This window comes from Streptomyces sp. RFCAC02 (assembly GCF_004193175.1).
Lineage (GTDB): Bacteria > Actinomycetota > Actinomycetes > Streptomycetales > Streptomycetaceae > Streptomyces.
Genome location: NZ_SAUH01000001.1, coordinates 1413302 through 1469163, shown reverse-complemented (window position 1 = coordinate 1469163; position 55862 = coordinate 1413302). Strand labels below are relative to the sequence as shown.

Here is a 55862-nt window from a genome sequence, read left to right as displayed (position 1 = left end):
GCAGCGGGCGGTGAACTCGGCGACCATGGCGCGGCGCCCGGCCGGGTCCTCGTCCTGCCGCCACAGCACCAGCAGCTTGAGGGCGACGGCGCCGCGCGCCCTGGCCTCGGCCGGGTCCACGGCGTCGTCGATCGCGACGGCGTCCACCGGGATGCCGTTGCCGGGCAGGAACTCGTCGGCGGCGACGATGAGGCCGCAGTCCGGGTGCACGGCCTTCGCGTCGAGCACCGCGTCGTAGCTGAACTGCCGGTCGACGAGGACGCCGGACGCGTACGGGGACAGCACCTCGGTGGCCTTCACCTTGAAGTCGGTGAGGACCTGGTCGGACACCGGGGCGCCGGTGACGCCCGCGAACATCAGGCGCATCGCCTCGCGCTGGTCCACCGCCAGCATCGCGAAGCCGCCGGAGGGGCGGGCGATGTCGGCGAGGGTGGCGGCGGCCCGGTCGGTCGTTGCGGTCATGGGTTCTCGTTCTCCTCGTGGAGCGGGTGGGCGGGGTGCGGGTCAGGCGGCCGGTGCGGCGGCGGTCAGGAAGGCGTCCAGCTCGGCCGTGCCGGGGATGGCGCTGCGGCCGTCGAGGGCGCGGCAGGAGAGGGCCGCCGTGGCGTTGGCGTGCCGCAGCGCCTCGGACCAGTCGAGGCCGCGGCAGACGGCGGCGAGCAGCGCGCCGTGGAAGACGTCGCCGGCGCCGAGGGTGGAGACGATGCCGACGCCGGTGGCGGCCGGCGCGGTGGCGTGGCCGCCGGGCCACCAGGCGGCGCTGCCGCCCGCGCCGTGCGTGGCGACGACGGTGCCGGCGCCCTCGGCGAGCGCGCGGGCGGCGCAGTCGGCGACGGTGTCGGGGGCCGCGTCGGGCGTGGTGCCGTAGCGGGCCGTCAGCGACGCGGTGGTGGGGACGTACAGGTCGACCAGGCCGAGCCGCCCGTCGAGTCCTGCGACGTCGTTCCCGGCGTCCAGGGCGACGCGGGGCCTGCGGTCCGTGCCGGCGCGCCGCTCCAGGAGGTCCGCGACGGGCGCGAAGCCGAGGTGGTCGGTGTGCACCCAGCCGGCGCCGGCGACCAGGTCGGCCGCCGCCCCGGTGAGCGGGGGGAGCGGCGGGACGGCGCGTGTGGCGATGGACCGGGTGGCGCTGCCGGTGGCCGCGATGACGACGGACGACTGGGTGGGCGTCGCCGGGTCGCGCAGGGTGTGCGTGACGTCCACGCCCTCGGCGGCCAGCAGGTCGAGGGCCTGGGCGCCCTCGGCGTCGGTGCCGACCCGGCCGACGAACGCGACGGGCACGCCCTGCCTGGCCAGGACCACCGCCGCGGTGGCGGCGGGGCCGCCGCCGGTGATCGCCACGCGGTCGGCCAGGACGCGTTCGTCCGGCCCCGGGTGGCGGTCGACGAGGGCGAGCGCGTCGAGGGTCACCACCCCGACGCACACGACGGCGGCTTCAGGACCGGACATGCGGTACCTCACTGTTCCGGAAAGGACGGGATGTGTTCGTTAGATGACAACACTTTGGCGCTATTGGGAACATCGTGTCAAGTAACGAACAACCTCGGACCTGCTGGACAGCCCGCTGACGCACCGGGCGCACCCAAGGCCCGTCCGGTGAACCGCTCCTGGGTTTGTTAGATTTGTTTCAAAATCTGTTGCCGACCCGCCGACGAGGTGCCGTTCCGTGCCGCAAGACCCGCTGAAGTACCGGGCGGCCCCCGCTCGCCGCGACGAGGTCGTCGACGCCCTGCGCGAGACCGGCTTCCTGTCCATCGCGGACGCCGCCGCCCGCCTCGGCGTCTCCGAGATGACCGCGCGCCGCGACATCCGCCGCCTCGCCGCCGAGGGCAAGGTCATGGCCGTGCGCGGCGGCGTCGTCCTGCCGGCCGGCGCCCCCCGCGACCGCGCCGCCCCCGCGTACACCAGCCGCTCCACCGCCGACGTCGAGCAGAAACGCGCCGTCGGCCGGGCCGCCGCCGACTGCGTCCGCGACGACGACGTCATCGCCGTCGACGCCGGCACCACCGCCTACCAGCTCGCCGCCGCGCTCCCCGACACGTTCCACGGCACCGTCGTCACCCACTCGGTGCCCGTGATCGACCTCCTCATGGACCGGCCGGGCGCCCGGGGCATCGCCCTCGGCGGCGACCTGTTCGCGCCCAGCCGCGCGCTCGTCGGCTCCCTCACCGTCGACACCGCGCGGCGCCTCAAGGTCCGCACCTGCTACCTCGGCGCCGCCGGCGTGGACGAGCGCGGGATCTACGCCGCCGCCGACGTGGAGCGGCAGGTCAAGGAGACCCTCATGGACATAGCGGAACGGGTCGTCCTCCTCATCGGCCACACCAAGTTCACGACCACGGCGCCCGTCCTCCTGTGCGGCTGGGACCGCCTCGACGCCGTCGTCACCGACGCCGAGCCGCCGCCCGCCGTCCGCCGCAGGCTGGCCGCCGAACACGTGCGGCTCGTCCTCCCCGACGGCGAAGCGGGCGACTGACCCCAGCACGACGGCGGCCCGCCCCCGGACCGCGCCACGAGGGGCGCGACCGGGAGCGGGCCGCCGTACGGTGCGGGGGCAGGCCTCAGACCGTCCGCATGGCCAGGACCACGTTGTGGCCGCCGAAGCCGAACGAGTTGTTCACCGCGGCGATCGTGCCGGAGGGCAGCTCCCGCGCCTCGTCCCGCACGATGTCGGCGTCCACGTCCGGGTCGAGGTTGTCGACGTTGATCGTCGGGGGCGCCGTCCTGTGGTGCAGCGCCAGCACCGTCGCGACCGTCTCGATGCCGCCGGCGCCGCCCAGCAGGTGACCGGTCATCGACTTGGTCGCCGAGATCGCCATGTGGTCCAGGTCGTCACCGAGGACCGACCGCAGCGCCTTGACCTCCGCCAGGTCGCCCAGCGGCGTCGAGGTGGCGTGCGCGTTCACGTGGACGAGCTGCTCCGGCTTCAGGTCCGAACCGTCCAGCACGTGCCGCAGGGCGGCGGCGATGCCGCGGCCCGTCGGCTCGGGCTGCGCGATGTGGTGCGCGTCGCCCGACAGGCCCTGCCCGAGGACCTCGCAGTACACCCGCGCGCCACGCCGCCTGGCGTGCTCGGCGGACTCCAGCACGACCACGCCGGCGCCCTCGCCCAGCACGAAGCCGTCACGGTCCCGGTCGTAGGGCCGCGACACCTTCGCCGGGTCGCCCTCGTTCTTCGACAGCGCCATCATCGTGGCGAACGCCGCGATCGGCAGCGGGTGGATCGCCGCCTCCGTGCCGCCGGCCACCACCACGTCGGCCCGGCCCGTGCGGATCATCTCCACCGCGTAGCCCACGGCCTCGGCGCCCGAGGCGCACGCGCTGACCGGGGCGTGCGCGCCGGCCTGCGCGTTGATCTCCAGACCGACGTTGGCCGCCGGGCTGTTCGGCATGAGCATCGGCACGGTGTGCGGAGACACCCGCCGCGCACCCTTCTCGCGCAGCACGTCGTACTGGTCGAGCAGGGTCGTCACACCGCCGATGCCCGAGGCCACGACGGCGCCCACCCGCGTCGGGTCCAGCGCGTCGTCGTCACCGGCGCGGCCCGAGAAGCCCGCGTCCGCCCACGCCTCGCGCGTCGCCAGCAGCGCGAACTGCGCCGAGCGGTCCAGCTTCCTGGCCACCGGGCGCGGCAGCACCTCGGCCGGGTCCACGGCGGCCCTGGCGGCGATGCGGACCGGCAGATCCCGCGCCCACTCCTCCGTCAGGACCCCCACACCGGACCGGCCGGCGACCAGGCCCTCCCACGTCGTCGCGCTGTCGCCACCCAGCGGTGTGGTCGCGCCGACACCGGTGACAACCACCGTTCGATGGGTCGTGTTCACGGTCATCCGTAACTCTCCGCTAGTCGGGGATGATCGCCGGGCCGCCCCGCGGGGCGGCGACAGCGCTTGCGTCGTGGCACCGGGTCCGCCGGACGCGCCGGCGGAACCCGTCCGTCAGGACTGGTGGGCGTCGATGTACCCGACAGCGTCGCCGACCGTCTTCAGGTTCTTGACGTCGTCGTCCGGGATCTTGACGCCGAAGCGCTCCTCAGCGGCGACGACCACCTCGACCATGGACAGCGAGTCGACGTCGAGGTCGTCCGTGAACGACTTGTCCTCCGCGACCTCCTCGGCCGGGATGCCGGCGATCTCGTTCACGATGTCGGCGAGGCCCGCGAGGATCTCTTCCCTGGTGGCAGCCATTGCGGCGCTCCTTCGTTGTGGTGCGGTGGATACCGCGTTGATGACGATCCGCGGGAAGCGGATCTGCTTAGGGGAGGGTAACGACCGTGGCGGCGTACACCAGACCCGCCCCGAAGCCGATGACGAGCGCGGTGTCACCGCTCTTCGCCTGGCCGGTCGCCAGCATCCGCTCCATGGCGAGCGGAATGGAGGCGGCCGACGTGTTGCCGGTGGTCTCGATGTCGCGGGCGACCGCCACATGCTCCGGCAGCTTGAGGGTCTTCACCATCGAGTCGATGATCCGCATGTTGGCCTGGTGCGGGATGAAGACATCCAGATCATCGGCGGTGATCCCGGCGGCGTCCAGGGCCTGCTGGGCCACCTTCGCCATCTCGAACACCGCCCACCGGAAGACCGTCTGGCCCTCCTGCCGCAGCGCCGGGAACTTCACCTGCCCCGCCGAGTCCACCGGCAGATCGGACAGGTCCCCGATCCGGAACCGGTCCCACGGCACGGTCTGCTCGATGACGTTCGCCTTGTCGCCCTCCGAGCCCCACACCGAGGGACCCATCGACGGCTCGTCCGACGGGCCGAGCACCACCGCGCCCGCGCCGTCGCCGAACAGGAACGCCGTGGACCGGTCCTCCGGGTCGGTCAGGTCCGAGAGCCGCTCGACACCGATCACGAGGACGTGCCCCGCGGTGCCGTCGGTGATCAGGCCCTTGCCGACCGTCAGGCCGTAGCCGAAGCCCGCGCACGCGGCCGAGATGTCGAACGCCGCCGGCTTCCCGGCACCGATCCGGTGCGCGATCTCCGTCGCCGCCGACGGGGTCTGCATGAAGTGCGACACGGTCGACACGACGACCGCGTCGATCTGCTCCGCCGCGATGCCGGCCGCCGCGATCGCCTTGCCCGACGCCGCCACCGCCATCTCCACGACGGTCTCGCCCTCGCCCGCCCAGTGCCGGGTCACGATGCCCGACCGGGAACGGATCCACTCGTCGGACGAGTCGATGTGCTTCAGGATCTCCTCGTTCGGCACCACACGGACGGGGCGGTACCCGCCCACGCCGAGGATCCGCGCGTACGGCGCGCCCCGGCTCGGCCTCAGTTTGGCGGTCATCCGTCAGGCTCCTATTCGGCGGGGGACGCGGCGTGCTCCGCGATCAGCTCACGGGCCGCGGCGATGTCGTCCGGGGACTTCACGGCGAGCTGCGCGACACCCCTGAGGTTCCGCTTGGCCAGCCCGGCGAGCGTGCCGCCCGGGCACAGCTCGATCAGCGCGGTGGCACCGAGCCGGCGGAACGTCTCCATGCACAGGTCCCAGCGCACGGGGTTCGACACCTGCGTCACCAGGCGGCGCACGATCTCCCGGCCGTCGCCGACGACCTCGCCGTCGGCGTTCGACACGTACCGGACGGCCGGGTCGGCGATGGTGACGGCCTTCGCGGCCGCCTCCATGGCGGCCACGGCCGGCGCCATGTGGTGCGTGTGGAACGCCCCGGCCACCTTCAGCGGGATGACGCGGGACCGCTCCGGCTTGTCGGTGGCCAGCTCCGCGAGCTGCTCCAGCGTGCCGGCGGCGACGATCTGGCCCCCGCCGTTGTTGTTGGCCGCGGTCAGGCCGCACTTCTCCAGGCGCTCGGCGACCAGCTCCGGGTCACCGCCGAGGACGGCGGACATGCCTGTCCGCGTCACGGCGGCGGCCTCGGCCATCGCCGTGGAGCGGCTGCGCACCAGGGCCATCGTGTCGGCCTCGCTCAGCACGCCGGCGATCGCCGCGGCCGGCAGTTCGCCGACGCTGTGCCCCGCGACCGCGCCGAGCCGCGCGGCACCCGCCGTCGCGTCCGCGCCGTCGAACAGCGCGGCGGCCGACAGCAGCGCGCCGGCCACCAGCAGCGGCTGCGCCACGGCGGTGTCACGGATGGTGTCCTCATCGGCCTTCGTGCCGAGGTGGACGAGGTCGATGCCCGCGATGTCCGACCAGGCGCGCAGCCGGTCGGCGGTACCGGGGAGTTCGAGCCACGGATTCAGGAAGCCGGGCGTCTGGGAGCCCTGGCCGGGAGCGACGAGTACGAGCACGCTCTCACTCTCTCCCGGCCACGGGGTGCGCCGCCCGTGGTGACGAGAACGAAGAACAGTCGGAGGATTTGTAGGGCTCGAACAAACGTTACGGACGACCGTCCGCGTCGGCGAGCCGCCCCAGCATCAGGGCGACGCGGAGAGTGAACGCCGACCGCACGTCCGACGGCGGCCACCCGGTGACGTCAGTCACACGCCGGAGGCGGTACCGGACGGTGTTGGGGTGCACGAACAGCATCCGCGCGGCCCCCTCGAGACTGCTCGCCTGCTCCAGATAGACACTCAGCGTCTCCAGCAGCGCGGAGCCCGCCTCCTGGAGCGGTCTGTAGATCTCCTCCACCAGAAGGGTCCGCGCCGCCGGGTCGCCCGCCATGGCGCGCTCCGGCAGCAGGTCGTCCGCGAGGACGGGCCGCGGCGCGTCCGGCCACGCGGCGCACGCCCGCAGCCCGGCCGCGGCGGCCTGCGCCGACCGGGTCGCCGCCAGCAGGTCGCCGACGACCGGCCCCGCGACGACCGGCCCCGCCGCGAACGGCCCGATGAGCGCCTTCGCCGTCTGCACCGGGTCGTCGCTGCCGCCCACGATGACGACCAGGCGCTTGCCGAGGACACCGGTGAGGACCTGGAGCTTCGCGTACCTGGCGGCGCGGCGGATCGCCTCGACGGTCAGCTCGCTGTCGCCGTTCGGCGCGTTCCCGAGGACGACGGTGACGTGCTCGGGCGTGCGCCAGCCGAGGGCGGCCGCCCGCGACAGGTCGCTCTCGTCGGCCTCCCCGGACACCACCGCGTTCACGACGAGGGACTCGAGGCGCGCGTCCCAGGCGCCGCGGGCCTCGGCGGCCTGCGCGTACACCTGGGCGGTGGCGAACGCGATCTCCCGCGCGTACACCAGGAGCGCGCTGCGCAGCGACGCCTCGCCGCCGGGCGGCGCCAGCTCGTCCACGGCGGACTCGACGACCTCGATCGTGGTGCGCACCATCTCGACGGTCTGCCGCAGCGTGATGGCGCGGGTCAGCTCGCGCGGCGCCGTGCCGAAGACGTCGGTGCTGATCGCCTGCGGCGTCTCGGGGTGCCGGAACCACTCGGTGAACGCCGCGATACCGGCCTGCGCCACCAGCCCGATCCACGAACGGTTCTCCGGCGGCATGGCGCGGTACCACGGCAACTGCTCGTCCATCCGCGCGATCGCGGCGGCCGACAGCTTGCCGGAGGACTGTTCAAGACGGCGCACGGTCGCGGCGTGCGCTTCCTTCTCATCGGCATCGGACACGGGACCAGCCTGCCTCATTTCTCCCTCGGCCATACCCGGCGGGGGTGCCGGGCCGGGGCGACCGCCCGGCGCCCTGCGGCTACGGTGGGGGGCATGCTCGAAGTGAAGCGCGCGGGCGAGCGCCACCGCGGCGGCGAGCCGCACGCCGGGATCGACACACGCCACGCCTTCTCCTTCGCCGGCTTCTACGACCCCGACAACCTGCGGTTCGGCCCCCTGACCGCCTGCAACGAGGAACGTCTGGCACCGGGCGCCGGGTTCCCGCCGCACCGGCACCGCGACCTGGAGATCGTGACGTGGGTGATCGAGGGGGAGCTGACCCACGAGGACACCGACGGCAGGACCACCGCCGTACGACCCGGCGACGTGCAGCGCCTCACCCCCGGCTCGGGCACCCTCCACGGCGAGCACAACCGGGGCACGGAGCCGCTGCGGTTCCTGCAGATGTGGCTGGTGCCGGACGAGCCGGGCGGCGCCCCGGAGTACGAGGTGGTGCGCGGTCTCGCGGACGGCACTCCGTACGCCCTGCCGCGCACGGACGCGGCGCTGTACGTGCACCACCTCGACACGGGCACGCGGACGACCGTCCCCGACGCACACCGCGCATACGTGCACGTGGTGCGGGGCGCAGTGACACTGCACCCGGACGTCACGACAGCGACCCGCCTCACCCCCGGCGACTCGGCACGCCTCACAGCAGCGGGAACCCCACCCCTGCGAGCCGAGGAACCGACAGAACTACTGATCTGGCGATTCGGCGCCGCACTCACCCGCTGACCGTGGACTCCGGCGGTGCGGTGGTGAGACGGGAGCAAGTGGTGTTCCGACGACGGGTGGTGTCGCCGTTCGGGTGGCCGGTTCCGCGTGGGGTGCGGCGTGCCTCGGCTGTCGAGTTCGCGCGGTTGGTGGCTGTGGCCTCGGCGCGTGGCTACAGCAGGGTGGCGAGGGGAGCGGCGCCGGACGAGGCCGCGCCGGGTACCTGGTACGTGGTCGCGCCCGTCCTGTACGAAGCGACACCCGAGGCGGCGTGGAGGGGAGTCGTGCAGATCAGCAAGGGCTACTCCGGCCGACTGGCCGCGCACTTGGGACGAGCTGCCCGCGAAAGGACGGGAGGTGGTGGAGAGTTACAGGAAGCAGATCGGTAAGCTGCGGGATTCCCTGGCGGGTGGAAGGACAAGGGGCGCTGAGGCGGTGGACCGCCGCCCGCGTCCAGGGGCCCCGGTGGCGCCCGTCGCCGAGAAGGGTCTCGTTCAGTCACGTCCGACTTCAGGTCCCGTTCCGGGATCGCGGAAAGCCTGGCCGCCTCTGAAGGATGGTGTTCTTGAACGACATGACATCCCACCGCTCCGTCGCCGCTGCATCAGCGGGGTGTTCCGCCGGAGGGCTGCGTCCCGAGGTTCTGTACCAACTGGAACGCCTGCGCGGCGCGGTGCCTGACGACTTCGCGCCGCGCGAGGGGTGGACCGTCGTGACGCCGGTCGGCGAACGGCGGCTCCCGGCCGAGATCCAAGCCCTGCTGTCGATCGGCTGGCCGCAGGCCCACGTCCTGCTCGACGAGGACGACAGCGGACCGATCCAGTTCCCCATGATGCTCGAATTCGACGACGAGGACGGGCCGTCGGCGAGGGCATGGCTCCTCATCGGCATGACCAACACCCAGTTCTACTGGCTGGTGGACCTCGACGAGGCCGGAACAGGCGACCCGCCGGTCTACGAAATCGACCACGACTGGTACGACGACGGTGAGGACGAGTGCCTCGAACCGGAGCCGCTGTCGAGGTTGCTGGCCGACCTGAAGGCCGTGCCCCCGCCGTCCCCGGAGGACCTCTTCCCACGGGCCTGCGCGGTCGGAGACCTCGCGGCTGTCCGGGAGGTTCTGGCCGGCACACCCACACCCGCGCTCGGTCCACTGAACGACTCCGGGCTCACCCCCATGCACCTGGCCGTCATCGGCCGCTCCGCCGCCGTCGTGCGGACCCTGGCCGAGGCAGGCGCCGATCCGGGTGCGGCGCTCCGCGAGACCTGCAGGATTCCCTGGACGTATCGCCACCCGCAACGGCACTGCGACAGATTCGGAGACCTGAGCGCCGGCGTCACGCCTCTGCACCTGGCCGTCGCCGGCAACTTCCACGTCATCCCCGGCCCCGACATCACCCCCGACGTCATCGAAGCCCTCCTCGCCGCGGGCGCCGACCCCAACGCGGCCGACGAGTACGGCCGCACACCGCTCCACGCCGCGGTCACCCTCACCGGACCGGACGCGCTGGCAGCCGTGCGGCTCCTCGTGGAAGCCGGCGGTGACCCCCATGCGCGACAGAGGGGGGTCCCCAGCCACGTGAGGTACTCGGCGCGCGATTACACGCCCATGACCCTCGCCGATGAACTCGGTCGCACCGAAGCAGCCGACCTGCTGAAGAACGCGAAACGGACGCTGTACCACCGAGCGCAGGCGAAGGCCGGTCGGCAGCAACGGTGAGGAAGGCCACCGTGGGGTACGGGGCGCCGCGTCTCGGCGCCCCGTGAAACGCTTCGTCCCCGGCCGCCTGCCCATCCGGCAAGAACTCGCCCGCCACGGTGTGACCGGCCCGGCCGCCTGCTCATTCGGTACTCGTGGGCTCCGGCGGTGCGGTGGTGAGACCGGACGCTTCGAGGCAGCCCAGCTCCTCCGCGACGGCCCGTGCCACCGAGTTCGTGACGGTCAGGCTCGCGTCGGCGTCCCCGCCCGCCGGCCGGGACAGCATGAGGAAATTGGCGCGCAGCGTCTCCTCCGGGCCGCCCGGGCAGAGGAAGAAGATGTCGCCGGACTCGGCGGTCACGTAAGCGGCCGGGCCGGTGCCCTGTTCGCCGGTAGGCACGTCGTACCAGGTGAACGTCATCTCTGCGTAGCTGTCCACGGTCATGTCGGTCGTGTCCGTGAGAGTGCAGAACATGTGTGGCCCGTCCGGGGCGTCACGGAGCTGTCCGGCGAACGCCTCCAGGTCCGGGGCGGGCGCACTGCCGTCCTCGTCGGCCGGTCCGCCCCCCTCGTCGATGGCGACGGGCAGACCGGATAACTGCTCCAGCGCCTCGTACGCCGGCTCGTCCAGCGTGCCGTCGCAGACCTCGGCGACAGGCCGCCACACTCCGCCGATGACGGAGCCGGACATCAGCCCCTCGCCCGACGCGCACCCCGTCAGCAGCACCGCCGTCAGGACGAGCCCCGCGGCCCGGGAAACACCGTGCGCACCCCGCTCAGCCGACGCGCGTTTCCTGATCCTCGCCGAAGCCATATGCGTCCTTGGTGTTGTTGGTCAACTGCACCGTCTGCTCAGCGGTGTACCCGTGCTCCAGTGCCCATTCCTCATACTCGGCCGCCACGTTTCCGAGTTGGGTACGGCTGTCCTGATAGAGGTTTCCTGTTGCGACGGCGGTCAGCGCCTGGTTCTCCAACTCGGTGTTGCCGCCGAACACCTGCTGCACCACGAACTCCCCGAGGAATTTCTCGCCGGCACCCGTCACGATGGGTACCGCGACCGTCGCCCCGGTGCTCGCCACCAGCACCACATTGGTGGTCGCGACCCCGACGCCCACGACCGAGCGCGCCCCGGCGGCCCCCCAGGCCAGCGCGTCCTTCTCCGCCTCCTTGGCCGCCGCACCGGAGCCGTAGTCGGACCGGATCTGGTCGACCCGGGCATGGTCGAGGAGTCCCCGCACCTCGGCGCCCGTCATGAGCGCGTGCTGCCCGCGTGCGAACCCCGTGCGTACGCGACGCCGCTGAAACGATCCTCCTCGGTGCCCATGGCATCCCGCAGCGCCTGCGCGATCAGCGCGTCCTCCTCGGCGGCACGGGTCAGGACGTCACGGATGCGGTCACCGATCTCCCGTACGGCCGCCTGCTGGCGTTCGTACACCTCGCTCTGCTCGTCGTAGCGGCCGGTGACGCGACCCCGAGCGTCGACATGGACCCCCAGTTCGGGAGCCTCCACCTCGATGATCGTCACCAGCGCGTCCTGGCAGCTCTTCAGCCGCTCACGGGCGTCCCGCAGGAGGTCGCGCATCGTGCCCGCCTCCGTGCAGGCCGCCTCGACCTGCGCGGCACGGTCGACGACGACAGGGATGCTCGCGCCGGCGTTCTCCCCCCGCCAGGTGCCGGCGCGGGCGTACCGGGCCATGGTCTCGCCGGTGTCGAGGAGTTCCTCCAGCCGCCGGTGCTGCGTCTCCCACTCCTCGACGGCGGCGCCCAGGTGGTTGAGCGGCAGGTCGAGCAGGGTTTCGACGGTGTACGCGCGGGACATCCGCGTCTCCTTCCTGAGAACGCGCCGAAGGTCAGACCGCTCGCTGGTCGCGTCCGCCGGGGGAGAGGTTCAGCCGCTGGAGTTCGGCGGCCCGCTCCAGGTCGGCGGCACTGTTCAGCGTGTACGTCTCGCGCAGGTGCTGTTCGATGATCACGCAGTCCCGGTGCAGCGCTTCGGTCCTGGTCTCCCAGCGCGCGACCAGGTCGAGCAGCGCGGAGCCGGTCTCGAACCCCGGAGTCGACAGCAGGGTCCCGGACAGATGGGTCGCGTTCCTGGTCGAGTTGTCCGACCGCGCCATGACGTCCGCGATGGTCGCCGCGCAGTCCTCGACGGTCGCCAGGTCCGCCTCGTGGATCTCCAGGACCGCGCCCGCTCCACCGCCCCCGGCCGGGGACTCCGTACCGTTCAGCCGCGTCCGCGCGACCTCTTCCCGTGCCGCCGCCTGGATGCGCGCCCAGTCGTCGTCGAACGAATCCACGAGTCCCCCCACCCCACGAGGCTCCATCGATCATCGCGGACCACACCCTAGAGCAGGCGCACGCGGTGAGGAATCGCGCCGTCCCGATCGCGAAGAGGTGAAGGGCCGGACACCGGCCGGGAGTTGGGCCGAACCCCGTCAGCCGCGCAGTTCGGTCAGGACCGCGTCCGTGAAGGGGGGCCATGCCTCTGCCGCCCAGGTGCCGAAGGGGCGGTCCGTCAGTGCCACGCAGGCCGCCGCCGCGTCCGGGTCCACCCACAGGAACGTGCCCGACTGGCCGAAGTGGCCGAACGTCCTGGGCGAGGACGTCGCGCCCGTCCAGTGCGGCGACTTGTGGTCCCGCAGCGAGAAGCCGAGGCCCCAGTCGTTGGGCCGCTGGTGGCCGAAGCCGGGCAGGACGCCGTTCAGGCCGGGGAAGACCACGGACGTCGCCGCGTCGAGCGTCTCGCGGGCCACCAGACGCGGCGCCAGCAGTTCGGCGGCGAAGCGCAGCAGGTCGTCCAGGGTCGAGACGCCGTCCTTCGCGGGCGAGCCGGACAGCTCCGTGCCGGTCATGCCGAGCGGCTCCAGGACCGCCTGCCGCAGGTACTCGGGGAACGCGATCCCCGTCGCCGCGGCGACGTGCGAGCCGAGGACCTCGAAGCCCGCGTTCGAGTAGAGGCGGCGCGTGCCGGGCGCGGCCACGACCCGGTGCTCGTCGAACGCGAGGCCCGACGCGTGCGCCAGCAGGTGCCGTACGGTCGAGCCCTCGGGACCCGCCGGCTCGTCCAGCTCGACGGCGCCCTCCTCCACGGCGATCAGCACGGCGTACGCGGCCAGCGGCTTCGTCACCGAGGCCAGCGCGAACGGCCGCCCGCCCGGCCCGCGGGCGGCCCGCCGCCCGTCCGCCGTGACCACACCCGCCGCCACCTCCGACACCGGCCAGGTGTCGATCAACTCCAGGCTTCGCATGTCGGTGAGCCTACGCGCGCCCCCGGCGGGACCCGACGGCGGATCCGTCCGCGAAAAGGACTTGCGTAGAGTGCACTCGAACTCTCTAGCGTGCTTCCCATGACACTCGCCGCCGCTCCCGCGCACGTCCGGGCCTCGGCCCCGGAGACCCGTCTGCCGGCCGCCGACCGCGTCGAACGGTGCGCGTCCGAGGAACGCCCGCCGCCGCGCCCCGACGGCCAGGACCACTACACCATCAGCGAGGTCGCCGCCCACACCGGGCTGTCCGTCCACACCCTGCGCTGGTACGAGCGCATCGGCCTCATGCCGCACGTGGACCGCTCGCACACCGGGCAGCGCCGCTACAGCAACCAGGATCTCGGCTGGCTCGCCTTCGTCGGCAAGCTGCGCCTCACCGGCATGGCCGTCGCCGACATGGTCCGTTACGCCGAACTCGTCCGCCGGGGCGACGGCACGGAGGCCGAACGCCGTGCCCTGCTGGAGGAGACCCGCGAGGAGGTGGTGCGCCGCATCGCCGAACTCGACAGCACCCTCGCGCTCCTCGACCACAAGATCGGCGTCTACCGCGAGCTGGAGCACCGAGCCGGCGACGGACACCGTGACGACGGAAGGATGAGTGTCTCCGCATGAGTGCCGCCGCCCCCCGCCTCACGACCGTCCCGCTCGGCACCGGAGGACCCCTCGTCGGCGTCCAGGGCCTCGGCTGCATGGGCATGAGCTTCGGGTACGGCCCGACCGACGCGGACGCCGCACGCGCCACCCTGGAGCGCGCCCTCGACCTCGGCGTCACCCTGTACGACACGGCCGAGCTGTACGGCATGGGGGAGAACGAACGGTTCCTCGCGCCGTTCGTCGCCGCGCACCGGGACGAGATCACCATCGCCACGAAGTTCGGGCTGACGCTCGCCCCGGACGACCCGGGCGCCCGCCGCATCACCAATGACCCGGCCGAGCTGCGCGCGTCCGCCGAGGCCAGTCTGCGGCGCCTCGGCGTCGATGTGATCGACCTGTACTACATGCACCGCCGCGACCCGGCCGTGCCGCTGGAGGAGACCGTCGGCGCCATGGCGGAGCTGGTCGCCGAGGGCAAGGTGCGCCACCTCGGCCTGAGCGAGGTCACCGGCGCCGAGCTGCGCGCCGCGCACGCCGTCCACCCGATCGCGGCCGTGCAGTCGGAGTGGTCCCTGTTCTCCCGGGACGTGGAACGCAGCGCGGTGCCGGCGGCGCGGGATCTCGGCGTCGCGTTCGTGCCGTACTCGCCGCTCGGCCGCGGCTTCCTCACCGGCTCGTTCGCCGACGCCACGACCGATCTCCACCCGTCCGACTCGCGCAGGCGCCAGCCGCGGTTCTCCGGGGAGAACGCCGTCGCCAACCGTGCGCTCCTCGAACCGGTCCGCCGCGTCGCCGAGGCCCATGGCGCCACCCCGGGGCAGGTCGCCCTCGCCTGGGTCCACCAGCAGGCGCCGCGCTGGGGGATGACGGTCGTCCCGATCCCCGGCACCCGCAGGGCGGGCCGCGTCGAGGAGAACGTCGCCGCCGCCGGCATCACGCTCGGCGACGACGAGCTGGCCGTCCTCGACACGATCGGTGACCGGGTCGCGGGGACCCAGTACCCGGACATGAACGTCACGGCGGCGGGCCGCGAGTAGTCCGCGCTCAGAGTTCGGCCAGCAGCTCCGTCTTCTTGGTGGTGAACTCCTGGTCGGTCAGCAGACCGGCCGAATGCAGGTCGCCCAGGTGCCGTATGCGGGCGGCGATGTCGGCCGGGTCGGCGCGGTGGGAGCGGTGGCGGCGCGTCCCCTCGTCCGCCGCCTCCGCGGCCCGGATCGCCTCCAGGACGGCCGCGGCCAGCGGCAGCGACTCGTGGACCAGGCCGTAGCCGAGGCCGAAGACGACGGCCGCCGGGTCCTGGTCGGCGGCCGGTCCTGCCTCGTCGTCGCCGTCGCCCTCCGCCCGGTCGTGGCCGCCGGGCCGGGGGGCCGCGGCGCCGCCGCGCCGCAGCAGCCGCAGGTAGCCCCCGGCGATCTCGGGCGAGCGCCACTGGACGCCCTCCAGGTCGCCGACGGCGAACGCCTGGTCCCCGGCCTTCCACTTCGCCGACGAGGCGCCCGTCCAGAACCAGCGGAAGGCCACCTCCTTGCCGTCGAAGGAGACCTTGCCGTCGTACGCCTTGAACTGGAGCGGCGCGGCCGGCGCCGGCACCAGGTAGTCGTCCGCCTCCTCGGCGGCCGCGGGGCCGAGCGCGGACCGCAGCTCCCCCGCGTAGTAGTCGGCCAGCGTCTCGCGCTCGGCGGGCAGGACGAGCCGGTACGGGTCGGACGCCTCCCGCAACTGCCCCGCCGCCGCGTCCAGCAGCGGATCGGCCCCCCGTCTCGGTACGGCGTGCAGGACGACGGTGCCCCTGCGTTTCCCCGGTGCCAGTTCGACCGAACTCAACGCCTCGTAGGGGATGCGGCGCTCACCCAGCACCTGGAGCAGCTTCGGCGTGCGTATTCCCCGTTCGAAGCGGATGAGCACGGAGTCGGTGTCGAACTCCCAAGTGGAGTGGATTCCGGCCAGCACATCACCCATGCGGGTCATCGTATGCGCCGGGACTGACGAAGACGCGTCCCCCGGGCAAGTGTGTTCGGCCGTACACGCGCGTCCGCCCGCCGGCAGCCTCTCACGCCGCGACGGCCGGGGCGCAGGTGCCGGGAGAAGCGCAGGAACGCACGCCGGGGGCGCACATCTCCTCGTCCACGCGCCCCGCGCCGATGCCGGCCATGGCGGCGAGGCTCAGCCCGCCCGGTTCGAAGTAGCCGCTGTGGCCGCCCGTCTCGCCGGCGTCCAGGACGCGCGCGCCGAACGCCGGGTCGACCGGGTCGGTACCGAAGCCGAACGGCCCCAGCTCCAGGTGCGGCACGTCCTCGATCCAGTCGTCGGCGGCGCGCAGCGCCCACACGCGGGCCGTGGTGCGCAGGTCCGTGACGTCCGAGGCGCGCATGCCGGGGCTGCCCGCGACCGCGATGTCCGTGACCCGCGACGGCAGGTCCGGCGCCGCGATGCCGCACACCACCGACCCGTAGCTGTGGCAGAACAGCGCCACCGGCGCCGACCCCGGCAGTCCCTCGACGGCGCGCGCGAGCCGGGCGGCGCCCGCCGCGGCGAGCCCGGAGGTGGCGGCCGACATGTGGATGCCGACCGGGGTGTCGTAGTCCGCCCATGCGATCACGGCCGTCGACTCGCCGGGCGGGAGCTGCTCGTTCTCCGCCTCCCACAGCGCCTGCGCCATGCCGGACGGCGCCGTGTACCGGCCGTTCGTCCGCTCGAACGTCAGCAGGTTCGTGTCCACGCCGGGCACGACGAGGGAGATCCGCTCCGCCGTCTCCAGGTCGCCGAACACCTCGGCGGCCCGCCCCCGCCCGGTCGGGTCGAACGCGAGGATCTGCCGGCCGGGCGTCAGCATCGACTCGTACCGGTGCATGCGCCGGCCCGCCTCCTGCTGTCCGGCGGGGGAGAGGCGCGGGTCGTGCATCCGCGCGCGCTCGGCGTCCCTGGCGTCGGCGAGCGCGTACCGGTTCGCGAGGTAGCGCAGGGAGACGGGTACGCCGGGCAGGTTGCCGACGACGAGGGAATGGTCGGCGGCCAGCTCGCCGCGCCGCGCGGGGGACAGGCCCTCGAAGAACCGCGCGACATCGGCGGGGGAGGCGGTGGCCGGGTCGGGGAGCCGCTCACCGGCGGCCGAGGCGCGCGCCCAGGCGAGCAGCTCGGCCTCGTACGCGTCCGGCTTTCCCTCGGCCGCTCCGCGTGCCATCCAGCCGGCCGTCGCCAGGATGACGAACACCAGGGCCAGCGGCAGGAGCACGGGCAGGAGAGCGCCGGAATCGGCGGCGGACAGATCTCGGGGTACAGGGCGAAAGATCAACACTGCCGCGCAATCATACGGGGGCCGCGCTACCCCTCGTACCCACGTCCGAAACGTGGGAGCAGGTCACGGCTGGGGCCGCCCGCGCACGGCGACGGCCGCCGCGCCCCCGGATGGGGACACGGCGGCCGTCACACCGCGACCGCGGTTTCGCTCAGGCGTCGCCGCCGGCCGAACCCGGGTCCGCAGCCGCCACGTCGAGGAGCTGGTAGCGGTCGATGGCCTGCTTCAGGACGGACCGGTCGATCCGGCCCTCCTTCGCCAGCTCCGTCAGCACGGCCACCACGATCGACTGCGCGTCGATGTGGAAGAACCGGCGGGCCGCGCCGCGGGTGTCGGCGAAGCCGAAGCCGTCACCGCCGAGCGACTGGTACGTGCCCGGCACCCAGCGCGCGATCTGGTCGGGAACGGACCGCATCCAGTCGGAGACGGCCACGAACGGACCCTCGGAGCTCTGGAGTTTGCGCGTGACGTACGGCACACGCTGCTCCTCCTCGGGGTGCAGCAGGTTGTGCTGCTCGGCCTCGACCGCGTCGCGGCGCAGCTCGTTCCACGAGGTGGCGGACCACACGTCGGCCTTGACGTTCCACTCCTCGGCGAGGAGGCGCTGCGCCTCCACGGCCCAGGTGACGCCGATGCCGGACGCGAGGATCTGCGCCGGGATGCTGCCCGCGGTGCCCGCGGACACGCGGTGCAGGCCCCGCACGATGCCGTCCACGTCCACGTCCGCCGGCTCGGCGGGCTGGGCGATCGGCTCGTTGTACACGGTGAGGTAGTAGAAGACGTCCTCGGAGTTCTCGCCGTACATGCGGCGCAGGCCGTCCTTCACGATGTGCGCGATCTCGTACCCGTAGGCCGGGTCGTAGGCGACGCACGCCGGGTTGGTCGAGGCGAGGAGCTGCGAGTGGCCGTCGGCGTGCTGCGTGCCCTCACCGGTCAGCGTCGTACGGCCGGCGGTCGCACCCAGGACGAAACCGCGCCCGAGCTGGTCGCCGAACTGCCAGAACTGGTCACCGGTCCGCTGGAAACCGAACATCGAGTAGAAGATGTAGATCGGGATCAGCGGTTCGCCGTGCGTCGCGTACGCGGAGCCGGCCGCGACCAGGGAGGCCGTGGACCCCGCCTCGGTGATGCCGTCGTGCAGCATCTGCCCGGTCGGCGACTCCTTGTAGGCGAGGAGCAGGTTCCGGTCGACGGACTCGTAGTTCTGCCCGGCCGGGTTGTAGATCTTCGCCGACGGGAACATGGCGTCCATGCCGAACGTGCGGTACTCGTCCGGCGCGATCGTCACGAACCGCTTGCCGATCTCCTTGTCCCGCATCAGCTCCTTCAGCAGGCGGGCGAACGCCATCGTGGTGGCGACCTCCTGCTTCCCGGAACCCTTGCGGACAGTGGCGTACGCCTTGTCGTCCGGCAGCGCGAGCGCCTTCGACCGTACGACGCGCCGCGGTACGAAACCGCCGAGGGCCTCCCGCCGCTCCTTCATGTAGCGGATCTCGGGGGAGTCCGCGCCCGGGTGGTAGTAGGGCGGGACGCCGCCCTCCAGCGCGCTGTCCGGGATGGGCAGGCCGAGCCGGTCGCGCAGGCCCTTGGCGTCCGCCACCGTCAGCTTCTTCATCTGGTGCGTCGCGTTGCGGCCCTCGAAGGACGGACCGAGCGTCCAGCCCTTGACGGTCTGCGCCAGGATGACGGTCGGCCGGCCGGTGTGCTCGGTGGCCGCCTTGTAGGCCGCGTACACCTTGCGGGCGTCGTGGCCGCCGCGGCCGGTCGCGAGCCGCACCATGTCCTCGTCGGACAGGCCCTCGGCCATCGCGGCGAGCCGCGGGTCGGAGCCGAAGAAGTGCTCCCGCATGTACGCGCCGGTCTCGGTCGCGTACGTCTGGAACTGTCCGTCCGGCGTCGAGTTCAGGCGCTCCACGAGGACGCCGTCGCGGTCCTGCGCGAGCAGCGCGTCCCAGGAGCTGTCCCAGACGAGCTTGATCACGTTCCAGCCGGCGCCGCGGAACTGGCCCTCCAGCTCCTGGATGATCTTGCCGTTGCCGCGCACCGGGCCGTCGAGCCGCTGCAGGTTGCAGTTGACGACCCAGGTGAGGTTGTCGAGCTTCTCGCGGGCGGCCAGGGAGAGCTGGCCGAGCGACTCCGGCTCGTCCATCTCGCCGTCGCCGAGGAACGCCCACACGCGGGACTTCGAGGTGTCCGCGATGCCGCGGGCGTGCATGTAGCGGTTCATGCGGGCCTGGTAGATCGAGCTGATCGGCCCGAGCCCCATCGAGACGGTCGGGAACTCCCAGAAGTCCGGCATCATCCGCGGGTGCGGGTAGCTGGACAGGCCGTGCGGGGCCTTGGAACGCTCCTGCCGGAAGGCGTCGAGGGCCTCCTCGGACAGGACGCCGTGGAGGTACGCGCGGGCGTACATGCCCGGGGACGCGTGCCCCTGGAAGTAGACCTGGTCACCGCCGTCGCCGTGGTCCTTGCCGCGGAAGAAGTGGTTCCAGGCGACGTCGTAGAGCACGGCCGACGACCCGAAGGTGGCGATGTGGCCGCCCACGCCGATCCCCGGCCGCTGCGCGCGGGTGACCATGACGGCGGCGTTCCACCGGTTCGCGGCGAGGACCCGGCGTTCCAGCTCCTCGTCGCCCGGGTACTCGGGCTCATCGCTCGTGGCGATGCTGTTCACGTAGTCGGTGCCGCGCGTCTCGGGCACGGCCACCTGCTGCTGACGGGCGCGCTCGATCAGGCGGAGCATGAGATAGCGGGCCCGCTCCCGGCCCCGCTCATCGACGGCAGCGTCGAGTGAGTCGAGCCACTCCTGAGTCTCCTCAGGGTCGAGATCCGGGACCTGGCTGGAAAGGCCGCCCATGACGATCGGGTTGCGATCTGATCCGGAAGCCACGCTGTTCCTTCACTGTGAGTTGTCTGCTCTGCATGTGTCGCGCCGCCTCCATCGTGGACCCCGGACGGCGAAACGTCATCTCTACTGGGCGGTAACCAAGGGGAACCTTCACTCCGCGTCGATCACGCCCGGCCCGCGTCCCGGCCGACCGGCCCACCCTACGCCCGCGCCCCCCGACCACCGCGAACGCCTGTTCACCGAGGGCGGCCGGGACAGGGCCAAGCCGTCAACGTTTGGGCGTGCTCGGCCGTCGGGTACTTGCGCGATCCGCCCGTCGCGTGTGGACTACGCCCCAAGCCGCGCGTGCGCGCGCGGCCGACCCGTACCCTCTTCTCAGAAGAATCTCCAGCAGTTTCCGAAGCGGTATCCGGGGAGGTCTCCCCGGCAGAGGGACTGCCCGACACAGGACAGGAGCAATCCGTGAGCGCGACCGCGGACCACGCGGAAGAGCGGACCAACCCCGCCGCCAGGCTGGGTTTCCAGCCCGGACAGGTGGTCCAGGAGCTCGGCTGGGACGAAGACGTCGAGCAGGCTCTCCGCGAGGGCATCGAAGCCATCACGGGCCAGGACCTCGTCGACGAGACGTATGACGACGTGGCCGACGCGGTGGTGCTGTGGTTCCGCGAGGATGACGGCGATCTGACCGACGCGCTGGTGGACGCCACGACCATGATCGACCCGGGCGCGCCGGTGTGGCTGCTCACGCCGAAGACGGGCCGGGACGGCTACGTCGAGCCCAGCGAGATCGGTGAGGCCGCCCAGACCGCGGGACTCGCCCAGACCAGCACCGTCAACGCGGGCAAGGACTGGTCGGGCAGCCGCCTGGTGACGCCCAAGGCAGCCGGCAAGAAGTAGCCGCCGCCCCTGCCCGGCCGCCGGCCGGGCAGGGCGCGTGGCGGCAGTGGCACACGGGTCCCCGGGGGCAGCAGGCACGCTTCCGGGGACCTCGTCGTAGGCTGGTCGGCGACCTCCTTTACCTCCTGCCGAGAAACGGATTACGCGCACATGGCGATCGAGCCGGGCACCAAGGCCCCCGACTTCCAGCTCAAGGACCAGCACGGCCGGACCGTCTCCCTGAGCGACTTCCGGGGCGAGAAGAACGTCGTCGTCCTCTTCTTCCCCTTCGCCTTCACCGGCGTGTGCACCGGTGAGCTGTGCGCCCTGCGCGACGAGCTGCCCACCTTCGTCAACGACGACGTGCAGCTCCTCGCCGTCTCCAACGACTCGCCGTTCGCCCTGCGCGTATTCGGTGAGCGCGAGGGCCTGGAGTACCCGCTGCTGTCGGACTTCTGGCCGCACGGCGAGGTCTCCCGCGCCTACGGCGTCTTCGACGAGGAGAAGGGCTGCGCGGTGCGCGGCACCTTCATCGTCGACAAGGAGGGCCTCGTGCGCTGGACCGTCGTCAACGGCCTGCCCGACGCGCGCGACCTGGACGCGTACGTCTCGGCCCTCCGGGCGCTCTAGCCCGCAGCCCTGCCCGCCCCGCGGAAGACTGGACATTCTGTGCTTCTCAAAACCTTCGGCTGGTCCTTCGGCATCACCATCGTCGGCCTGGCCGCCGCCCTTCTGCTGTGGGGCTGGCAGGGCTTCGCCGTCGTCGCGATCCTGACCATCCTGGAGATCTCCCTCTCGTTCGACAACGCCGTCGTCAACGCCGGCGTGCTCAAGCGGATGAACGAGTTCTGGCAGAAGATCTTCCTCACCATCGGCATCCTCATCGCCGTGTTCGGCATGCGGCTGGTCTTCCCGGTCGCCATCGTGTCGCTGACGGCGCGCGTCGGGCCGATCGAGGCCGTCCGGCTGGCCCTGGACGACCCCGACAAGTACTCGCAGATGGTCACCGACGCCCACCCGGCCATCGCGGCGTTCGGCGGCATGTTCCTGCTGATGATCTTCCTGGAGTTCATCTTCGAGGAGCGCGAGAACAAGTGGCTCGGCTGGATCGAGCGCCCGCTGTCGAAGCTGGGCCGCATCGACGCCGTGTCCGTCGGCATCTCGCTGGTCGTGCTGCTGCTCACCGCCAGCTTCGTCGCGAACCACGCCCACCAGCACGGCGACACCCACGTCGACAAGGCCGAGACGGTCCTGCTCGCCGGCGTCGCTGGACTCATCACCTACCTTGTTGTCGGCGGTCTTTCCGGGTACTTCGAGGACCGTCTTGAGGACGACGAGGAGCGCGCCGACGAGGCCGAGGAGGCGGCACGCCGCGCCGGCAAGGCCCCCACGGCGGTCGGCCTCGCGGGCCGCGCCGCGTTCTTCCTCTTCCTGTACCTGGAGGTCCTGGACGCGTCGTTCTCCTTCGACGGCGTGATCGGCGCGTTCGCCGTCACCAACGAGATCTTCGAGATGGCGCTCGGTCTCGGCATCGGCGCCCTGTACGTCAGGTCGCTCACGATCTACCTCGTCCGCCAGGGCACCCTCGACGACTACCGGTACCTGGAGCACGGCGCCCACTACGCGATCGGCGCCCTGGCCGTCATGCTGCTGATCAGCATCCGCTGGCCGCTGCCCGAGGTCGTCACGGGCACCGTCGGCGTCGTCCTGATCGCCCTCGCCTTCTGGTCGTCGGTACGGGCCAACCGCATCGACGCGGCACGCGAGGGCAGTGACGGGCCACCGAAGACGAGCGTGTCGGCCGGCGCCTGACACGCGGCGCCGGGGGGCGCACACGGCCGGGGCGTGTGCCCCGTGCGACGGGTGTGCACCGCCCGGCACCGGGGGAAGCCTTCACGGAGCGGGACGGCCTGCAGGCCGCCCCGCTCCCGGGCTGTCGGGGGCGGGGGCGCCGTCGGCATGGACAGTGAGCGTGGAAGGGGTGGGGCGGCCATGGCCTCCCTGTGGTCGTACTGGCGGCGCGGCGAATCCGCGAAGCAGAAGTTCGACACCGTGGGCGGCATGTCCACCTACGCGATGGAGCTGACGCGCCGCTCGCCCGTCGTGGCGCTGACGGACGCCGGGGCGGACACCGGCACCCTGCGCGTCGAGCTGTCGTGGCGGATGCGCCACAACGCCGACTTCGACCCGGCGGCGCGCCGTGTGTGGCGGCAGCCGTGGAAGATCTTCAAGCCGGCCGAGATCCAGGGCCACTCCCAGGGTGTCGCCAGCCTCGACTTCGACCTGGCCTGCCTGTACGAGCTGAAGGACGGCTCGCGGGGTGTCGTGCAGTCCGTGGGCGGGCTGCTGGGCGACTTCAACGAGCCGCCGTACATCAAGCTGAGCGGCGACGACCGCTTCGGCACCGCGTCGGGCGAGCAGCTCTACGTGAACCTCGACCACAAGGACGAGTTCAAGCGGCTCCTGCTGTTCGTCTACATCTACGACGGTGTGCCCGCCTTCGACCGGGCCATCGCGGTCGTGTCGATCGCGGCGGCCGGCGGCCGGAACATCGAGATCGGCCTCACCGACGCCCCGAGCGGCGCCCGCTCGTGCGCGGTCGCGCTCATCGAGCACGACAAGGGCCGGCTGGTGGCGCGGCGCGAGGTCAAGTACGTCTACGGCTTCCAGGCCGAGATCGACCGCCTCTACGGGTGGGGCATGTCGTGGGGCCGCGGTTTCAAGGACGGCCGCCAGCGCGCCTGATCCGCCGAAACCGCACGAGCGTGCCGCATCACGCATGATCTTTGCGAATGCGACCAAAAGGATCCGGCCAGGTTGGCCGAAAGCGTGCTGTCCGCCCGTCGTGGCGCGCCGCTAGCCTTCACCGGCGATTCACACCACGGAGAAGGCGGCATGCGCACACTCACTCTCAAGTTTTCCAAGCTCTGGGGCACGCTTCTCGGCGTCGTCACGATCGTGGCCGCGACCACGCTGAGCACCGCGACGCCGGCCTCGGCCCTCAGCGTCAGCTTCACCTATGTCAACGGCAGCGACGGCGGCAAGACGATCCACGTCAAGGTGAGCGGCGACTTCGTCGGCTACGGGCAGTGGCTGTCCTACGGCGACACGCTGATCGCCGCCGACTCCACCCCGGACGGGTACGGCGTCGAGGCCCACCTCAGCAGCATCCGCACCGCCTCGACCCGGGGGCTCGCCTCCCCCATCGTGGTCCGGGAGACGGGGAACCTCCCGGAGAACCACAGCTACAGCATGTGGGTCTGCCTGGTGAAGGGCAGCACCAGCTACTGCTCGGACACCGTCACCGCGGTCTCCTGACCGGACCCCACCGCCCTGTTCTCCAGGCCGATCGCGACCGGGACCACCGGACGCGATCGGCCTGCGGCGTGCCGGGACGGACGTCAGGAGCCGGTCGCGCACAGCTCCTGGTCCACGAGCGCCATCATGGCCGCCTGCGTGCCCCGGTCGCCGTCGCCGGTGGCGTACACGACGGCGGTCCCGCTCCCGTCAGGTGTCGCCCCCGCCAGGGCGCGGTAGCCGAGGAGCTCGCCCACGTGCCCGTAGTAGCTGCCGCCGCAGGACAGCGGGATCTCGGCCACGCCGAGTCCGTAGTCGACGCCCAGGTCGGGCGCGGGCACGGTCGCCGTCATCTCGGCCAGCTCCGCCGGCTCCAGCAGCCGCCCGTCGAAGAGCGCGGCGAAGAAACGGTTCAGGTCGTGCGTGGTGCTGATGATCGAGCCGGAGCCGACGGCCATGCTCGGGTTCAGCAGCGTGACGTCGATCGCGGCATCGGTGCCGAAGCCGGTGTACGCGCGGGCGTGCGGGCCGAGGATGAACGGGAAGGAGCCGGGCGCCGAGGTGTCCGCCAGGCCCAGCGGCCGGATGATGCGGTCGGTCACCTCCCGCTCCCAGCTCCGGCCGGTGACCTCGTGGACGATCATCGCGGCGAGGATGTAGTTGGTGTTCGAGTACGACCACTCGGTCTCGGGCAGCGGCTGCCGCAGCGCCAGCCCCACCAGCTCCTCCGGCGTGAAGGTGCGGAACCGGTCGGACCGGTACCCGTCGGCGGTGAGCAGCGCGTCCGCCTCCGGCAGGACGTCGGGGATGCCGCTGGTGTGCTGCAGGAGCTGCCGTACGGTGATCTCCCGCCCGTCGACGCCGTCGGCCCTGACCAGGCCCGGCAGCCACCGCTCCACGGTGTCGTCCAGGGACAGCCGGCCCTCGGCGACGAGCTGCAGGACGACCGTGGCGGTGAACGTCTTCGTGGCGCTGCCGATCCTGAACCTGCCGTCCGGCGGCATCCGCCGGTCGGTGCCGAGCGCGGCGGTCCCGGCGCGCGCGCTGTCGCTCCCGTCCGGGGAGGTCACCTCGGCCGCCACACCGACGACACCCGTGTCGTGGACCGCGTCCACCGCCCGCTGGAGCGGATCGGCGTCCCGGGGCTGTGCCGTCGCCGCCGTCGCCGGCACGGCCGACGCGGTGACGAGGAGCGCGCTCAGCCCGGCCAGCGCGAGCAGGCCCCGTCGCCGTCTGCGCGTCACATGCATGGTGGTCCCTTCCGTCCGGCGGCCCCGGCTGCTCGCAGCCGGGGCCGTTGATCGGTGACCATCCCATCAGCGGACGGGGGACCCGCCATCAGGCGTTCTCCCCGATCTTGACCCCGACGCCGCGAGGTGCGGACCCCGGGGACACCCCGGTGCCGGTCTCGGGGGCGTCCCGGACGGCTCACACCGTGCGGTCGGCCCGCTGCTCCGGGCCGGGAAGGAACTGCGGCCCCTGCGGCGGCAGCGTGAAACCGGGGTCGGGCTGCGGGTAGCCGTACCCGGAGGACCCGGCAGCGGCGGCGGGGCGGGCGGTCGCGCCGGTCCCCTCGGCCGGCGCCGGAGCGTGGTCGGGCGGGGCGGCGGAACGCTCGGTGGTGGGCGTCGCGAGGTCGGACGCGGCCTCGGGAAGGGGCGCGGCCGTGCCCTGCGCGGACGTGCCGGTGCCCGGCGTACGCCGCGCCGCGCCGACACCGAACTCGCCGGCCAGCGCCACCAGGCCGCCCCTGACACCCCGCCCCACGGCCCGGAACTCCCAGCCGTCCCCGGCACGCGCCAGCTCACCGGCCACCATCGCCGTCTCCAGGGCGCCGGGCGCCAGCGGGAACACCGCGAGGACGGTCGCGCCCGGCGCGTCCTGCACGAGCAGCCGGGGGGCGCTGTCCGGCGCGTGGAAACCGGCGTCCGCCGACACCGCGAGCACGACCCGGCTCACCCCGGCGTCCAGATCGCCGAGATCGACCTCGACGGTCTCGCGCAACCCGGCCGCGTCCCGGCGGCGCGCGAGGCGCCGGATCCGGCCACTCGGGTGCCGCGGCTGGTTGTAGAAGACGAAATCCCCCTCGGAGCGCACCCGCCCCCCGCTCCCCAGCGCCAGCGCGGACAGATCGATGTCCGGAACCCCCGGCTCGGCTCCGGTGGGTGTCCACCGCAACACGGCGCGTACCACGGCGGCCGGCAGGTGAATTGCAGTCCCTTTGTCCAACGGGTGCGTCATGTGAGGAATCCTGCCTGTCGCCATACTTCCGAAACATTGGCGCGATTACGATGGGCCGAGGGGCGGCCGGTGAGCCAGCGGGGCGACCGGCGCAGTGTTTCGAAACCGGGGGTAGGCCATGCGGCACTACGGGCATCTCGCGCCTGCGCGGCGTCGCGCGCTGTTCCACCAGGAGCCGGCCGATTTCGGACCGGAATCGCCCGTGCGGACCCTGGGGGTCGCTCTCGGGGCGACACTCTACAGTCCGGCGACCCGGCCGCGGCTGGTCGCCGACATCCGCAAACAGGCCGCCGCCGGCGTCGTGTCGATGGTGCTGTGCCTGGAGGACTCCATATCCGACGCCGAGGTCCCCGGCGCCGAGGAGAACCTGGTGCGCCAGTTCCACGCCCTGCGGCGGGACGCGCCGCCGCCCGGCGCCCCGGCGCAGCCGCCCCTGCTGTTCGTACGGGTCCGCACGCCCGACCAGATCCCGGACCTCGTCCGCCGCATGGGGCCGGGCGCCGACCTGCTGACCGGCTTCGTCATCCCGAAGTTCACCGCCGAACGCGGCCCCGCGTTCCTGGAGGCCCTCACCGCGGCCGAGGTCGTGTGCGGGCGGCGGCTGCTGGCCATGCCGGTCCTCGAATCCCCCGAGCTGCTGCACATGGAGACCCGCGCCGACGGCCTGCGCGGCGCGGCCCTCGTCCTCGACAAGTACCGGGACCGCGTGCCCGCCGTCCGCCTCGGCGTCACCGACTTCTGCTCCGCGTACGGCCTGCGCCGCACCCCCGACATGACGGCGTACGACGTGCACCTCGTCGCGTCCGTCATCGCGGACGTCGTGAACGTCCTCGGCCGCGCGGACGGCTCGGGGTTCACCGTCACCGGCCCGGTGTGGGAGTACTTCAGGCCGCAGCGGCGCATGTTCAAGCCGCAGCTCCGCAACAGCCCGTTCACCGGCCGCGCCGAGGACCTGCGGACCCGCCTCATCGAGCACGACATGGACGGGCTGCTGCGCGAGATCGGCCTCGACCGCGCCAACGGCCTCCTGGGCAAGACCTGCATCCACCCCTCGCACGTGGCGCCCGTGCACGCGCTGTCCGTCGTCACGCACGAGGAGTTCAGCGACGCCGCCGACATCCTCGGCACCGGCCCGGACGGCGGGGGCGTGCTGCGCTCGGCGTACACCAACAAGATGAACGAAGTGAAGCCCCACCGCGCATGGGCCGAGCGCACCATGCTGCGCGCCGAGGTGTTCGGCGTCGCCAGGGAGGGCGTCGACTTCGTGGACCTTCTCGCGGCAGGAATCGCATGACCACCACGACGGACACGACAGCGGACACCGGCGCGGACGGCATATGGACGGGGGAGTGGGTCGCCCGGCGGCTCGGTGTCGGGCTGCGCGGCCCCGGCACCCGTGACCTCCTGGGGCTCGCCCTGCGGCGCAACCCGAAGCGCGCCCACCTCCTCGTCTCCACGGTCCTCGGCAAGCACGTGCCGCAGGACCCGCGCACGGTGCACGCCGCCGGGGTGCGCCTCGGCGGGCTCGTGCGGGACCTGCTGGACGACGGCGACGCCCCCCGCGCCGTCGTCCTCGGCTACGCGGAGACCGCCACGGGGCTCGGGCACAGTGTCGCCGACGGCCTGGGCGCCGCCGCCTGCCTGCACTCGACGCGCCGCCCGGTGCCGGGGATCGTCCCGGCGGGCGGCTTCGAGGAGGAGCACAGCCACCACACGTCGCACCTGCTGCTGCCGTCCGACCCGGCGCTGCTCACCGGGGACGGGCCGCTCGTCCTGGTGGACGACGAGCTGAGCACCGGCCGCACCGTCCGCAACACCATCGCCGCGCTGCACCGCGCCCGCCCCCGCACCCGGTACGTCGTCGCGGCGCTCGTGGACATGCGGACGGACGCGGACCGGGCCGCGCTGGCGAAGTTCGCCGCCGAGCTCGGCGCCACCGTGGAGGTCGCCGCGCTCGTGCGGGGCGCCGTCGACCTGCCCGCCGACGTGCTGGGGCGGGCCGCCGAGCTGGTCGCGGAGGCGGAGGCACGCGCGGTGGACACCACCGCCGCCGGGGCACGCGCGGCCGCCGTCCGCGTCGACCTCGGCTGGCCCGCGCGCGTCCCGGACAGCGGCCGGCACGGCTTCACCGCCGCCCACACCGCGCGCCTCACCGCCGCGCTGCCCGGCATCGCGGCCCGCGTCGCCACAGCCCTCCCGCCGGACGCCCGCGACATCCTGGTCCTCGGCACGGAGGAGCTGATGTACGCCCCGCTGCGCGTCGCCGCCGCCCTCGCCGACGGCCTGGAGCGCGCCGGCAGCCCCGCCCGGGTCCGGTTCTCCACCACGACCCGCAGCCCCGTCGTCCCCATAGACGACCCCGGCTACGCGATACGCACCCGCATCGCGTTCCCCGCCCACGACGACCCGGCGGACGGACCCGGCACCCGCTACGCGTACAACGTGGCCGGCCGGCCCTGGGACGCCGTCGTCGTCATCACCGACACGGCGGGCGACACCCCCGCCCTCCACGCCCCCGGCGGCCTCCTCGACCGCCTCGCCGCCCACACCCCGCACCTCCTGGTCGCCACCGTCCCCGACCGCCGTCTCGCCGAACCGCTGCGCGGCCCCGCGTTCTCCTCCTACGACCCGCAGGACGTCGGCTGGCTCCTGCAGGACCTCTCCGACGTCACGCTGGAGGCCCCCGCGGAGGAACGCGAGGAGGCCATCCAGTCCGGCGGCGCCCACTACGCCGAGTCCCTGCCCGTCGAGTACCAGCCGAGCCCCGAGTACCAGCGGCTCTTCCACGCCGCCCTCGACACGTCCGCCGGCCGCGTCGCCCGCGCCGTCGGCACCGTCACGGAGGCGGTCCTCGCCGAACGCGCCCCCGCCGGCCCGTCCTCGTCTCCCTCGCCCGCGCCGGCACCCCCGTCGGCGTCCTCATGCGCCGCTGGGCGCACCACGCCCACGGCATCGACCTGCCGCACTACGCCATCTCCATCGTGCGCGGCCAGGGCATCGACACGGCCGCCCTGCGCTGGCTCGCCGCCCACCACGACCCGGCCGACGTCGTGTTCGTCGACGGCTGGACGGGCAAGGGCGCCATCACCCGCGAACTCGCCGCCGCCCTCGCCCCGTTCCCCGGCTTCGACCCGGGCCTCGCCGTCCTCGCCGACCCCGGCGGCTGCGTCACCACCTACGGCACGCGCGACGACTTCCTCATCCCGTCCGCCTGCCTCAACTCCACCGTCTCCGGGCTGATCTCCCGGACCGTGCTGCGCGCCGACCTCGTCGGCCCCGACGACTTCCACGGCGGCAAGCACTACCGCGAACTGGCCGCCGCCGACGTGTCCCGGCACTTCGTCGACACGGTCGCGGCCCGGTTCACCGACCCCGCCGTCGCCGCCGGCGTCACCGCCGACACCGCCGCCCTCCTCGCCGCCGACCGCACCCCCACCTGGGACGGCTGGCGCGCCGTGGAACGCATCAGCGACGCCTACGGCATCGGCGACGTCAACCTCGTCAAGCCCGGCGTCGGCGAGACGACCCGCGTCCTGCTGCGCCGCGTCCCGTGGCGGGTCCTCGCCCGCAGGGGCGCCGGCAGCGACCTCGACCACATCCGGCTGCTGGCCGAACAGCGCGGCGTGCCCGTCGAGGAGACCGACGGCCTCCCCTACAGTTGCGTCGGCCTGATCCACCCCCGCTACACCAAGGGCGCCACCGGCGCGGACGGAAAGGCGGCCCAGTGACCGCGTCCCCCACCGTGATCGCGAGCGATCTCGACCGCACCCTCATCTACTCGCCCGCCGCGCTCGCCCTGCCGGGACCGGACGCCGCCGCGCCCCGGCTGCTGTGCGTCGAGGTGTACGAGGGGCGGCCGCAGTCGTTCATGACCGAGACGGCGGCCGGGCTCTACGCCGCGCTGCTGGACGACCCGCGCGCCGTCGTCGTACCGACCACGACCCGCACCCGCCTCCAGTACCGCCGCATCAACTTCCCCGGCCCCACCCCGCGGTACGCGATCTGCGCCAACGGCGGCCACCTCCTCGTGGACGGGGAGACCGACCACGACTGGAACGCCGCCGTCCGCCGCGCCATCGCCGCCGACTGCGCCCCCCGCGCCGAGATCGCCGACCGCCTGCGCGCGACCACCGACCCGGCCTGGCTGCTGAAGGAACGCGACGCCGAGGACCTGTTCGGCTACCTCGTCGTCGACCGCGCCCTCCTCCCCGACACCTGGGTCAAGGAGCTGACGGCGTGGGCCGAGCCGCGCGGCTGGACCGTGTCCCTCCAGGGCCGGAAGCTCTACACGGTGCCGCGCCCGCTCACCAAGTCGGCCGCCGTCGCCGAGGTCGCGCGCCGCACCGGGGCCGCCGCCGTCGTCGCCGCGGGCGACTCGCTCCTCGACGCCGACCTGCTGCTCGCGGCCGACCTGGGCTGGCGGCCCGGCCACGGCGAGCTGGCCGACAGCGGCTGGAGCGCCGCGCACGTCACCGCGCTCGACACGGTGGGCGTCCTCAGCGGTGAGCAGATCCTGCGGGCGTTCCGTGGACGGCTCGATCGCGCGCCCGGTCCCGCACACAGCGGCTGAGTTCCGGGGAACGCATCTCCCGCAGCCGCCGGCGCCGCTCGTCCTCCCGGTCGGCCTCGGGGTGCCGGGCGCGCCAGTACGGATTGTCGTGCGGCAACTGGCCGCTGACCCGCCCGTACATGCCGAACGTCAGCAGCACCAGGCCGATCGCGAAACTGAGGATGACGTTCTGCATGCGGAAGTCGAGGAAGTTCCAGCCGGTCTCCATGACCGCGAGGTTGAAGAAGCCGCTCAGCAGGAACAGCACCCCGAACAGCAGGTTCAGATTGGACGCGGTCTGCCCGCCCTTCAGCATGCCGAGGACGAGGATCAGGCCGACGACGACCGACAGGACGCTGAGCGCGCCGTTGCTGTTCAGGCCCCACACATTGTTGTCGCCCGTGTCGAAGAACCCGATGTCGGAGAACAGCCCGAAGATCCCGAACACGATCAGCGCGAGCCCCATCAGGCCCGAACCGATGCGGTAGACGAGGTTCAGCCGCCGGTCGGGCGGCGCCTTCCCGTTCAGCGACGCACCGCGGAACAGGGTGCGCGGCCCGCCCGGCAGCCGCGGCTGGGACCGGGGGTCGACGCCCGGGGGAGCGGTCATGGGGGCCTCCTCTCGTGGCCGTGGTACCCACGCCGCGTACCCGTCGAGGGCGGGACATAACGCCCGCGCCGCGCCCGTCAGCGGCCGGCGCGGATGTCCCGCACGACGGACGCCACCGCTGTACGGACGGCTTCCGTCTCGGTGAGGAACGACCAGTAGTCGGGGTGGCGCCCGCCGTGCTCAAGCGCCGCGACGGCCCGGCCGAGGCGCGCCGCGGCGGCGTCCAGCGGCCCGGCGTGCCGCGGGTCGGGGACGGTGCGGCCCGTCATCGCGAGGCGCTGCGCGTCCCGGACGGCGAACCGGGTCCTGTCGATCTCGGGCCGGGCGTCGGCGGCGACCTCGTTCAGCCGCTCCAGGCGGTCCTCGGCGGCGTCGAGGCCGTCCTGGGCGCCGTCGAGCAGTCCGTGGACGGCGGCGAGCCCGGTCGTCGCGGCACGGAACCGCTGCTCCGCCCGCGCCCCGGCGGCCTCCCGCAGCCGGTCGCGTGCCGCCGCCACCGACTCGGCCGCACGGGACGGCACCGTCTGCAGGTCGCGCCAGCATGGCGCGCTGAAGCGGCGCCGCAGCTCGCTGAGGACCGGCTCGACGCGCGCGACGTGGTGCTCGACGGCGTCCGCCCTGGTCCGCAGCGACGACAGGCGGCGGTCGATCTCGGCGGCCTGCTCGGGCAGCCGTTCCACCTCGGCGGCCAGCGCCCCCGCGCGGCGGCGTACGGCGTCGGCGCGGCGGATCGTCGCCTGCACGCCGTGCCGGCCCGCGCCCTCGCCGAGCAACCGCAGGTCGGGGCCGAGGGCGGCCAGCGCCGCGGCCTGCTCGTCGGTCCGCAGGCCGCCGGCGCGGGCGGCGTCCAGGGCGGCCGTCGCGGTGCGCAGGGCCTCCTTGGCGCGCTCCACGGCGGGGCCGACCTGCGCGAGCTGGGAGGCGGCACGTTCCTGCAGGGGGGCGACACGGTCGGCGAACCGGGCCAGCTCGCCGCGCGCACGCTCCAGGTCCGACTTCACGCCGGAGAACGCCCGCTGCGCGGCGCCGCCGTCGAGCCGTTCGGCGTCGAGGTCGTGCGTGTCCACGGTGCGGATGTAAGCGGCGCTCAGCCGGTCGACGCGCTCCGCGAGCGCGTCGAAGTCGGCCACGGCGCGGGCCGCCTCGGGCGAGGTGTCGGCGGCCCCGATCGTCTCGACGGCGATCCGCAGGTCGCGCTGCGCGGTGTCCACCTCGTAGAACGCGGCGGCCGCGGCGTCCTTGGCCTCCTGCGCGGCGGCCCGCACGTCCTCGGCGCGCCCGCGCCGCCACGGCCGGGACCCGCCGCTGAAGATCACCGGCATGAGCACGGCCAGTGAGAGATGGAGGCGCACCAGGCGCCGGACCGACACGGACGGTGACCGAACCGGCCAGGGGGGCACGGGTCCCCGCGTACGACGTCCAGCGGCCACGTGTCCCTCTCCCCACGACGACCCGATCGATCTCCCTGTGCCCCATTCTTCCACCCACCCGCGTTTGCCGGGCCGGGCCGGGGGCCATGTAGGCTGTGCCCTCAATCCCGGGGGTGCATAGCTCAGCGGTAGAGCGCCGCCCTTACAAGGCGGATGTCGGCGGTTCGAACCCGTCTGCACCCACCCGACACCACCTGACCGAACAGCGGTGAGCCCCGGCCCACGGGCCGGGGCCTCGTACGGATCACGCCGAAGACGACCGCCCCGGCGGGTCGTACAGAAAGAACCGCAGCGGCCGACCGGCCCGCGCACGCGCACGGTCGAACTCCTCGACCAGATACGCGTAACGCGGATCGACCCACTCCTCCGACTCCTCGGAACCGCCCTCACCCTGCTCGGGATCCATCTCGTCCGCCTCTCGTCGTGTGTCTTGAACGGCAGCCCTGAAGGGGCCGCCGTCTACTTCTTCTTCCCGTCAATCCCGCATTGGCGTCGTTGACGTGGCGTGGGCACCATCTTCGTATGCAGACGCGGATGAGAATTCTCGTGCTCGGTGGCGGGTGGTTTCTCGGTCGGTGTGTCGTGGAGCAGGCGTTGGCGCGGCAGTGGGATGTTGCGACGTTCAGCCGTGGCCGCACGGGCACCGATGTGCCGGGGGTCCGGGCGCTCCGGGGTGACAGGACGTCGGAGGACGACCTGAAGCATCTGGCTGATGCGGGGCCTTGGGACGCCGTGGTGGACACGAGCAGTGCGGATTTCGCCCCGCGCCGTGTGCTGGCGGGCGCTCGCGCACTGGAACCGGTCGCCGGGCGCTATGTGTACGTGTCGACGGTCAACGCCTACGCGGGCTGGCCGAACGAGTCGCTCACCGAGGAGTCACGTCTGCTGCCCGCTCCTGCGGACGCGGACGACGAGTTCGGCCGGTCAGAGTCACCGGCGACGTATTACGGGATGCAGAAGGCCGGTTCCGAGCGGGCGGTGGTCAGCACGTTCGGACAGGGGCGGTCCGTTGTTCTGCGGCCCGGCGTCATCCTCGGTCCGGGCGAGTACGTGGGACGGCTGCCCTGGTGGTTGCGTCGGGCGGAGCGCGGCGGCACAATCCTGGCGCCGGGGGAGCCGGCGCACTCGATCCAGCCGGTGGACGTGCGGGACGTGGCGCGGTTCGCCCTCGACCGGGCGGCCGTCCCGGGTGGTGGGGCGTACAACGTGGCCGCGCCGATCGGGCACGAGACGATGGGCGGGTTCCTGGACGCCTGTCTCGCGGTCACCGGCAGACGTGGCGAACTGCGCTGGGCACCGGACCGGTTCCTCATCGAACACGGTGTGCGGCAGTGGTCCGAACTGCCGCTCTGGCGCACCGCACCCGGGACCTGGTCGGTGGATGCCGGGACCGCGCACGCCGCCGGACTGCGGTGCCGCCCGCTGCGGGAGACCGTCGCGGACACCTGGAAGTGGCTGCGCGACGGCGGACGCCCCGTGGAACACCCCCGATGGGCCGAGCACGGCATCGCCCCCGACAGGGAGACCGCCCTCCTCACCACGCTCGGCCCCACCTGATCGTCGGGCGCATCGGGCTACGGAGAAGGTGAGTTGCGGCCTATGCTGGCATGTGACTGGTCGGCCGGTTTGGACGGGGATCGCCGTGTATGACGTCAGTTCGCCGGGGGAGAGGCTGCGGGACGTACGTCTCAGTCGTGGATTCACTCAGCAACGTCTCGCCGTGGAAGCAGGCTTGAGCGTCGGTGTGGTGAAGAAGGTCGAACGCGGCGGCACCGCGCGGCTGGAGACCTACCACGCGCTTGCCCGCGCTCTCGGTGTACGGACGTCCCGCCTGCTCGACGCCGGGGCGCCCCATCGTGAACAGCGTGACGACGGTGACAATCTGCCGCTCCTCGGCCTCCGCCAGGTCATCGCGCCCCCGGTGACCGCCGACGGGCCGCTGGGGCTGACCGCCGTGACGGGGGCCGACGAGGAACCGGATCTGCGCCGGTTGTGGCGCACTGCCGACGGCCTGGCCGACACCTATTACCGCGACGACTACGGCACGGTTGCCGAGTTGCTGCCGTCGCTCGTGCGCTCGGCGCATTCGGCGGTACGTCATTTCGAGGGTGCCGCTCAGCACGGGGACGCGTTGCGGCTGCGCGCCCGTGTGCTGCAGATGGCCGGTCGCTACCTGGTGCAGGTCCGCGCGTACGACCTGGCGCACATGGCGCTCAGGGACGCTGTGCGGGACGCGGCTGCGGCGGGCGACCAGGGCGGTGTGGCGGCGGCCGTCTACCAGCAGGGATGGCTGCTGATCCGGCAGGGACGGCTCGATGAGGCCGAGGCGGTGTCGGTGGTGACGGCTGACGCGTCGGAGCCGCGCCTGTCCCGGGCGTCGCGGGAGGCCCTGGGCGCGTGGGGGAAGCTCCTCGTCCACGGTTCGTCGGCCGCCGCGCGGAACAACCGCCCGGGTGAGGCGAGGGACATGCTGCGTCTGGCGCGTGCCGCCGGTGTGGCGCTCGGCGGCGGGCAGGCGGTCAGTACGGCGACCTGGGGCCGCTTCGACTGGCGGACGGTGGCGTACCAGGCCATCGAGAACCACATGGTGGCCGACAACCCGCACCGGGCGCTGGCGCTTGCCTCCCGGATGCCGCCACCGCCCAAGGGCGCGACGTTCGGCCGTCGGCACATGCTCACGGTGGCCCAGGCGCACGCCGCGCTCCGGGCCGGGGACGAGGCCATGGCGATCCTGCTCGGCCTGTCCCGGACATCCCCGCAGTGGCTGCGGCACCAGCGACTCGCGCGGGACGTGTTCGGAACGGCACGGAAGCGGCAGCGGGTCATGACACGCGACCAACGCGAACTGGCGGCACTCCTGCACGCGGAGTAAGGGACATGGAACGTGTCCCCCCGGCCTCGATTTCCCTCCGGGAGGACACGGTCCGCGTCTGTCATCAGGTGTGCACTTTCCGTAATTTCTCGGGAAAGTCTCACCTTGGAGTCGTCACATGACAACGAACGTTCCTGTTCCACGCCGGACGCCGCACGACGGTCGTCCCTGGTATCTGGGCGCGCCCGTGCCCCTGCCGGTGCGGGAGGAGCAGCCGCACATCACGGTGATCACCGGTCTTGAGGGGCCGGTCGTGCCGTTGCCGTCGTCGCCGGAGGTGGTGGCGGAGGAGGGAGCCGGTGATGCGGAGGACGTGTCGTGAGCGCCGAGGTCCGCTGTGGTTCGTGCGGTGCGACGGGGCCGGTGCTGACGGCGATCTCGCTCGTCGAGAGCGGGTCCGGTACGGGGTGGTCGCAGCACGCGTGTCGTGACTGTCTCGTCCGCTGCCGCCTCATCCCTGTGGTGCATCATCCGGTGACGAGCCGGGGCGAGCCGCACCAGTGGCCGGTCGCGGTCCCGGACGAAACGGTGGAGCAGTTGGCCGACCTGGCGCCCGGAGTGACGCTCGGGCCGGTGGTGACGCGGCTGTTCGGTGCCGTGCGGGCCGGGGCCGAACACGGGATCGCCGCAGCCGTGGACGAGTTGCGGGCCGTCGCGGCGGGCGCGCGGGCGCGCTGCATGTACTGCGAGGCCACCGGCGGGCCGCTGACCACCGTCGCTGCGGGGGAGACGGCCGCCGGCCCCGGGCACGGGTACCAGGTGTGCCGCGCTTGCCTGGTCGGGCAGCGGCTGGTCCCGTTCCTCGCGCACCCCTCCACGGGACGCGGCGATCTGCACTACTGGCCGGAGATCGTCCCCGACGGCCTCGTGCGGCGGCTCGCCGACCTGGGGGAGGACGCGCTGGCGGACATCCGGCCCGCCGTGGAACGGCTGTTCCCCGCCGCCGTCGCCGCCGCGCGCCCGGCGGCGGAGCTGGAGCGGGACGCCGCGCGTGCCATCGCCGCCGATGCGGTGGATGTGCTGCGCGCGGCCGTCCGGGACGTGGTGCCGGAGGGCGGGAGGTGACCACCGCCCGGCATTGAACCGGCGGCGCTCCCTGTCGGCCATGGGCGGGGAGCGCCGCCATGACAAGGCGGATGTGTCCACGTACAGCCGATCGAACGGTACTGGCCCCGGTCATTGGGCCGGGCATCTGTCGTGCACTGGGCATTCGCGTCACCGCGCGCACCCCGGCCGCCGCCCCGGGGCGGGTCGGTGGCGGCGCCTCCGGCTCATGGCCGGCGCGAAGACGCCGCCGGATCAGGGGAGTGGGGTGTGTGCGGGGGCGCCCGCGAGCGCCACCGATGTGCAGAAGTGTGCGTGTGCATCACCGATACACGTGACTGCTGCAATGCGCCCTTGATGCCCGTCTCGCCACGCCATCAGGCTGACGGGCAAGAGGCCGTCATGCAGCTGGTGTTCATCGGGATCGACCCCAACACAGGCGACAAACAGAGCCCCACCGTATGGGTCGACCATGACGCGAGGGAACTCGTGCTCCAGGGTTGGAAGCCGGACGCCGCCCTCGAGGAGGCCTGTGCGGCGACCGAAGTCCCCGGACACGCCACGGGCATCCCGGAGAACGAGGCCGTGATCCGCATCCCCGCCAGGATGACGGACGTGATCAGGAAGGCATGCGATGACCTCGACCTCGCCACCCACGTTCGATGAGCTGATCGAGAACTGCCGGCACTCCGCCGTGCACCTGGAGATGCGGGACTCCTACGCCGTCGACTACGAGGACGCCGGGTTCCGCGCCTGGCGGGACGGCCACCGCCTCGACCCGGACGACCGCGCCTCCTGGTGGCGCCCCTGGCTCGACCTCATGGAGACCACCGTCGCGCGCGGCGTCGTCGTCCGCCGAGCCCGGATCGTGTCCGAGCCGGTCAGCGAGTACATCCGGTTCGAGCACAGCTTCACCTTCACCAACGTGGCGGCCGGCGAACAGGTGCGCTGGCTGCCGAGGCGACGAGCCTCGGACATCGCTCTGCCCGGGAACGACTTCTGGCTCTTCGACGAGACGTGGGTCCACTGGAACCACTTCGCGGGCGACGGCACCTGGACCGGCGAGGAGATCACCGACGACCCCGCCGCCGCGAAGTTCTGCGCAGAGGCGTTCGCAGCGGTGTGGGACCGCGCCACCCCGCACGACTCCTACGCAATCCACTGATACGCACACCGATCGGCCAGCCCATGTCCCTCTCCCCGTCGTCATCCGCTCAGGCTGCCCGTGCCGCCGTTGCCCGGCGGCTCCGCGACATGCGCAAGGGCGCCGGGCTGACGGTCGTTGAGCTGGCCGATCGGTGCGGCTGGCATCACGCGAAGACATCCCGGATCGAGAACGCCCGTACGGCGCCGTCCGCTCGGGACATCGACGCCTGGTGCCGCGCCTGCGGCCATCAGGAGGATGTGCCCGACGTCATCGCGCAGTCCCTCAACGCCGAGTCGGCGTACACCGAGTGGCGCCACCAGGTACGGAACGGACTCAAGGCGCTACAGGAGAACTGGGTTCAGTTCTTCCGGGACACCGGGACGTTCAAGGTGTACTCCTCCACGCTCATCCCTGGGCTCCTCCAGACCCAGGGGTACGCCGCCGCCCTGCTGAGTGGCATCGCCGACTTCCGCGGAGTGCCCGACGACGGAGAAGAGGCGGCTGCTGCCCGCGCTGAGCGGTCCCGGGTGATCTACGAGCGGGGGCACCGCTTCGTGCTGCTCGTCGAGGAGGGCGTCTTGCGGCATCAGATCGGGGACTCCTCGGCGATGGCCGCGCAGCTCGGCCACCTCCTCACGGCCGGCGCGTTGCCGGCGGTGGCCCTCGGAGTGGTGCCCGCCAGTACGCCGGCGCGCCGTATCCGCCCGGTGGAGACGTTCCACATCTACGACGACAGGCTCGTGTCCGTCGAGCTGGTGTCAGCGCAGGTGAACATCACGCAGCCCAGCGAGGTCGCGTTGTACCTGAAAGCGTTCGACCAACTGCGGCGGCTCGCGGTGTACGGCGATGACGCGCGGGCGCTGATCCTGGCGGCGCTTCAGGCCCTGTAGGTGGGCGAGGCCCCCGCTCGGGGAGGCAGGGGGCTGCCTACGGGGGCCTCGCGCTGGTGGGGGTGGTGCGACCCTACGCCCGGAGTGGCCGGATGGCGCCGCTCGTGCGGCCGGAAATCGTTCCCCGGTCGCGGTGTGTCGGCGTGTTGGCCCATGCCTCGGTCACGAGGTCGGACGGCCCCTCCCCATCGTCGTGACGGCGAGCGCGGTCAGGGACAGTGCCGAGCTGATCCAGGCCGCGTGGCGGTAGTCGCCCGTTGCCCCGGTGAGTGCGCCGGCGAGCAGAGGGCCGGTGAAGGCGCCCGTGTTCAGTGCCGCCGTCGCGAACGAGCCGCCCAGCGACGGTGCTTCGTGTGCCGCCCGCACCACGCGCGTGATCAGCGTCGAGCCCGCGCCGAACGACAGGCCGCCCTGTACGACCGCCAGTACGACCAGCCATCCCGCGTGCCCGCCGGTGAGCGCCAGTGCCGCCCAGCCGGCCGGCAGCGCGCACAGCACGACGAGCAGCCGGCCGCCGTCCGTACGGCCCGCCACGGTGACGCCCGCGAACGCCCCCGCGCCGAACGCCGCCAGCAGCCCCGGCACCGCGCCGTCCGGCAGGCCCGCCGCGTCCGTGCCGATGACCGCGAGGTAGGCGAACGTCGCGAACGTCGCCCCGTTCACCAGCGCCGCGAGGACGAGGGCGCGGCGCACCGGACGCGACCGCAGCGCGCGCAGCTCCCGCCGGACCCGTACGTTGTCCCGCCGCGCCGCGCCGGCCGGCGCCGACCTGAACACCAGCGCCAGCGCGGGCAGGCACAGCGCCGCGACGGCCCAGAACGCCGACCGCCAGCCCCACCACTCACCGAGCAGCGCGCCCGCCGGGACGCCCGCGACGCACGAGAGCGTCACGCCGGACAGCAGCGTGGCCATCGCCCTGCCGTGCCGCTCCGGTGGTACGACGGCCGTGGCGACGGACAGGGCGACCGCGAGGAAACCGGCGTTGGCGACGGCCGCGACGACCCGCGTGCCGAACAGCACGGGGAAGCTCGTGGTGACGGCGCCCAGGACGTGGACGGCGACGAACACGGTCAGGAACGCCGCAAGCGCCCGCCGCCTCGGCCACCGGGCACTCAGCGCGGCCATCACGGGCGCGCCCGCGATCATGCCGACGGCGTAGGCGGACGTGAGGCTCGCGGCGGCGCCGACCGGCACGGACAGGCCGTCGGCGATGCCCGGCACCAGGCCGGACAGCATGAACTCGGAGGTGCCCTGCGCGAAGACGGCGAGGGCCAGGGCATGGATGAACAGGGGCAACGGAATCGACTCCAGCGCGGATGACGCGGACGGGGATCTTCCGTGTGCCGGGATCGCGGGAAGGGACCGGACACACGGAGCGCGTGTCCGGCCGCGCGAAGGCGGGTCCGGCCGGAGGTCCGGCCGGTGTCACTCACCGATCAGTCGACGACCCGCCGCCGGGCGGCCGGCGGCTCCGTATGGTCGGACTCGGGGTTCATCACGCCGGGCAGCCTACGCGCGGGCGGGACCCCCGCTCAACCTGGCGCCGTGGCGCGGGCGCCGGTGTGCCGCGCCGACAGCCGGGTCGCGCGGCACACCCGGGCGGTTCACTCCCGTGTCGCCACCACGGCGCCGGGCCGGTGCCGCAGCGCCGCGCCGGAGGCGAGGAGCGTGGGGGCGGCCGTCAGCAGGAGCGCCGACGCGGCCACCACGGCGGGGAGCCACGCGGGACCGGCGGGCAGCACCGAGTCGAGCAGGCTCAGCGCCACCGGTACCAGCGTCGCCCCCGCGACGAGCGCCCCGAGTCCGATGCCCGCCACGGCGACGAGCGTCGACTCGACCGTCATCATCCGCAGCACCTGCCGCCGTCCGGCGCCGACGAGCCGGAGCAGGGCGAGTTCACGGCGCCGCTCGGCCGTCGCCAGCACCTGGGCGTTCACCAGGGCGATCGCCGCGTAGCCGACGACGACCCCGAGCACCAGGTTCGCCATCGTCGTCTGGGTCCCGTCCCGCTCCGCCGCGAGCGTCTCCCGTCCGTCGGCCCGCACGCCGGCCGTGGCCTCGATGGCCGCCGCCACGTCCGAGCGGTCGGTGCCCGCCGCCGTGCGCACCAGGATCTCCCGGACCGCGCCCGCGTCGGTGTGGGGGAGCAGGAGGGACACGGGCACGAGGGCCGTCTCGTAACCGGGGCGTGCCTCGATGGTCGCGGCCAGGGTGAGCCGGACCCGGGCGCCGTCGCCGAGCCGTACCGGGACGGTGTCGCCGATGCGGAGCCCGGCGGCGTACCGCGTGGGCAGGGCGATGGTGTCCCCGTCGAGGTCGGCGAGGCTGCCCTCGGCCGCCGTGAAGGACGTCGTGCGGTCGAGGCCGTCCGGTGTGACGCCCCACAGCGGCAGTTCGGTCGGCTGCGGACCCGCCTCCTCCTCGTCGGCGGGCGGCGCGGCGGCCGGGTCGGTGGCGGGTTCGAGGAAGCCGGTGCTGGTGAGCCGCGCGGTCGCTGCGGCGACGTCGGTCCGTTCCCCGATCGTCTCGACGAGGTCGGACGGCAGGCCGCCGGCGCCGGGGGAGACGACGAGATCGGCGCGCACCTGCTCCTCGGACGCCCGGCGTGCGCCCTCCTCCTCGCTGCTGTGGATGAGGACGAGGCTCAGCGCGAGCCCGGTGGCGAGCATGATCGGTGTGACGGCCGAGGCGACGCGCGAGAGCCGGGTACGGGTGTTCTCCACCGCCAGTTCCCCGGCGAGCCCGGCCACCCGCCGTGCCGGGCCGCGCAGCAGGGCCATGGCGGTGCGCACGAGGGGCGGACCGAGGAGCCCGACCGCCGCCGCCCAGACCATGACCGCGGGAGTGGCGACCCCGGCGGCGTCGGGGCCGTCGGAACCGGCGGTGCCCCGTGCCAGCAGCGCACCGCCTGCCAGGCACAGCACGCCGGTGACCAGCCGGATCCGGCTGAACGGGCGGCGTTCCACACTGGCTTCGGCGAGCGCCTCGGCCGGCCGGGTCCGCGCGGCGCCGCTCGCCGCGACCAGGGCCGCCGCCAGCGCCGTGAGCAGCACCGTCGCGCTGCCGAGGACCGGCGGCAGGGAGCCGGCACGGTAGGCGATCGCATCGGGGACGACCCCGGCGTCGGCGAACTCGCCGAGCAGCCACCGCCCGAACCGCTCCCCCGGGTACCGGGCCAGTGCCGTCGCGAGCACCGCGAGGACCAGGGTCTCGCCCGCGATCATGCGGCGGATACGGCCCGGTGTGGCGCCGATCGCCCGCAGCAGGGCCGTCTCGCGCTGCCGCTGGCGCAGCGCCAGGCCGAGCGTGCCCGACACCACGAAGACGGCGACCATCGCCGACAGTCCGCCGAACGCGGCGGCCAGCGGCACCAGGTCGCCCCCGTCCGCGATGACCGACGGGTCCTCGGCCCGGCCCCGCCCGTCGCCGGTCAGGACGGTGAGGGGACGGTCGGCCACCGGGTGCTCGGCGACGGCGGCGCGGACGTCCCGGGCCACCCGGTCGATGTCGGCGCCGGGTTCCGGGAACACGCCGGCGACGTCGAACGTGCCGGCACGCCCCGGGAGCAGGCCGGTGAGGCGGTCGGCCTCGGCGTCGGCCAGGAAGACGGTGCCGCCGTCCCCGGTTCCGGAGGCGACGCCCGACACGATGTAGTCCCGCGGGGTGCCGTTCACGCGCAGTCCGGCCCGGTCCCCCGGCCGCAGCCCCGCCTCGCGGGCGAGCTGCTCGCCGAGGACGATCCCGTCCGGCCCCGAGGGCGGCTCGCCCTCCGCGATCCGGTACGGCGTGAGCCGCGCGGACGACCAGCCGTGGGCCGTGACGTCCGTGCCGCCGTGGAGCACGGCGGCCACGGAGACATCCGTGACCACGTCCGCGACGCCGGGGACGGCGGCCACGATGCCGGCCGTGCCCGCGTCGGGCCGCACCCGCTCCGGGTACACCAACTCCTGCTCGGTCCCGTGGTACCGCTGGTCACCCGCGACCACGATCGGCGCGGCGGCGAGACGCTGCGGCGGGGCGGCGTTCCGTATGCCGGTCTCCAGCAGCCCCGCGCAGCCGATGACGACCGTGGCGCCGAGGAACAGCGCGATGAACGACGCGATGTGGCCCGTCGCGTGATGGCGCAGGTTGCCGAGGGCGATCCTCACCGCGGACCCCCGGCCGTGATGTGCCGGTCGGCCGCCGGACGGCCGAGACGCGCCATGCGCCCGGCCACCGCGTCCGCCGTGGGCCGGTCCAGCTCATCGGTGATCCGCCCGTCCGTCAGGAACAGCACGCGGTCGGCGCGGGCGGCGGCGACCGGGTCGTGCGTGACCATGACGACCGTCCTGCCGTCCTGCCGCACGGTGTCGCGCAGCAGGTCGAGCACATCCTGCGCGGTCCGGGTGTCGAGCGCGCCGGTGGGCTCGTCCGCGAAGACCACCGCGGGTCCGGTGACCAGCGCCCTCGCGATCGCGACCCGCTGCTGCTGGCCGCCGGACAGCTCGCCCGGCCTGCTGCGCAGCCGGTCGCCCAGGCCCACCCGGTCGAGCACGGCCCGGACCGCGGCCCGGTCGGGACGGCGGCCGGCCAGCCGCAGCGGCAGGGTGACGTTGTCGGACACGGTCAGTCCGGGCAGGAGGTTGAACGCCTGGAAGACGAAGCCGATGCGCTCACGGCGCAGCCGGGTCAGGCGGCGTTCACCGAGCCGGGTCAGCTCCACGCCGTCGAGGTGCACGGATCCCGACGTCGGCCGGTCGAGGCCGGCCGCGCACTGGAGGAAGGTGCTCTTGCCCGACCCCGAGGGGCCCATCACCGCGGTGAAACTGCCGCCCGCCAGCCGCACGTCCACGGTGTCGAGGGCGGTCACCGCGTTCCGTCTGCCATGGACCTTGCGCACGGCTTCGAGCCGTACGGCGTCCGTCTCCCCGTCCGGGGAGTCCTGTGTGCCTCTCATGCGGCCACCGTCGCGCACCCGGCTGAGGGCGCTCTGAGGTTTCACTGTCGCCGATCACGTCGTACACGTACTCGACTAAGCTCCCTAGTCCCGATCCCGACCGGCGGAGGGACCCCGGATGCCGCGACGCGACGAACCGCCCGCGCCCCGCATGGCCCGGACGATCCTGCACGTCGCGCTGCTGTGCTACTTCGGCATCACGGCCATGAACATCGGGGACGCCGGCCTGTCGCCCCTCGGCTCCGCGGCCGCCTTCGCCGCGATGGCGGCGGTCTACGCGCTGCAACTGGTGCACTCCGCGCCGGGCGCCCGCCGGGCACCGCTGCGCCGCACCGGCTGGACGCTCGGTCTGCAGGCGGCCCTCACGTACCTCCCGCTCGTCGTCTTCGACAGCGCCTGGGGATCGATGGCGGGGTTCCTCGCCGGATCGATCCTGCTGCTCCTGCCGCCCCCGTGGGCATGGCCGCTGTACGGGCTCGTCGGCATCAGCCTGCTCGTGCCGGGGATCCAGTGGGGCGATCCGCCCCGCACCATCGTCTATTACGTCCAGGCGACCCTGCTGACAGGACTGGTCACCTACGGCCTCACCCGGCTCACCGAGGTCGTCCGGGCGCTCCACGACACGCGGGAGGAACTGAGCAGGGCGGCCGTCTCCCGGGAGCGGCTGCGGTTCGCCCGCGACCTGCACGACCTGCTCGGCTACAGCCTCTCCGCCGTGGCGCTCAAGGGGGAGCTGATCCGGCGGCTCATCCCCGACCAGCCGGGGCGCGCCGTGACCGAGGTCGAGGACGTCCTCGTGATCACCCGCCAGGCGCTCGCCGATGTCCGCGCGGTCGCCAGCGGCTACCGGGACCTGTCGCTGGAGGAGGAGGTCCGCTCGGCGCGGACCACCCTGGACGCCGCGGGCATCACCGTGCACGCGGACGTCCGGCTCGGCACCGTGAGCGGCACGGTGGACACGGCGCTCGCGACCGTGCTGCGCGAGGGGGTGACGAACGTGCTGCGGCACAGCCGCGCGACCCGCTGCGGGATCGACGCGGCCGCCGTGGACGGGGTCGTGCGGCTGTCCCTGACCAATGACGGCGCGCACGGCGAGCCGTCCGGCCCGTCCGAGCCGGACGGCGGCAGCGGGCTCGGCAACCTGACCGCCCGGCTGCGGGCCGTCGGCGGCACCCTGACGTGGCGACGCGCTCCGGACGGCACGTTCCTGCTCGTCGCCGAGGCACCGGTCGGCCGGGCGGCACAGCGGACGCCCGGCGCCCCCGGCGTCCACACCGGCCCGGCGTCCTGAGCGCAGCCACCGGGCGCGCCCGAGCGGTTGCTACGCTCGGGCGGACGCCGTACCGCACGAACGGAGCACCGCCGTGATCCGCATCCTGCTGGCCGAGGACATGCACATGGTGCGCGGTGCCCTCGTCGCCCTGCTCGGCCTGGAGCACGATCTCGACGTGGTGAGCGAACTCGCGCGCGGCGACGAGATCCTGGCGGCCGCCCGCGCCACACGGCCCGACGTCGCGGTCATCGACATCGACCTGCCCGGTGTCGACGGGCTCACCGCCGCCGCGCGGCTGCACGAGGAGATGCCCTCGTGCCGGACCCTGATCCTCACCAGCCTCGGCCGCCCTGGCACCCTGCGACGCGCGCTGGCCGCCCGGGTCTCCGGGTTCCTGCTCAAGGACGAATCCCCGGAACGGCTCGCCGACGCGGTGCGCCGGGCGCACGCGGGACAGCGGGTCGTGGACCCCGAGCTGGCGCTCGCCGCGTGGGACGGCCTGGAGAGCCCGCTCACCGAGCGGGAGACGGAGGTGCTGCGACTGGCCGCGCAGGGGCACGAGGCGGTGGAGATAGCCGCGGCCCTGCACCTGACCCCGGGCACCGTGCGGAACTACCTGACCACCGTCGTCACCAAGCTGAACGCGCGCAACCGTGTCGACGCGATCCGCATAGCGCGGGAGTCCGACTGGCTCGTGTGAGGCCGCCCGGGCGGCGGGCTCAGTCCGCCGGACGTCCGACCGGCTCGGCGATCCCCGCCGCGACCAGGTGGCCGATGACGGCCGCCGTGACACGGGGCGGCAGCCGCAGGGCGGCCGACGCCGCCCCCGGCGTCACGGGCCAGGCCAGGAGGGAGGCCACCAGGGCCGCTTCCGACCGGTGCACGATCACCCGGTACGGCGAGCCGGCGTGCTTCAGCACCCACCCGGAGCCGCGGGTGGTCAGCAGCAGCGGACCCGCCGCACGCACCGGCTGCCGTTCGGACAACCGGACGCGCGGGAACGCGGCATGCCGCGCGACCGGCAGGGCCGAGAGCAGGGGACCGCGCAGGTCGTCCACGCCGAGGGTGTGGATCACGAGGTGGGAGAGCCGCCCCAGCACACGGGGGACGACCGGTTCGCCGTCCGCGGGCTCCGGCGTTCCCGTGAGCAGCACCGGCCCGAGGGCCATGCGGCGCAGCACCTCGCGGACGCGGGGTGACGGCCGGTCGACGCGGTCGGTCCCCCAGCGGCTGAGGAGGACCAGCGCGTCCCCGCCGCTCTCCTGGTCGAGTGTGACGTCCTCCGTCAGGGACCGGAGGTGGAACGTACGCGCCTCCGCGGCGATGCGTCGCATGGGGAACCTCGGGTGGGCGGTCGGGCGTCGGGTTCGGCCGGTACGGGCCGTCAGGAGGCGAGGCCCGCGAGCGCCGGCGGGTCCAGTGCCGGGTCGGCGGCCAGGACCGACCGGTGCAGCGCCCGGAGCCGGCGTGACGGTTCGATACCGAGTTCCCGGACGAACCTCGCGCGCAGGCACCGGTACACGTCCAGTGCCCGCGACTGCCTGCCGCTGCGGTGCAGCGCCAGCATGAGCTGGCCGTGCAGGTTCTCCTGGAAGGGGTGGAGGCTGGTGAGCGCGGTGAGTTCGCTGATCAGCCGGGCGTGCCGGCCGAGGTGGAGGTCGGCGCCGATCCGTGTCTCCAGGGCGGTCAGCCGCAGTTCGTCCAGCCGCAGCGCCTCCGCGCGCAGCGCGCCCCCGCCGCGTACGTCGTCCAGCGCCCGGCCGCGCCACAGCGCGAGTCCGGCCGTGAGCCGGCGCGACGCCTCCTCGTGGTCGCCCGCGGCGAGCGCGCGGGACGCGTCGCGCACGGACCGCTCGAAGTCGTGGACGTCCAGGACGGCGCCCGGCCCGCCGAGGCGGTAGCCGCCGTGGCCGCGGCTCAGGATCTGCTTCGGGTCCACCGCGTCCGGCAGCGTCACCACGGCGTCACCGATCCGGCGGCGCAGCTCCTTGACGTACGTCTGCACGGCGGCGGCCGGACGTCCTGGGGGCCGTCCCGCCCACAGTTCCTCCTCGATCGCGGCCATGCCGACCTCCCGCCCCAGGTTCGCCGCGAGCAGCGCCATCAGCCTGCGCTGCTGGCCGGCGCTGGGCGCCACGGGGACACCGCCGACCTGCACCGACAGCGGCCCCAGCAACCCGATCACGAAGTACTCCACGTCCGCTCCTCCCTGCCGGCACGACCCTGTCACGCGGCGGGGCGGGACCGACAGGGACGGCGTCACCGGTCCGCCCGTGGATCCGTCAGGGGCGGACCATGACGTCGTCATACGGCCGCCCGGAGACCGGGGGCCGACAGCGTCCGGCCCTCTGTGCGGGGTGCTTGTGACGACCGGGCAGCCGGGGCCGGGGTGCGGCGGGTGCCGTGCCCCGGCCCGGTCGGTGGTGCGTCAGTGGCCGTCGGCGGGGGTGATGGCCAGGTCCATTCCGGCCTCCACCTCGTCGAGGCGTGCCGTGCACTGCTCCGGGTCGTCGCCCCGCACGATCCAGTGGGCGAGGCGGTCGTCGTACGAGGCCGCCGGCGGCGCGGCCACCGGGGTGCCCGGCGCGGCCGTGACGACGAGCCGCTCCACCCAGTCGGGCTCGGACAGGTGTGCCGGGGCCGTCAGGCGGTCGAGGACACCGGTGCGGTCCGGGTAGAGGAACCGGATGGCGGCGGCTCGCTCACGGGTCGGCGTGAGCTGCGGACCGACCCCGGCGGCGATGTCCGCCGCGATCCCCGACAGGCTGAGGCCCATGGCCTCGCGGATCAGGATGTGCAGCAGGTCGCCGCCGATCCTGCCGTTGATCTCGACGATGCGCGGGCCGCGGGCCGTCAGCATGACCTCGATGCACAGCGTGCCGCGCGTCACGCCGACGGCGTCCACCGCCGCGGTGAGCAGGCCGGTCAGCTCGGGATCGGTCAGCAGCGGGTCGCGGGCGTCGACGCAGTGCCCGTACTCCTGGGCGGTCGGCGGCGGCCCGACGCGCTTGCGGGTGACGGCGATGATCCGGCTGTCGCCCGGGCCGAGGACGGCGACCTCCACGCTGATCTCGGGGCCGTCGAGGAACTCCTCCACGAGGACGCCTTGCGGACCGACCTGGCCGATGCCGCTGTAGGTCTCCTGGGTGGCCCGGTCGAACGCCACCCGCACCTCGGCCGCCGAATCCGCCCGCACCACGCCCGCGCTGGCCGCCTGCGACCGGGGCTTGAGCATGACGGGGAAACCGTTCGCCTCGGCCCAGGCGACGGCGGCGTCCGCGTCGTCCGCCAGGACCGAGCGCGCGGAGGGCACGCCGTGCACGTCCAGGAGGTGCCGCGTCCGCGCCTTGTCGCGGCACGCCTCCATCGACTCGGGCGTGGCGCCGGGCAGTCCGAGCTGGCGCGCGAGGACGGCCGTGGTGATGACATGGCCCTCCATGTACGTCATCACGCCGCTCAGGGGCTGCCGTTCGGCGTACGCCTTGACCGCGGCCGCCGTCGCCTCCGCGTCGCGGAGGTCCACCGCTATGTGGTCGGTCAGGTGAGGGCGCGCCCACTCGGGCGCGTGCTCGTCGACCAGGACGACAGGGCGGGCGGCGGCGATGTCGGCGAGGCAGGGCTCGCGGTAGGCGGCCGCGGCCACAGTGGGGCCGCCGGTGCCGAGGAGGAGAAGGGGGTTGGAAACGTGGTTCATGGGTGTCTCCGGGGGATTCGACGTGCTGATCATGATGCGAGGACCGGCGAGGTGCGCCTCGTCAGTCCGTTGAGGGGGACGGAGACGGCGGCTCCGGCGAGCCCGCAGCCGAACAGGGCCGCCGCGACGAGGAGATGGCCGCCTGCGGCCAGGCACCAGCCCGCGAGCAGCGGTGCGAGCAGCACGGAAGCGGCCATGGCCGTCCCCCAGATTCCGGCGTACAGGCCGCGGGCGTGGGGCGGGGATATGCGGTTCAGGACGTCGGCCGCCGCGACGAACGCCACGATCTCGCCGGGCACGGAGAGGACGACGGCGGCGGCGTAACCGGCCGCGCCGGACGCGAAGCCCGCCGATCCCATGCCGACGCCCAGCACGAGCGTGCCGGCGGCGAGCAGGCCGACCATGGGGGAGGGACCGGACGCGCGGCGCGCCAGCCAGCCGTTCATCAGCGGCGACAGGATGAGCACGGCCGCCGCTCCGGCCGCCTGTGACCATCCGTAGGCGGACGCGGGGAGGCCGTCCTCCGTCATCATCAGCGGCAGGATCGAGTACAGCGCCATCAGGGGGACGAACGCGCACAGGCTGATGAACCACAGCAGGACGAGCCGGACGTCGCCGAACGCGGCGCGGTAACTCCCGGACGGCGCCGGGTCGGTGGCGGCGCCGGGGGCGGTCAAGGGGACGGCCTTCAGCACGACGGCCGCGAACGCGGCGCAGACCGCCGCGTTGATCAGGAACAGCACGGGGAAGCCGAGCGGTGCGGCGAGCGCGCCGCCGACGGCGCCGGTCACGGCGGCGCCCAGGTTGGTGGCGAAGTGCCGCCAGCCGGCGATACGGGCGCGGGTCGGCTCGTCGGGCACGGTGTCGGCGATGACGGCGGCCACGATGGGGCGCGGCGAGTCGTAGACGAAACCGGCGACGAAGGACGCCGCCGCGAGCGACGCGACGGTGTGGCTCTGCGCCAGGACGGGGAAGACGGCGGCGGCTGTGACCATGGCGCCGGCCAGCGTGGCGCGGCGGCCGATGCGGTCGGCGAGGGCGCCGCACAGGAACTGGCCGGTGAGCCAGCCGGCGCCGAACAACGCCAGGATCACCGTGACGGCCCGGGAGCCGACGTCGCGGTCGGAGAGGTGGTAGGCGAGGTAGGGGTAGACGAATCCGGCGGCCCGGACGGCGAACGTGCCGATGAGCAGCACCCATACGGCGGCGGGCCAGGCGGCGGCACGCCCCTCGGTGGTGGGGGCGGGGGCGTGGTGACGGGGGACCCGGGGACCTTCGGCGCCGCGGGGGAGGGGCGCGGTGGGGCGGCAGGGGCGGTGGAAGGCGGCATGGAGCCTCCGCGGTTCATGGTGTCGTGTCGCCCGGGCTCAGGACCGGCCGGCGCGGGCGCCCGGGGAGGCCGGCGCCGCCGGCCGCGGGGGAGGCCGGCGCTTCGGGATCCGGATGCCGCGACCGCGTCCCGGCGGGCGGCGCGTGTCCGCCGGACCCGGCCGCGGAGGCGGCGGGTCCCGTGGCACGGTCGTCTTTCGGCCAAGAGCGTCAGGCGGGCTGATCCTAACAGGGGGCACCGCCGATGGACAGGGACGAACTCCCCCAATCTGCCTCTACGTTGACAGATGTCGCACGAGTTCCGCTTTCGTTCGTCCAAGCTTTGACGAAACGGCCCCGGGGCGGGGCTCCGCCCGCGTCCACCGGCCGACGTGGAGTGGCCGAAATCACACCCCGACGATCCGGGCGCGCGGCGTTTGCCGGAACGGCAACGTCACTCGGCACCGGCATGCGCACCACCCCATGATCGAACCGACGGGCCGCCCGCCGGCCCGCCGACGGAACAGCAGGAGGTCACCATGGAGCAGTCCACCCACCGTCTGGTCCCCACCCCGGCGGGGCGGACCCACCTGGTCGAACAGGGCAGCGGCCCGCTCGTCCTGCTGGTGCACGGGTTCCCCGAGTCCTGGTACTCCTGGCGCCGCCAGCTCCCGGCGCTCGCCGCCGCCGGATACCGCGCGGCGGCCATCGACGTACGCGGCTACGGCCGTTCGTCCCGGCCGGCGGACCCGGCGGCGTACCGCATGCTCGACCTCGTCGAGGACGCCGCGGCCGTGGTGCGCGCCCTCGGCGAGGAGACCGCCGTCGTCGTCGGCCACGACTGGGGCGCGACGATCGCCGCGAACTCCGCGCTCGTACGGCCCGACGTCTTCCGCGCCGCCGCCCTGCTGAGCGTCCCCTACACGCCGCGCGGCGGCCCCCGCCCCAGCGACGTGTTCGCCTCGATGGGCGGCGACGAGGAGTTCTACGTCTCCTACTTCCAGGAGCCCGGCCGCGCCGAGGCGGAGATCGAGCCCGACGTGCGGGGCTGGCTCGCCGGCTTCTACGCCGCCCTGTCCGCCGACACGATGCCGCACGACGGCGCGCCCGACCCGCACTTCGTGTCCCGCGGCGGGACGCTCCGCGACCGGTTCCCGGCGGGAGACGCCCCCGCCTGGCTCGGCGACGGCGACCTCGACGTGTACGCCGGGGAGTTCGAGCGGACCGGCCTCACCGGCGCGCTGGGCCGCTACCGGAACATGGACCGCGACTGGGAGGACCTGGCGCCCTGGGACGGCGCGCCCGTCACCTGCCCGTCCCTGTTCATCGGCGGTGCGCGGGATGCCTCGACAGCCTGGCTGTCCGACGCCATCGACGCCTTCCCCGCCACCCTGCCCGGCCTGCACGCCGCGCACCTCCTCGACGGCTGCGGTCACTGGGTGCAGCAGGAACGCCCCGACGAGGTGAACAGGCTCCTGACGGAGTGGCTCGCCACCCTGCCCGGCTGATCCGCCGCCGCCCCGGCCGGACCCGAAAAAGACGCGCACGGACCCTCAACAAGCGTGCCCCGTCCGGGGGATGCTCGGCGGATGACGACGATCCGCACCGTGCCAGCCGCCGTACTCGCCGCCGTCGCGCTCGCCGCCGGCCTGTCCGCCTGCTCCTCCGGCGACGACGGGGACGACGAGCCGGGCACCCCGAGCGCCGCCGCCGACACGCCGTCCTCCGACGCGGGCACGCCGACCGCCGACGACGCGCCGCCGCCCGACGAGGCCGAGGCGGCGGCCCTGGAGGGCGCCGTGCGCGGCTACATCGTCTCCACCACCGCGGGGAACGCGGACGCCGCCTGGCCGATGGTGTCCGAGCGCTGCCGGGACCGGTGGGGCCGTGAGGAGTTCGACGCCCTCGTCCGGGAGGCCGGCGACACCTACGGACCGCAGGAGGTGGAGGAGGTCACCGTCGACCGTCTTGAGGGCGGGCTCGCCCGCGTCACCTACACCGTCACGGCGGCGGAGATGAGCCGCGAGGAGCAGCCGTGGGCGAAGGAGGAGGGCCAGTGGAAGTTCGACGCCTGCTGACCGCCCGCCGAGCGCCCGCGCGACACTGGGGGGACGCACCACCGAGGAGGACCCCCGTGACGACAGCGGCCCGTGCCGGCCACCGCGTGCACCGCGACATCGCCTACGCGGCCCCCGCCGGCCGCGGCCACCTGCTGGACCTGTACGTCCCCGCGTCCGGCGGCGGCCCGTTCCCCCTGGTCGTCTTCCAGGCCGGGTCCGCCTTCCGCAGCGACGACACCAAGGGCGGTCCGCCGCCGGGCACCGCCGGGGACGACGAGCCGCTGTCGGCCGCTTCGCTCGCGCGCCGCTGGACGCCCCACGGGTACGCGGTCGCCGGGCTCAACGTCCGCAGCAGCGCGCAGGCGCCGTTCCCCGCGCAGGTCCACGACGTGAAGGCCGCGCTCCGCCACCTGCGCGCGAACGCGGGACGCCTCGGCCTCGACCCCGGCCGCTTCGCCACCATGGGCACCAGCAGCGGCGGCTGGGTCGCCACCATGGCGGGCGTCACGTCCGGCGACCCCCGGTTCGAGGGCGGCCTCGGCGACGCCGGGCACTCCAGCGCCGTACAGGCCGTCATCGACCTGTACGGGCCGACGGACTTCCTCGCGATGGACGCCCACCGCCCGCCCGGCGGGCAGGAGCACGACCCGGCCGACTCGCCCGAGTCCGCGCTGATGGGCTTCCCCATCCGGACGCGCCCCGACGCCGTGCGGGAGGCGAACCCGGCGGCCCACGTCACCGCCGGGAGCCCGCCGATCTGGATCGCCCACGGCACCGACGACCCGTACGTGCCCGCGCACCAGAGCGAGCTGCTGTTCGCGGCGTACGAGGCGGCCGGGGCCACCGCGACCCTGACGCTCGTCCCGCGCACCGGCCACACCGACACCTACCTGCCGTCGGCCGCGCGCTCGGCGGGCAGGACCGTCGCGCACACCACGGGCGGCACGACCACCCGCGCGGACGGCCCGGCGCCGACGTACGACACGCTCCTCGCGTTCCTCGACGAGCATCTGAGGCGGGCCTGAGCGGGGACCGGCGGCTCAGTCCAGGAACGCGTGGCCGTGGCGCGCCGCGAGGGCGGCCAGTTCGTCGTGCCCCGGGTCGCCGAACTCGTCCCGCAGCCGCCGGAACCCGGCCGCCTTGTCCTCGCCGAACCCGCGCGCGTGCTCCGCGTACCGGCCGGCCGACAGGAAGGCCGGCGGGGACGACTTCGTGTGGAACTTGTCCGCGTACATCACGAGCCGCTCCTCCGGGGTCTCGGCCAGGTAGTCGGCGACCGGCAGCGGCAGGCCCCGTGACGTGATGTCGTCGCGGGTGATGCCCACGCCCGTGTGGTGGGAGCAGAAGCGGCGGAGCCGTTCGGGGAAGCCCTCGGCGGCCAGCAGCTCGTCACCGAGGACGCCGTGGCGGATGTACCTGGCGTGGTCGAGGGACGTGCCGTCGGGGCCGTAGAGCCGGTACACGCCGATGTCGTGCAGGAGGCAGCCGGCCCGCACGAGGTCCGTGTCGAGGGCGGGGCCGCCGTACCGCGCGGCGAGGGCGTCCGCGATCCCGGCGACGATCCGGCAGTGCGTGTGCACGAGGTCGAACGCCGCGCGGCCCGGCGCATGCCGTTCGTGCAGGGCGCGGATCGCGGCCTCGTCCGGCAGGTCCATCACCGCAGGTCACCTCCTGGTTGAGGGGTCGTCCGCCGCCCCCGGGCCGGATCTGGCGCGGGGGACGGCGCTGTTCATATCCTCCGGGGCGTGGGAGGGTGGGGGTGAACGAGCCCGGTCCGGCGGGCTCGGGGTTTCCTCGCGGTCCCCGCGTTTCCGGACGGCCGCACGCCGCGCCGGGCTTCGCCCCCTGCCGAAAGGGGAACGCGGCGTGTCCGCCTTCACTCTGCACAGCACCACGACGACGGCCGGCGTGACCGTCCTGTCCCCGCGCGGGGACCTGGACTTCGACGCCCTGCCGGACGTGGAGCGCGCCCTCATGGAGCTGCCGTCCGCGCCCGGCGCGGTCGAACTCGACATGGCGGGTGTGCCGTTCATGGACCTGGCGGGTCTGCGGCTCCTGCACCGCCTCGCGCAGGAGGAGGCGCGGCTCGGCCGCCGTGTCACCGCGCGGGGCTGGCGGCGGCAGCCGAGGAAGCTGCTGCGGCTCGCCGGCACGCTCGCGCCGTCCGGCGGGGACCGGACGGCCGACCCGGTCGCCCGTGCCGTGCGGGCACTCACGGAAGACCGCTAGGGTCTGTCCGGCGCGCCGACAGTGGCAGCCGTCCGCCCGCCGGGGGTGTGCCGGCGGTCAGTGATCGGCGGGCCGGTCCGGGGCGACGAGGCGGCGTACGGCGTCGGTGATCGTCGCGCGCTGCTGCGCGGGCGGGACGAGGGAGTTGACGTCCTCGGTGTGGTGCTGCCACATGTTCGCGAGAGTCAGGACGAGCGCCAGGATCTCCGCGGCCGGCCTGTCCCGGCGGACGCTGCCGCGTCGCTGGGCGGCCTCGATGGCGGTGATCTTGTCCCGCATCGAGCGGGCCACGGCGTCGGACGCCGGCCGTTCGGTGCTCTCCAGCGCGTACCAGGTGAGGAAGCGCATGACCTGGGGGTGCTGCTGCCCGGCGTCGTGCAGGCGGCCGGCGTACTCGGGCAGGTCGTCGGCGTCGATGGGGACCGCGTCCACGGTCTGCTCGGCGATCGCCCCGTAGACGGCCTCGAACAGGCCCTCCTTGCCGGCGGCGAAGGAGTACACCAGGCCGGGGCTGATGCCCGCGCGTCCGGCGAGCCGGTCCACGCGGGCGCCGGCCACGCCGAACTCGGCGAACTCGGCGAGGGCGGCTTCCATCAGCTGCCTGCGCTTGCGGTCGGGGTCACGTGTCGCCATGCTTCCAGCCTTTCTTGCTGAACGTTCGTTTGACAAGTCGGATCGGGTCCTGCGTAGACTGAAGTAAATGAACGTTCATTCAAGGAGTGGCGTGGTGGATTCGCACTGGACCCCGGCCGACATCCCCGATCTCTCGGGCCGGACCGCACTGATCACCGGCGCCAACAGCGGCATCGGCCACCGCACCGCCCGGGTGCTGGCGGAACGCGGTGCCCGCGTCCTGCTCGCGGGACGGCGCCCGGAGCCCCTGGCGGATGCCGCCCGCCGCCTGCGCGCGGATGTCCCCGGCGCCCGCCTGGAGACCGTGGAGATCGACCTCGCCGACCTCGGCGCGATCCGCGAGGCGGCCGCCCCGCTCGCCGCGGCCGAGACCCTCGACCTCCTCGTCAACAACGCCGGTGTGATGGACGTCCCGGAGCGACGGCTGACCCGCGACGGGCTGGAACTCACGGTGGGCACCAACCACCTCGGCCACTTCGCGCTGACCGCGCACCTGATGCCCGCCCTGCGGCGCTCGGCGGCCGCCCGCGTCGTCACGGTCAGCGCCGTCGCCGCCGCCTGGCGCTCCGGTGATCTCGCGGATCTGATGAGCGAGCGCGGCTACCGCCCGATGAGCGCGTACGCGAAGTCCAAGCGCGCCAACGTCGTCTTCACCCGGGAACTCGCCCGCCGCCTCGCCGGCGGCGCGCACCGCGCCGTGGCCGTCCATCCGGGCTCTGCCATCACCGACCTGCAGCGTCACACCTCCACCAGCCGGACGGGGCGCCTGATCCTGGCTGTCGCCTCCCGTACCCTGATGG

General features: G+C 73.6%; 55 protein-coding genes, 1 tRNA gene and 1 pseudogene (2 of these 57 running past the window's edge). 28 read left to right on the top strand and 29 right to left on the bottom strand.

What is annotated here, in order from left to right; all coding sequences use genetic code 11:
* Both EMA09_RS06690 and EMA09_RS06685 read right to left on the bottom strand, forming a co-directional pair.
* On the bottom strand, positions 1 to 462 hold the 5' portion of the coding sequence (locus EMA09_RS06690) for an aldolase (protein ID WP_129839813.1). 429 nt of this gene lie to the left of the window's left edge; 462 of the gene's 891 nt are visible here — the first part of the coding sequence; its start codon is at positions 460 to 462; the stop codon falls past the left edge of the window.
* A gap of 42 nt (positions 463 to 504) precedes the next feature.
* On the bottom strand, positions 505 to 1449 hold the full coding sequence (locus EMA09_RS06685; RefSeq protein ID WP_129839812.1) for a carbohydrate kinase family protein: 945 nt from the start codon (positions 1447 to 1449) through the stop codon (positions 505 to 507).
* A 217-nt stretch (positions 1450 to 1666) separates the two neighbouring features.
* Here EMA09_RS06685 and EMA09_RS06680 point away from each other — a divergent pair, with 217 nt between their 5' ends.
* Positions 1667 to 2476 carry a DeoR/GlpR family DNA-binding transcription regulator gene (locus EMA09_RS06680; protein ID WP_129839810.1) on the top strand — a complete coding sequence of 270 codons (810 nt, stop codon included), beginning with the start codon at positions 1667 to 1669 and terminating at the stop codon, positions 2474 to 2476.
* Between the two features lie 85 nt (positions 2477 to 2561).
* Here EMA09_RS06680 and fabF read toward each other — a convergent pair whose 3' ends face one another.
* The 5 genes from fabF to EMA09_RS06655 all read right to left on the bottom strand — a co-directional run bounded on the left by fabF (position 2562) and on the right by EMA09_RS06655 (position 7515).
* Complete coding sequence (gene fabF / locus EMA09_RS06675; protein ID WP_129843877.1) at positions 2562 to 3824, bottom strand: beta-ketoacyl-ACP synthase II; 1263 nt, start codon at positions 3822 to 3824, stop codon at positions 2562 to 2564.
* 114 nt (positions 3825 to 3938) lie between these two features.
* Positions 3939 to 4187: an acyl carrier protein gene (locus EMA09_RS06670; RefSeq protein WP_129839808.1), complete on the bottom strand. Its 249-nt coding sequence runs from the start codon at positions 4185 to 4187 to the stop codon at positions 3939 to 3941.
* Between the two features lie 67 nt (positions 4188 to 4254).
* A complete protein-coding gene (locus EMA09_RS06665; RefSeq protein WP_129839806.1) occupies positions 4255 to 5289 on the bottom strand; it encodes a ketoacyl-ACP synthase III in 1035 nt (344 codons plus the stop codon).
* Positions 5290 to 5300: 11 nt separating this feature from the next.
* Positions 5301 to 6248 carry an ACP S-malonyltransferase gene (locus tag EMA09_RS06660; protein ID WP_129839804.1) on the bottom strand — a complete coding sequence of 316 codons (948 nt, stop codon included), beginning with the start codon at positions 6246 to 6248 and terminating at the stop codon, positions 5301 to 5303.
* An 88-nt stretch (positions 6249 to 6336) separates the two neighbouring features.
* The gene (locus EMA09_RS06655) at positions 6337 to 7515 is read right to left on the bottom strand and encodes a helix-turn-helix domain-containing protein (protein ID WP_240796268.1); all 1179 of its coding nucleotides are present in this window, start codon (positions 7513 to 7515) and stop codon (positions 6337 to 6339) included.
* A 93-nt stretch (positions 7516 to 7608) separates the two neighbouring features.
* Between EMA09_RS06655 and EMA09_RS06650 the strand changes: the two genes are divergently transcribed.
* A complete protein-coding gene (locus EMA09_RS06650; protein ID WP_129839802.1) occupies positions 7609 to 8292 on the top strand; it encodes a pirin family protein in 684 nt (227 codons plus the stop codon).
* Positions 8293 to 8845: 553 nt separating this feature from the next.
* Complete coding sequence (locus tag EMA09_RS06645; protein ID WP_240796636.1) at positions 8846 to 9991, top strand: ankyrin repeat domain-containing protein; 1146 nt, start codon at positions 8846 to 8848, stop codon at positions 9989 to 9991.
* Positions 9992 to 10112: 121 nt separating this feature from the next.
* Here the strand turns inward: EMA09_RS06645 and EMA09_RS06640 are convergent, their stop codons facing one another.
* The 5 genes from EMA09_RS06640 to EMA09_RS06620 form a co-directional block, all read right to left on the bottom strand.
* Complete coding sequence (locus EMA09_RS06640) at positions 10113 to 10784, bottom strand: hypothetical protein (RefSeq protein ID WP_129839798.1); 672 nt, start codon at positions 10782 to 10784, stop codon at positions 10113 to 10115.
* Positions 10747 to 11223 (bottom strand): hypothetical protein, encoded by a 477-nt coding sequence (locus EMA09_RS06635; RefSeq protein ID WP_129839796.1) that lies wholly within the window; start codon positions 11221 to 11223, stop codon positions 10747 to 10749. Before EMA09_RS06635 ends, EMA09_RS06640 begins: the two co-directional genes overlap by 38 nt.
* The gene (locus EMA09_RS06630) at positions 11220 to 11789 is read right to left on the bottom strand and encodes a hypothetical protein (RefSeq protein WP_129839794.1); all 570 of its coding nucleotides are present in this window, start codon (positions 11787 to 11789) and stop codon (positions 11220 to 11222) included. The genes EMA09_RS06635 and EMA09_RS06630 overlap by 4 nt, the downstream gene beginning before the upstream one ends.
* Before the next feature lie 31 nt (positions 11790 to 11820).
* A complete protein-coding gene (locus tag EMA09_RS06625) occupies positions 11821 to 12267 on the bottom strand; it encodes a hypothetical protein (protein ID WP_129839792.1) in 447 nt (148 codons plus the stop codon).
* A 138-nt stretch (positions 12268 to 12405) separates the two neighbouring features.
* Positions 12406 to 13218: a serine hydrolase domain-containing protein gene (locus tag EMA09_RS06620; RefSeq protein WP_129839790.1), complete on the bottom strand. Its 813-nt coding sequence runs from the start codon at positions 13216 to 13218 to the stop codon at positions 12406 to 12408.
* Positions 13219 to 13317: 99 nt separating this feature from the next.
* On the opposite strand from EMA09_RS06620, the gene EMA09_RS06615 reads away from it, so the two are divergent.
* A complete protein-coding gene (locus EMA09_RS06615; RefSeq protein ID WP_129839788.1) occupies positions 13318 to 13848 on the top strand; it encodes a MerR family transcriptional regulator in 531 nt (176 codons plus the stop codon).
* Positions 13845 to 14867 carry an aldo/keto reductase gene (locus tag EMA09_RS06610; RefSeq protein WP_129839786.1) on the top strand — a complete coding sequence of 341 codons (1023 nt, stop codon included), beginning with the start codon at positions 13845 to 13847 and terminating at the stop codon, positions 14865 to 14867. The genes EMA09_RS06615 and EMA09_RS06610 overlap by 4 nt, the downstream gene beginning before the upstream one ends.
* A 7-nt stretch (positions 14868 to 14874) precedes the next feature.
* Here EMA09_RS06610 and EMA09_RS06605 read toward each other — a convergent pair whose 3' ends face one another.
* From EMA09_RS06605 to aceE, 3 genes are all read right to left on the bottom strand, one after another.
* Positions 14875 to 15789, bottom strand: a complete 915-nt coding sequence (locus EMA09_RS06605; RefSeq protein WP_129839784.1) for a DUF4429 domain-containing protein — start codon at positions 15787 to 15789, stop codon at positions 14875 to 14877.
* A 91-nt stretch (positions 15790 to 15880) separates the two neighbouring features.
* Positions 15881 to 17011 (bottom strand): alpha/beta hydrolase, encoded by a 1131-nt coding sequence (locus EMA09_RS06600; protein ID WP_129843876.1) that lies wholly within the window; start codon positions 17009 to 17011, stop codon positions 15881 to 15883.
* Positions 17012 to 17276: 265 nt separating this feature from the next.
* A complete protein-coding gene (gene aceE, locus EMA09_RS06595) occupies positions 17277 to 20015 on the bottom strand; it encodes a pyruvate dehydrogenase (acetyl-transferring), homodimeric type (RefSeq protein ID WP_129839782.1) in 2739 nt (912 codons plus the stop codon).
* A 420-nt stretch (positions 20016 to 20435) separates the two neighbouring features.
* On the opposite strand from aceE, the gene EMA09_RS06590 reads away from it, so the two are divergent.
* The 5 genes from EMA09_RS06590 to EMA09_RS06570 all read left to right on the top strand — a co-directional run bounded on the left by EMA09_RS06590 (position 20436) and on the right by EMA09_RS06570 (position 24167).
* Positions 20436 to 20870, top strand: a complete 435-nt coding sequence (locus tag EMA09_RS06590) for a DUF3052 domain-containing protein (protein WP_129839780.1) — start codon at positions 20436 to 20438, stop codon at positions 20868 to 20870.
* A 150-nt stretch (positions 20871 to 21020) separates the two neighbouring features.
* Positions 21021 to 21479, top strand: a complete 459-nt coding sequence (locus EMA09_RS06585; RefSeq protein WP_129839778.1) for a peroxiredoxin — start codon at positions 21021 to 21023, stop codon at positions 21477 to 21479.
* 39 nt (positions 21480 to 21518) lie between these two features.
* On the top strand, positions 21519 to 22661 hold the full coding sequence (locus EMA09_RS06580) for a DUF475 domain-containing protein (protein ID WP_129839776.1): 1143 nt from the start codon (positions 21519 to 21521) through the stop codon (positions 22659 to 22661).
* A gap of 180 nt (positions 22662 to 22841) precedes the next feature.
* Positions 22842 to 23594: a Tellurium resistance gene (locus EMA09_RS06575; protein WP_129839774.1), complete on the top strand. Its 753-nt coding sequence runs from the start codon at positions 22842 to 22844 to the stop codon at positions 23592 to 23594.
* 150 nt (positions 23595 to 23744) lie between these two features.
* Positions 23745 to 24167 carry a hypothetical protein gene (locus tag EMA09_RS06570; protein WP_240796267.1) on the top strand — a complete coding sequence of 141 codons (423 nt, stop codon included), beginning with the start codon at positions 23745 to 23747 and terminating at the stop codon, positions 24165 to 24167.
* Positions 24168 to 24250: 83 nt separating this feature from the next.
* Here the strand turns inward: EMA09_RS06570 and EMA09_RS06565 are convergent, their stop codons facing one another.
* Both EMA09_RS06565 and EMA09_RS06560 read right to left on the bottom strand, forming a co-directional pair.
* Positions 24251 to 25396 (bottom strand): serine hydrolase domain-containing protein, encoded by a 1146-nt coding sequence (locus tag EMA09_RS06565; protein ID WP_129839772.1) that lies wholly within the window; start codon positions 25394 to 25396, stop codon positions 24251 to 24253.
* A gap of 178 nt (positions 25397 to 25574) precedes the next feature.
* Complete coding sequence (locus EMA09_RS06560; protein ID WP_129839770.1) at positions 25575 to 26387, bottom strand: TerD family protein; 813 nt, start codon at positions 26385 to 26387, stop codon at positions 25575 to 25577.
* A gap of 118 nt (positions 26388 to 26505) precedes the next feature.
* Between EMA09_RS06560 and EMA09_RS06555 the strand changes: the two genes are divergently transcribed.
* From EMA09_RS06555 to EMA09_RS06545, 3 genes and pseudogenes are all read left to right on the top strand, one after another.
* A complete protein-coding gene (locus EMA09_RS06555) occupies positions 26506 to 27681 on the top strand; it encodes an HpcH/HpaI aldolase/citrate lyase family protein (protein ID WP_129839768.1) in 1176 nt (391 codons plus the stop codon).
* Positions 27678 to 30115 (top strand): annotated as a pseudogene (locus EMA09_RS06550) (phosphoribosyltransferase). Before EMA09_RS06555 ends, EMA09_RS06550 begins: the two are co-directional and overlap by 4 nt.
* Positions 30112 to 30957, top strand: a complete 846-nt coding sequence (locus EMA09_RS06545) for an HAD family hydrolase (protein WP_129839767.1) — start codon at positions 30112 to 30114, stop codon at positions 30955 to 30957. The pseudogene EMA09_RS06550 and the gene EMA09_RS06545 overlap by 4 nt, the downstream one beginning before the upstream one ends.
* Here EMA09_RS06545 and EMA09_RS06540 read toward each other — a convergent pair.
* Positions 30884 to 31546, bottom strand: a complete 663-nt coding sequence (locus EMA09_RS06540; protein ID WP_129839765.1) for a DUF4383 domain-containing protein — start codon at positions 31544 to 31546, stop codon at positions 30884 to 30886. The two genes, EMA09_RS06545 and EMA09_RS06540, sit on opposite strands and share 74 nt — an antisense overlap.
* Positions 31547 to 31623: 77 nt before the next feature.
* The gene (locus EMA09_RS06535; RefSeq protein ID WP_129839763.1) at positions 31624 to 32916 is read right to left on the bottom strand and encodes a hypothetical protein; all 1293 of its coding nucleotides are present in this window, start codon (positions 32914 to 32916) and stop codon (positions 31624 to 31626) included.
* Positions 32917 to 33087: 171 nt separating this feature from the next.
* Here EMA09_RS06535 and EMA09_RS06530 point away from each other — a divergent pair.
* A tRNA-Val gene (locus EMA09_RS06530) sits at positions 33088 to 33159 on the top strand.
* Between the two features lie 61 nt (positions 33160 to 33220).
* Here EMA09_RS06530 and EMA09_RS28215 read toward each other — a convergent pair.
* The gene (locus tag EMA09_RS28215; protein ID WP_168220652.1) at positions 33221 to 33382 is read right to left on the bottom strand and encodes a hypothetical protein; all 162 of its coding nucleotides are present in this window, start codon (positions 33380 to 33382) and stop codon (positions 33221 to 33223) included.
* A gap of 128 nt (positions 33383 to 33510) precedes the next feature.
* Between EMA09_RS28215 and EMA09_RS06525 the strand changes: the two genes are divergently transcribed.
* From EMA09_RS06525 to EMA09_RS06495, 7 genes are all read left to right on the top strand, one after another.
* Entirely contained in the window at positions 33511 to 34533 is a 1023-nt protein-coding gene (locus EMA09_RS06525) for an NAD-dependent epimerase/dehydratase family protein (protein WP_168220651.1), read from the top strand.
* 28 nt (positions 34534 to 34561) lie between these two features.
* Positions 34562 to 35848, top strand: coding sequence for a helix-turn-helix transcriptional regulator (locus EMA09_RS06520; protein ID WP_346655812.1), 1287 nt, complete (start codon positions 34562 to 34564; stop codon positions 35846 to 35848).
* A 118-nt stretch (positions 35849 to 35966) separates the two neighbouring features.
* Positions 35967 to 36170 (top strand): hypothetical protein, encoded by a 204-nt coding sequence (locus EMA09_RS06515; RefSeq protein WP_129839760.1) that lies wholly within the window; start codon positions 35967 to 35969, stop codon positions 36168 to 36170.
* Between the two features lie 152 nt (positions 36171 to 36322).
* The gene (locus EMA09_RS06510; RefSeq protein ID WP_129839758.1) at positions 36323 to 36913 is read left to right on the top strand and encodes a hypothetical protein; all 591 of its coding nucleotides are present in this window, start codon (positions 36323 to 36325) and stop codon (positions 36911 to 36913) included.
* A 381-nt stretch (positions 36914 to 37294) separates the two neighbouring features.
* Positions 37295 to 37558, top strand: coding sequence for a hypothetical protein (locus EMA09_RS06505; protein ID WP_129839756.1), 264 nt, complete (start codon positions 37295 to 37297; stop codon positions 37556 to 37558).
* Positions 37527 to 38057 (top strand): DUF6879 family protein, encoded by a 531-nt coding sequence (locus EMA09_RS06500; protein WP_129839754.1) that lies wholly within the window; start codon positions 37527 to 37529, stop codon positions 38055 to 38057. The genes EMA09_RS06505 and EMA09_RS06500 overlap by 32 nt, the downstream gene beginning before the upstream one ends.
* A gap of 23 nt (positions 38058 to 38080) precedes the next feature.
* Positions 38081 to 38929, top strand: a complete 849-nt coding sequence (locus tag EMA09_RS06495; protein WP_129839752.1) for a helix-turn-helix transcriptional regulator — start codon at positions 38081 to 38083, stop codon at positions 38927 to 38929.
* Between the two features lie 162 nt (positions 38930 to 39091).
* Here the strand turns inward: EMA09_RS06495 and EMA09_RS06490 are convergent, their stop codons facing one another.
* The 3 genes from EMA09_RS06490 to EMA09_RS06480 form a co-directional block, all read right to left on the bottom strand.
* Positions 39092 to 40225, bottom strand: a complete 1134-nt coding sequence (locus tag EMA09_RS06490) for a Cmx/CmrA family chloramphenicol efflux MFS transporter (RefSeq protein ID WP_129839750.1) — start codon at positions 40223 to 40225, stop codon at positions 39092 to 39094.
* A 308-nt stretch (positions 40226 to 40533) separates the two neighbouring features.
* On the bottom strand, positions 40534 to 43077 hold the full coding sequence (locus tag EMA09_RS06485) for an ABC transporter permease (protein WP_129839748.1): 2544 nt from the start codon (positions 43075 to 43077) through the stop codon (positions 40534 to 40536).
* Positions 43074 to 43865, bottom strand: coding sequence for an ABC transporter ATP-binding protein (locus EMA09_RS06480; protein ID WP_129839746.1), 792 nt, complete (start codon positions 43863 to 43865; stop codon positions 43074 to 43076). The genes EMA09_RS06485 and EMA09_RS06480 overlap by 4 nt, the downstream gene beginning before the upstream one ends.
* Before the next feature lie 118 nt (positions 43866 to 43983).
* On the opposite strand from EMA09_RS06480, the gene EMA09_RS06475 reads away from it, so the two are divergent.
* Positions 43984 to 45156, top strand: a complete 1173-nt coding sequence (locus EMA09_RS06475; protein ID WP_240796265.1) for a histidine kinase — start codon at positions 43984 to 43986, stop codon at positions 45154 to 45156.
* Between the two features lie 73 nt (positions 45157 to 45229).
* Positions 45230 to 45838 (top strand): response regulator transcription factor, encoded by a 609-nt coding sequence (locus EMA09_RS06470; protein ID WP_129839744.1) that lies wholly within the window; start codon positions 45230 to 45232, stop codon positions 45836 to 45838.
* Between the two features lie 19 nt (positions 45839 to 45857).
* Here EMA09_RS06470 and EMA09_RS06465 read toward each other — a convergent pair whose 3' ends face one another.
* The 4 genes from EMA09_RS06465 to EMA09_RS06450 all read right to left on the bottom strand — a co-directional run bounded on the left by EMA09_RS06465 (position 45858) and on the right by EMA09_RS06450 (position 50028).
* Complete coding sequence (locus EMA09_RS06465) at positions 45858 to 46472, bottom strand: NADH oxidase (protein WP_129839742.1); 615 nt, start codon at positions 46470 to 46472, stop codon at positions 45858 to 45860.
* Between the two features lie 50 nt (positions 46473 to 46522).
* Entirely contained in the window at positions 46523 to 47335 is an 813-nt protein-coding gene (locus EMA09_RS06460; protein WP_240796264.1) for an AfsR/SARP family transcriptional regulator, read from the bottom strand.
* Positions 47336 to 47566: 231 nt separating this feature from the next.
* A complete protein-coding gene (locus EMA09_RS06455; protein ID WP_168220650.1) occupies positions 47567 to 48832 on the bottom strand; it encodes an ATP-grasp domain-containing protein in 1266 nt (421 codons plus the stop codon).
* Between the two features lie 29 nt (positions 48833 to 48861).
* Positions 48862 to 50028 carry an MFS transporter gene (locus tag EMA09_RS06450; protein WP_129839738.1) on the bottom strand — a complete coding sequence of 389 codons (1167 nt, stop codon included), beginning with the start codon at positions 50026 to 50028 and terminating at the stop codon, positions 48862 to 48864.
* A gap of 651 nt (positions 50029 to 50679) precedes the next feature.
* Here EMA09_RS06450 and EMA09_RS06445 point away from each other — a divergent pair.
* The 3 genes from EMA09_RS06445 (at position 50680) to EMA09_RS06435 (ending at position 53225) form a co-directional block, all read left to right on the top strand.
* Positions 50680 to 51648 carry an alpha/beta hydrolase gene (locus EMA09_RS06445; RefSeq protein ID WP_129839736.1) on the top strand — a complete coding sequence of 323 codons (969 nt, stop codon included), beginning with the start codon at positions 50680 to 50682 and terminating at the stop codon, positions 51646 to 51648.
* Between the two features lie 81 nt (positions 51649 to 51729).
* The gene (locus EMA09_RS06440; RefSeq protein ID WP_129839734.1) at positions 51730 to 52218 is read left to right on the top strand and encodes a hypothetical protein; all 489 of its coding nucleotides are present in this window, start codon (positions 51730 to 51732) and stop codon (positions 52216 to 52218) included.
* Positions 52219 to 52274: 56 nt separating this feature from the next.
* Complete coding sequence (locus tag EMA09_RS06435) at positions 52275 to 53225, top strand: alpha/beta hydrolase (RefSeq protein ID WP_168220649.1); 951 nt, start codon at positions 52275 to 52277, stop codon at positions 53223 to 53225.
* A gap of 15 nt (positions 53226 to 53240) precedes the next feature.
* Here the strand turns inward: EMA09_RS06435 and EMA09_RS06430 are convergent, their stop codons facing one another.
* Complete coding sequence (locus EMA09_RS06430; RefSeq protein WP_129839730.1) at positions 53241 to 53855, bottom strand: HD domain-containing protein; 615 nt, start codon at positions 53853 to 53855, stop codon at positions 53241 to 53243.
* Between the two features lie 211 nt (positions 53856 to 54066).
* Between EMA09_RS06430 and EMA09_RS28210 the strand changes: the two genes are divergently transcribed.
* Entirely contained in the window at positions 54067 to 54429 is a 363-nt protein-coding gene (locus tag EMA09_RS28210) for an STAS domain-containing protein (RefSeq protein ID WP_168220648.1), read from the top strand.
* Between the two features lie 57 nt (positions 54430 to 54486).
* Here EMA09_RS28210 and EMA09_RS06420 read toward each other — a convergent pair whose 3' ends face one another.
* Positions 54487 to 55062: a TetR family transcriptional regulator gene (locus tag EMA09_RS06420; RefSeq protein WP_129839726.1), complete on the bottom strand. Its 576-nt coding sequence runs from the start codon at positions 55060 to 55062 to the stop codon at positions 54487 to 54489.
* 94 nt (positions 55063 to 55156) lie between these two features.
* Here EMA09_RS06420 and EMA09_RS06415 point away from each other — a divergent pair, with 94 nt between their 5' ends.
* Positions 55157 to 55862 carry the 5' portion of an oxidoreductase gene (locus EMA09_RS06415; RefSeq protein ID WP_240796263.1) on the top strand. It continues 218 nt past the right edge of the window, so the window shows 706 of its 924 coding nt (coding positions 1-706); the start codon lies at positions 55157 to 55159; the stop codon falls past the right edge of the window.

Excerpts from the sequence above, each read along its gene's own strand:
- EMA09_RS06685 (WP_129839812.1), bottom strand. The coding sequence starts at position 1,449 with ATGTCCGGTCCTGAAGCCGCCGTCGTGTGCGTCGGGGTGGTGACCCTC.
- EMA09_RS06670 (WP_129839808.1), bottom strand. The coding sequence starts at position 4,187 with ATGGCTGCCACCAGGGAAGAGATCCTCGCGGGCCTCGCCGACATCGTG.
- EMA09_RS06665 (WP_129839806.1), bottom strand. The coding sequence starts at position 5,289 with ATGACCGCCAAACTGAGGCCGAGCCGGGGCGCGCCGTACGCGCGGATC.
- EMA09_RS06650 (WP_129839802.1), top strand. The coding sequence starts at position 7,609 with ATGCTCGAAGTGAAGCGCGCGGGCGAGCGCCACCGCGGCGGCGAGCCG.
- EMA09_RS06645 (WP_240796636.1), top strand. The coding sequence starts at position 8,846 with ATGACATCCCACCGCTCCGTCGCCGCTGCATCAGCGGGGTGTTCCGCC.
- EMA09_RS06640 (WP_129839798.1), bottom strand. The coding sequence starts at position 10,784 with ATGGCTTCGGCGAGGATCAGGAAACGCGCGTCGGCTGAGCGGGGTGCG.
- EMA09_RS06635 (WP_129839796.1), bottom strand. The coding sequence starts at position 11,223 with ATGACGGGCGCCGAGGTGCGGGGACTCCTCGACCATGCCCGGGTCGAC.
- EMA09_RS06630 (WP_129839794.1), bottom strand. The coding sequence starts at position 11,789 with ATGTCCCGCGCGTACACCGTCGAAACCCTGCTCGACCTGCCGCTCAAC.
- EMA09_RS06620 (WP_129839790.1), bottom strand. The coding sequence starts at position 13,218 with ATGCGAAGCCTGGAGTTGATCGACACCTGGCCGGTGTCGGAGGTGGCG.
- EMA09_RS06615 (WP_129839788.1), top strand. The coding sequence starts at position 13,318 with ATGACACTCGCCGCCGCTCCCGCGCACGTCCGGGCCTCGGCCCCGGAG.
- EMA09_RS06610 (WP_129839786.1), top strand. The coding sequence starts at position 13,845 with ATGAGTGCCGCCGCCCCCCGCCTCACGACCGTCCCGCTCGGCACCGGA.
- EMA09_RS06605 (WP_129839784.1), bottom strand. The coding sequence starts at position 15,789 with ATGGGTGATGTGCTGGCCGGAATCCACTCCACTTGGGAGTTCGACACC.
- EMA09_RS06600 (WP_129843876.1), bottom strand. The coding sequence starts at position 17,011 with ATGGCACGCGGAGCGGCCGAGGGAAAGCCGGACGCGTACGAGGCCGAG.
- EMA09_RS06585 (WP_129839778.1), top strand. The coding sequence starts at position 21,021 with ATGGCGATCGAGCCGGGCACCAAGGCCCCCGACTTCCAGCTCAAGGAC.
- EMA09_RS06575 (WP_129839774.1), top strand. The coding sequence starts at position 22,842 with ATGGCCTCCCTGTGGTCGTACTGGCGGCGCGGCGAATCCGCGAAGCAG.
- EMA09_RS06570 (WP_240796267.1), top strand. The coding sequence starts at position 23,745 with ATGCGCACACTCACTCTCAAGTTTTCCAAGCTCTGGGGCACGCTTCTC.
- EMA09_RS06565 (WP_129839772.1), bottom strand. The coding sequence starts at position 25,396 with ATGCATGTGACGCGCAGACGGCGACGGGGCCTGCTCGCGCTGGCCGGG.
- EMA09_RS06560 (WP_129839770.1), bottom strand. The coding sequence starts at position 26,387 with ATGACGCACCCGTTGGACAAAGGGACTGCAATTCACCTGCCGGCCGCC.
- EMA09_RS06555 (WP_129839768.1), top strand. The coding sequence starts at position 26,506 with ATGCGGCACTACGGGCATCTCGCGCCTGCGCGGCGTCGCGCGCTGTTC.
- EMA09_RS06540 (WP_129839765.1), bottom strand. The coding sequence starts at position 31,546 with ATGACCGCTCCCCCGGGCGTCGACCCCCGGTCCCAGCCGCGGCTGCCG.
- EMA09_RS28215 (WP_168220652.1), bottom strand. The coding sequence starts at position 33,382 with ATGGATCCCGAGCAGGGTGAGGGCGGTTCCGAGGAGTCGGAGGAGTGG.
- EMA09_RS06525 (WP_168220651.1), top strand. The coding sequence starts at position 33,511 with ATGAGAATTCTCGTGCTCGGTGGCGGGTGGTTTCTCGGTCGGTGTGTC.
- EMA09_RS06515 (WP_129839760.1), top strand. The coding sequence starts at position 35,967 with ATGACAACGAACGTTCCTGTTCCACGCCGGACGCCGCACGACGGTCGT.
- EMA09_RS06505 (WP_129839756.1), top strand. The coding sequence starts at position 37,295 with ATGCAGCTGGTGTTCATCGGGATCGACCCCAACACAGGCGACAAACAG.
- EMA09_RS06500 (WP_129839754.1), top strand. The coding sequence starts at position 37,527 with ATGACCTCGACCTCGCCACCCACGTTCGATGAGCTGATCGAGAACTGC.
- EMA09_RS06495 (WP_129839752.1), top strand. The coding sequence starts at position 38,081 with ATGTCCCTCTCCCCGTCGTCATCCGCTCAGGCTGCCCGTGCCGCCGTT.
- EMA09_RS06480 (WP_129839746.1), bottom strand. The coding sequence starts at position 43,865 with ATGAGAGGCACACAGGACTCCCCGGACGGGGAGACGGACGCCGTACGG.
- EMA09_RS06475 (WP_240796265.1), top strand. The coding sequence starts at position 43,984 with ATGCCGCGACGCGACGAACCGCCCGCGCCCCGCATGGCCCGGACGATC.
- EMA09_RS06465 (WP_129839742.1), bottom strand. The coding sequence starts at position 46,472 with ATGCGACGCATCGCCGCGGAGGCGCGTACGTTCCACCTCCGGTCCCTG.
- EMA09_RS06455 (WP_168220650.1), bottom strand. The coding sequence starts at position 48,832 with ATGAACCACGTTTCCAACCCCCTTCTCCTCCTCGGCACCGGCGGCCCC.
- EMA09_RS06445 (WP_129839736.1), top strand. The coding sequence starts at position 50,680 with ATGGAGCAGTCCACCCACCGTCTGGTCCCCACCCCGGCGGGGCGGACC.
- EMA09_RS06440 (WP_129839734.1), top strand. The coding sequence starts at position 51,730 with ATGACGACGATCCGCACCGTGCCAGCCGCCGTACTCGCCGCCGTCGCG.
- EMA09_RS06430 (WP_129839730.1), bottom strand. The coding sequence starts at position 53,855 with ATGGACCTGCCGGACGAGGCCGCGATCCGCGCCCTGCACGAACGGCAT.
- EMA09_RS06420 (WP_129839726.1), bottom strand. The coding sequence starts at position 55,062 with ATGGCGACACGTGACCCCGACCGCAAGCGCAGGCAGCTGATGGAAGCC.